53 protein-coding genes and 5 tRNA genes (2 of these 58 only partly in view) are annotated in these 55,368 nt (G+C 62.1%); 38 read left to right on the top strand and 20 right to left on the bottom strand.

Translation table 11 applies throughout. From position 1 onward, the window contains the following. Window positions 1–343, top strand: the 3' portion of a protein-coding gene (gene addA / locus LUA85_RS08265) for a double-strand break repair helicase AddA (protein WP_231468666.1). Its footprint begins 3,134 nt before the window's first position; the window shows 343 of its 3,477 coding nt (coding positions 3,135–3,477); the start codon falls outside the window, past its left edge; the stop codon is at window positions 341–343. 60 nt (window positions 344–403) lie between these two features. Then, window positions 404–724, top strand: coding sequence for a thioredoxin (trxA, locus tag LUA85_RS08270; RefSeq protein WP_231468668.1), 321 nt, complete (start codon window positions 404–406; stop codon window positions 722–724). A 100-nt stretch (window positions 725–824) separates the two neighbouring features. Here trxA and LUA85_RS08275 read toward each other — a convergent pair whose 3' ends face one another. The 3 genes from LUA85_RS08275 to argJ are packed head-to-tail and all read right to left on the bottom strand — an operon-like array spanning window position 825 to window position 3,498. Beyond that, window positions 825–1,646, bottom strand: coding sequence for an inositol monophosphatase family protein (locus LUA85_RS08275; protein ID WP_231468670.1), 822 nt, complete (start codon window positions 1,644–1,646; stop codon window positions 825–827). Window positions 1,647–1,654: 8 nt separating this feature from the next. Next, on the bottom strand, window positions 1,655–2,260 hold the full coding sequence (locus LUA85_RS08280) for a glutathione S-transferase family protein (protein WP_231468672.1): 606 nt from the start codon (window positions 2,258–2,260) through the stop codon (window positions 1,655–1,657). A gap of 11 nt (window positions 2,261–2,271) precedes the next feature. Beyond that, a complete protein-coding gene (gene argJ, locus LUA85_RS08285) occupies window positions 2,272–3,498 on the bottom strand; it encodes a bifunctional glutamate N-acetyltransferase/amino-acid acetyltransferase ArgJ (protein WP_231468674.1) in 1,227 nt (408 codons plus the stop codon). A gap of 109 nt (window positions 3,499–3,607) precedes the next feature. Here argJ and LUA85_RS08290 point away from each other — a divergent pair, with 109 nt between their 5' ends. From LUA85_RS08290 to LUA85_RS08300, 3 genes are all read left to right on the top strand, one after another. Then, window positions 3,608–3,874 (top strand): hypothetical protein, encoded by a 267-nt coding sequence (locus LUA85_RS08290; protein ID WP_231468676.1) that lies wholly within the window; start codon window positions 3,608–3,610, stop codon window positions 3,872–3,874. A 103-nt stretch (window positions 3,875–3,977) separates the two neighbouring features. Beyond that, window positions 3,978–6,713, top strand: coding sequence for a preprotein translocase subunit SecA (gene secA, locus LUA85_RS08295; RefSeq protein WP_231468678.1), 2,736 nt, complete (start codon window positions 3,978–3,980; stop codon window positions 6,711–6,713). A 176-nt stretch (window positions 6,714–6,889) separates the two neighbouring features. Then, window positions 6,890–7,213 carry a hypothetical protein gene (locus LUA85_RS08300; RefSeq protein ID WP_231468680.1) on the top strand — a complete coding sequence of 108 codons (324 nt, stop codon included), beginning with the start codon at window positions 6,890–6,892 and terminating at the stop codon, window positions 7,211–7,213. Between the two features lie 63 nt (window positions 7,214–7,276). On the opposite strand, the gene LUA85_RS08305 is transcribed toward LUA85_RS08300, so the two are convergent. Then, window positions 7,277–7,351, bottom strand: a tRNA-Asn gene (locus tag LUA85_RS08305). A gap of 79 nt (window positions 7,352–7,430) precedes the next feature. Continuing rightward, window positions 7,431–8,210, bottom strand: a complete 780-nt coding sequence (locus LUA85_RS08310) for an NAD kinase (RefSeq protein WP_231468682.1) — start codon at window positions 8,208–8,210, stop codon at window positions 7,431–7,433. Between the two features lie 96 nt (window positions 8,211–8,306). Here LUA85_RS08310 and LUA85_RS08315 point away from each other — a divergent pair, with 96 nt between their 5' ends. Further along, complete coding sequence (locus LUA85_RS08315; protein ID WP_231468684.1) at window positions 8,307–9,644, top strand: bifunctional diguanylate cyclase/phosphodiesterase; 1,338 nt, start codon at window positions 8,307–8,309, stop codon at window positions 9,642–9,644. Here the strand turns inward: LUA85_RS08315 and mfd are convergent. From mfd to LUA85_RS08330, 3 genes are all read right to left on the bottom strand, one after another. Then, window positions 9,641–13,135 carry a transcription-repair coupling factor gene (gene mfd, locus LUA85_RS08320; RefSeq protein ID WP_231468686.1) on the bottom strand — a complete coding sequence of 1,165 codons (3,495 nt, stop codon included), beginning with the start codon at window positions 13,133–13,135 and terminating at the stop codon, window positions 9,641–9,643. The genes LUA85_RS08315 and mfd overlap by 4 nt on opposite strands. Window positions 13,136–13,165: 30 nt before the next feature. After that, window positions 13,166–13,447, bottom strand: a complete 282-nt coding sequence (locus LUA85_RS08325) for a succinate dehydrogenase assembly factor 2 (RefSeq protein WP_231468688.1) — start codon at window positions 13,445–13,447, stop codon at window positions 13,166–13,168. A 105-nt stretch (window positions 13,448–13,552) separates the two neighbouring features. Next, window positions 13,553–13,957 (bottom strand): host attachment protein, encoded by a 405-nt coding sequence (locus LUA85_RS08330; RefSeq protein ID WP_231468690.1) that lies wholly within the window; start codon window positions 13,955–13,957, stop codon window positions 13,553–13,555. A 142-nt stretch (window positions 13,958–14,099) separates the two neighbouring features. Between LUA85_RS08330 and recG the strand changes: the two genes are divergently transcribed. Continuing rightward, a complete protein-coding gene (recG, locus tag LUA85_RS08335; RefSeq protein ID WP_231471803.1) occupies window positions 14,100–16,157 on the top strand; it encodes an ATP-dependent DNA helicase RecG in 2,058 nt (685 codons plus the stop codon). 49 nt (window positions 16,158–16,206) lie between these two features. Here the strand turns inward: recG and LUA85_RS08340 are convergent, their stop codons facing one another. The 3 genes from LUA85_RS08340 to LUA85_RS08350 all read right to left on the bottom strand — a co-directional run bounded on the left by LUA85_RS08340 (window position 16,207) and on the right by LUA85_RS08350 (window position 17,614). Next, window positions 16,207–16,779 (bottom strand): hypothetical protein, encoded by a 573-nt coding sequence (locus tag LUA85_RS08340; protein ID WP_231468692.1) that lies wholly within the window; start codon window positions 16,777–16,779, stop codon window positions 16,207–16,209. 157 nt (window positions 16,780–16,936) lie between these two features. Further along, a complete protein-coding gene (locus LUA85_RS08345) occupies window positions 16,937–17,446 on the bottom strand; it encodes a hemerythrin domain-containing protein (RefSeq protein ID WP_231468694.1) in 510 nt (169 codons plus the stop codon). A gap of 91 nt (window positions 17,447–17,537) precedes the next feature. Further along, window positions 17,538–17,614: transfer RNA gene (locus tag LUA85_RS08350), tRNA-Pro, on the bottom strand. 138 nt (window positions 17,615–17,752) lie between these two features. Between LUA85_RS08350 and thyA the strand changes: the two genes are divergently transcribed. The 5 genes from thyA (at window position 17,753) to LUA85_RS08375 (ending at window position 23,145) form a co-directional block, all read left to right on the top strand. Then, entirely contained in the window at window positions 17,753–18,697 is a 945-nt protein-coding gene (thyA, locus tag LUA85_RS08355; RefSeq protein WP_231468696.1) for a thymidylate synthase, read from the top strand. Window positions 18,698–18,826: 129 nt separating this feature from the next. Further along, entirely contained in the window at window positions 18,827–20,125 is a 1,299-nt protein-coding gene (locus LUA85_RS08360) for a 3-methyl-2-oxobutanoate dehydrogenase (2-methylpropanoyl-transferring) subunit alpha (protein WP_231468698.1), read from the top strand. Further along, window positions 20,125–21,177, top strand: coding sequence for an alpha-ketoacid dehydrogenase subunit beta (locus LUA85_RS08365; protein ID WP_231471804.1), 1,053 nt, complete (start codon window positions 20,125–20,127; stop codon window positions 21,175–21,177). The genes LUA85_RS08360 and LUA85_RS08365 overlap by 1 nt, the downstream gene beginning before the upstream one ends. A gap of 4 nt (window positions 21,178–21,181) precedes the next feature. Next, a complete protein-coding gene (locus LUA85_RS08370) occupies window positions 21,182–22,537 on the top strand; it encodes a dihydrolipoamide acetyltransferase family protein (protein ID WP_231468701.1) in 1,356 nt (451 codons plus the stop codon). 53 nt (window positions 22,538–22,590) lie between these two features. Next, window positions 22,591–23,145: a YdeI/OmpD-associated family protein gene (locus LUA85_RS08375; protein WP_231468704.1), complete on the top strand. Its 555-nt coding sequence runs from the start codon at window positions 22,591–22,593 to the stop codon at window positions 23,143–23,145. A gap of 4 nt (window positions 23,146–23,149) precedes the next feature. Here LUA85_RS08375 and LUA85_RS08380 read toward each other — a convergent pair whose 3' ends face one another. Then, window positions 23,150–23,620: a hypothetical protein gene (locus LUA85_RS08380; RefSeq protein ID WP_231468706.1), complete on the bottom strand. Its 471-nt coding sequence runs from the start codon at window positions 23,618–23,620 to the stop codon at window positions 23,150–23,152. A 167-nt stretch (window positions 23,621–23,787) separates the two neighbouring features. Here LUA85_RS08380 and LUA85_RS08385 point away from each other — a divergent pair. From LUA85_RS08385 to LUA85_RS08395, 3 genes are all read left to right on the top strand, one after another. After that, a tRNA-Asp gene (locus tag LUA85_RS08385) sits at window positions 23,788–23,864 on the top strand. A 116-nt stretch (window positions 23,865–23,980) separates the two neighbouring features. Then, window positions 23,981–24,553, top strand: a complete 573-nt coding sequence (locus LUA85_RS08390; protein ID WP_231468708.1) for a DUF1993 family protein — start codon at window positions 23,981–23,983, stop codon at window positions 24,551–24,553. A gap of 126 nt (window positions 24,554–24,679) precedes the next feature. Further along, window positions 24,680–24,756 (top strand) — tRNA-Asp (locus LUA85_RS08395). 58 nt (window positions 24,757–24,814) lie between these two features. Here the strand turns inward: LUA85_RS08395 and LUA85_RS08400 are convergent. The 4 genes from LUA85_RS08400 to LUA85_RS08415 all read right to left on the bottom strand — a co-directional run bounded on the left by LUA85_RS08400 (window position 24,815) and on the right by LUA85_RS08415 (window position 26,364). Next, window positions 24,815–25,033: a DUF2842 domain-containing protein gene (locus LUA85_RS08400; RefSeq protein ID WP_231468710.1), complete on the bottom strand. Its 219-nt coding sequence runs from the start codon at window positions 25,031–25,033 to the stop codon at window positions 24,815–24,817. Beyond that, window positions 25,030–25,554 (bottom strand): 5-formyltetrahydrofolate cyclo-ligase, encoded by a 525-nt coding sequence (locus tag LUA85_RS08405; protein WP_371823714.1) that lies wholly within the window; start codon window positions 25,552–25,554, stop codon window positions 25,030–25,032. Before LUA85_RS08405 ends, LUA85_RS08400 begins: the two co-directional genes overlap by 4 nt. A 265-nt stretch (window positions 25,555–25,819) precedes the next feature. Next, the gene (locus LUA85_RS08410; protein WP_231468714.1) at window positions 25,820–26,161 is read right to left on the bottom strand and encodes a cell division protein ZapA; all 342 of its coding nucleotides are present in this window, start codon (window positions 26,159–26,161) and stop codon (window positions 25,820–25,822) included. Then, window positions 26,158–26,364 (bottom strand): hypothetical protein, encoded by a 207-nt coding sequence (locus LUA85_RS08415; RefSeq protein ID WP_231468716.1) that lies wholly within the window; start codon window positions 26,362–26,364, stop codon window positions 26,158–26,160. The genes LUA85_RS08410 and LUA85_RS08415 overlap by 4 nt, the downstream gene beginning before the upstream one ends. Before the next feature lie 225 nt (window positions 26,365–26,589). On the opposite strand from LUA85_RS08415, the gene tkt reads away from it, so the two are divergent. The 8 genes from tkt (at window position 26,590) to LUA85_RS08455 (ending at window position 36,262) form a co-directional block, all read left to right on the top strand. Beyond that, a complete protein-coding gene (gene tkt, locus LUA85_RS08420) occupies window positions 26,590–28,578 on the top strand; it encodes a transketolase (RefSeq protein WP_231468718.1) in 1,989 nt (662 codons plus the stop codon). Window positions 28,579–28,597: 19 nt separating this feature from the next. Continuing rightward, the gene (gene gap, locus LUA85_RS08425; RefSeq protein ID WP_231468720.1) at window positions 28,598–29,605 is read left to right on the top strand and encodes a type I glyceraldehyde-3-phosphate dehydrogenase; all 1,008 of its coding nucleotides are present in this window, start codon (window positions 28,598–28,600) and stop codon (window positions 29,603–29,605) included. 13 nt (window positions 29,606–29,618) lie between these two features. Continuing rightward, a complete protein-coding gene (locus LUA85_RS08430; RefSeq protein WP_231471805.1) occupies window positions 29,619–30,086 on the top strand; it encodes an MOSC domain-containing protein in 468 nt (155 codons plus the stop codon). Further along, window positions 30,083–31,270: a phosphoglycerate kinase gene (gene pgk / locus LUA85_RS08435; protein WP_231468722.1), complete on the top strand. Its 1,188-nt coding sequence runs from the start codon at window positions 30,083–30,085 to the stop codon at window positions 31,268–31,270. Before LUA85_RS08430 ends, pgk begins: the two co-directional genes overlap by 4 nt. A 154-nt stretch (window positions 31,271–31,424) precedes the next feature. Next, window positions 31,425–32,330, top strand: coding sequence for a fructose bisphosphate aldolase (locus tag LUA85_RS08440; protein ID WP_231468724.1), 906 nt, complete (start codon window positions 31,425–31,427; stop codon window positions 32,328–32,330). 104 nt (window positions 32,331–32,434) lie between these two features. Beyond that, window positions 32,435–33,079, top strand: coding sequence for a thiamine phosphate synthase (gene thiE / locus LUA85_RS08445; RefSeq protein WP_231468727.1), 645 nt, complete (start codon window positions 32,435–32,437; stop codon window positions 33,077–33,079). A 56-nt stretch (window positions 33,080–33,135) separates the two neighbouring features. Next, window positions 33,136–34,254 (top strand): L,D-transpeptidase, encoded by a 1,119-nt coding sequence (locus LUA85_RS08450; protein WP_231468729.1) that lies wholly within the window; start codon window positions 33,136–33,138, stop codon window positions 34,252–34,254. A gap of 64 nt (window positions 34,255–34,318) precedes the next feature. After that, window positions 34,319–36,262, top strand: a complete 1,944-nt coding sequence (locus LUA85_RS08455) for an OPT family oligopeptide transporter (protein WP_231468730.1) — start codon at window positions 34,319–34,321, stop codon at window positions 36,260–36,262. On the opposite strand, the gene LUA85_RS08460 is transcribed toward LUA85_RS08455, so the two are convergent. Further along, window positions 36,259–36,636, bottom strand: a complete 378-nt coding sequence (locus LUA85_RS08460; protein WP_231468731.1) for a hypothetical protein — start codon at window positions 36,634–36,636, stop codon at window positions 36,259–36,261. The two genes, LUA85_RS08455 and LUA85_RS08460, sit on opposite strands and share 4 nt — an antisense overlap. Before the next feature lie 93 nt (window positions 36,637–36,729). Between LUA85_RS08460 and efp the strand changes: the two genes are divergently transcribed. From efp to LUA85_RS08480, 4 genes are all read left to right on the top strand, one after another. Continuing rightward, window positions 36,730–37,293 carry an elongation factor P gene (gene efp, locus LUA85_RS08465; RefSeq protein WP_231468733.1) on the top strand — a complete coding sequence of 188 codons (564 nt, stop codon included), beginning with the start codon at window positions 36,730–36,732 and terminating at the stop codon, window positions 37,291–37,293. A 4-nt stretch (window positions 37,294–37,297) separates the two neighbouring features. After that, entirely contained in the window at window positions 37,298–38,122 is an 825-nt protein-coding gene (locus tag LUA85_RS08470) for an inositol monophosphatase family protein (protein ID WP_231468735.1), read from the top strand. Between the two features lie 46 nt (window positions 38,123–38,168). Beyond that, window positions 38,169–38,252: transfer RNA gene (locus tag LUA85_RS08475), tRNA-Leu, on the top strand. A 49-nt stretch (window positions 38,253–38,301) separates the two neighbouring features. Then, a complete protein-coding gene (locus tag LUA85_RS08480; RefSeq protein ID WP_231468737.1) occupies window positions 38,302–39,618 on the top strand; it encodes an amidohydrolase in 1,317 nt (438 codons plus the stop codon). On the opposite strand, the gene LUA85_RS08485 is transcribed toward LUA85_RS08480, so the two are convergent. After that, entirely contained in the window at window positions 39,615–40,139 is a 525-nt protein-coding gene (locus LUA85_RS08485; RefSeq protein ID WP_231468739.1) for a hypothetical protein, read from the bottom strand. The genes LUA85_RS08480 and LUA85_RS08485 overlap by 4 nt on opposite strands. 131 nt (window positions 40,140–40,270) lie before the next feature. Here LUA85_RS08485 and radA point away from each other — a divergent pair, with 131 nt between their 5' ends. From radA to LUA85_RS08530, 9 genes are all read left to right on the top strand, one after another. Further along, on the top strand, window positions 40,271–41,638 hold the full coding sequence (gene radA / locus LUA85_RS08490; RefSeq protein ID WP_231468741.1) for a DNA repair protein RadA: 1,368 nt from the start codon (window positions 40,271–40,273) through the stop codon (window positions 41,636–41,638). A gap of 11 nt (window positions 41,639–41,649) precedes the next feature. Further along, window positions 41,650–42,204 (top strand): CvpA family protein, encoded by a 555-nt coding sequence (locus tag LUA85_RS08495; protein ID WP_231468742.1) that lies wholly within the window; start codon window positions 41,650–41,652, stop codon window positions 42,202–42,204. 2 nt (window positions 42,205–42,206) lie between these two features. After that, a complete protein-coding gene (locus LUA85_RS08500; protein WP_231468744.1) occupies window positions 42,207–42,620 on the top strand; it encodes an iron-sulfur cluster assembly scaffold protein in 414 nt (137 codons plus the stop codon). A 135-nt stretch (window positions 42,621–42,755) separates the two neighbouring features. Beyond that, entirely contained in the window at window positions 42,756–44,384 is a 1,629-nt protein-coding gene (locus LUA85_RS08505; RefSeq protein WP_231468746.1) for an MFS transporter, read from the top strand. Further along, window positions 44,377–45,423: an alanine racemase gene (gene alr, locus LUA85_RS08510; protein ID WP_231468748.1), complete on the top strand. Its 1,047-nt coding sequence runs from the start codon at window positions 44,377–44,379 to the stop codon at window positions 45,421–45,423. Before LUA85_RS08505 ends, alr begins: the two co-directional genes overlap by 8 nt. Window positions 45,424–45,511: 88 nt before the next feature. After that, the gene (gene phaR / locus LUA85_RS08515; protein WP_231468750.1) at window positions 45,512–46,063 is read left to right on the top strand and encodes a polyhydroxyalkanoate synthesis repressor PhaR; all 552 of its coding nucleotides are present in this window, start codon (window positions 45,512–45,514) and stop codon (window positions 46,061–46,063) included. Between the two features lie 68 nt (window positions 46,064–46,131). Beyond that, window positions 46,132–47,694: a proline--tRNA ligase gene (gene proS / locus LUA85_RS08520; protein WP_231468752.1), complete on the top strand. Its 1,563-nt coding sequence runs from the start codon at window positions 46,132–46,134 to the stop codon at window positions 47,692–47,694. 85 nt (window positions 47,695–47,779) lie between these two features. Beyond that, a complete protein-coding gene (locus tag LUA85_RS08525; protein ID WP_231468754.1) occupies window positions 47,780–49,102 on the top strand; it encodes a M28 family peptidase in 1,323 nt (440 codons plus the stop codon). Window positions 49,103–49,144: 42 nt separating this feature from the next. Further along, window positions 49,145–51,478 carry a ribonuclease R family protein gene (locus tag LUA85_RS08530; protein ID WP_231468756.1) on the top strand — a complete coding sequence of 778 codons (2,334 nt, stop codon included), beginning with the start codon at window positions 49,145–49,147 and terminating at the stop codon, window positions 51,476–51,478. 8 nt (window positions 51,479–51,486) lie between these two features. Here LUA85_RS08530 and LUA85_RS08535 read toward each other — a convergent pair whose 3' ends face one another. Continuing rightward, complete coding sequence (locus LUA85_RS08535) at window positions 51,487–51,945, bottom strand: universal stress protein (protein WP_231468758.1); 459 nt, start codon at window positions 51,943–51,945, stop codon at window positions 51,487–51,489. A 170-nt stretch (window positions 51,946–52,115) separates the two neighbouring features. On the opposite strand from LUA85_RS08535, the gene LUA85_RS08540 reads away from it, so the two are divergent. Beyond that, window positions 52,116–53,399, top strand: coding sequence for a pyruvate dehydrogenase complex dihydrolipoamide acetyltransferase (locus tag LUA85_RS08540; RefSeq protein ID WP_231468760.1), 1,284 nt, complete (start codon window positions 52,116–52,118; stop codon window positions 53,397–53,399). 70 nt (window positions 53,400–53,469) lie between these two features. Next, window positions 53,470–54,882, top strand: coding sequence for a dihydrolipoyl dehydrogenase (gene lpdA, locus LUA85_RS08545; RefSeq protein ID WP_231468762.1), 1,413 nt, complete (start codon window positions 53,470–53,472; stop codon window positions 54,880–54,882). A gap of 220 nt (window positions 54,883–55,102) precedes the next feature. On the opposite strand, the gene LUA85_RS08550 is transcribed toward lpdA, so the two are convergent. Next, the gene (locus LUA85_RS08550; RefSeq protein ID WP_231466484.1) for an IS5 family transposase occupies window positions 55,103–55,368 on the bottom strand; it runs 501 nt beyond the window's last position. Within the gene, window positions 55,103–55,368 belong to an annotated coding region that runs on past the window's edge; the region does not span the whole gene.

Below are 55,368 nucleotides of genomic sequence, written 5' to 3' on the forward strand. Positions count from 1 at the left end.
CGTGTTCGGGCCGGATTCGCTGGCCGAGGTGCCACTGGCGGCGGTCGTTGGCGGGCGCGTGGTGAGCGGAACGGTGGACCGGCTGGTGATCGGGGGCGAGCGCATCCGCATCGTCGATTTCAAGACCGCGCGGCGTCCACCGCAGACATTTGCTGAAATTCCTGTGGCCTACGTGCGGCAGATGGCGGCTTATGTGGCGGCGCTGGAAGCAATTCATCCGGGGATGCCGGTGGAGGCTGCGCTGCTTTACACTCACAGGCCCGAATTGTTCGTGGTGCCGCGCGATGTGATTGAAGCGCAGAAGTTGCGCCTTGCCGGGCAGCAGGAATCCTTTTCCGCATGATCGGTTGTGCCGACGGCTGCGTTCCCTAGATTAGATGCAAATTGAGACAGGAGTCATTCGATGCCGACCAAAGCCGTAACCGACGCCAGCTTCGCCAGCGAAGTGCTGGGCAGCGACAAGCCCGTGCTGGTGGATTTCTGGGCCGACTGGTGCGGTCCGTGCAAGATGATCGCCCCGGCGCTTGAGGAAATTTCGGAAGAACTGGGTGATCGGGTCGGCATCGCCAAGGTCGATATCATGGAAAACCCTGGGGTTGCGACCCAGTTCGGTGTGCAGTCGATCCCGCTGATGATCCTGTTCAAGGATGGCAAGCCGGTTGCGCAGAAGCTGGGTGCCGCGCCCAAGAGCCAGCTCAAGGGCTGGCTGGAAAGCGTACTCTGACGCAATAACTTCATTGCGCCCCCGCGAAAGCGGGGGCCTGATGAGGACTGCGTGATCGCAGGTTGTGCAATGAGGTCCCCGCCTTCGCGGGGATGCGATGTCACGCTTGATCGGACGGTATCTGCGCCATTCGCCCGGCCAGTTCATCGAACAGGGCCGGACTGGCCGCGCCGATCAGGCCGGGTTCAAGATGCCGGTCCACGCGGAACGGCGTTCCATCCGGGCGTGCCGCTTTGCCGCCGGATTCATTGAGGAACAGCACGCCCGCCGCATGATCCCACGCATATGTCCGCTCGAATAGAGACACGTCGTTCACGCCAAGGCCGATGCGCGGATATTGTTCGGCGGCGCACCGTGGAATGTCGACCAGGGTATAGTGCGGGGCAATATGCTCCAGTAGGCTAACGCGCTTCGCTTGATCGACAAAAACCAGCGAAATGGCAGCAACAGGCTTGGCCTGCCCGCTGGTTCGCGCGGTGAAGCGATCGCCGTTCAGCCATGCGCCCTGGCCGCGATGCGCGGTACACAACCGGCCTGAGAGCGGATCGTAGATCCAGCCCGCCACCGTCTCGCCCTTTTCCGCCAGCGCCAGCAGGATGCCGAAGGGCGGTTTGCCCACGGCGTAGTTGTTGGTCCCGTCGAGCGGGTCGATGATCCAGCACAGCCGGTCCGACAGGCGTTCGAAGATAGCCGGATCGGCGTGGGCGGCTTCTTCGCCGACAATCGCCGCTTCGGGCAGGATTCTGGCCAGCCCTTCGGCCAGCATGATTTCACTTTCGGTATCGGCGATGGTCACCACATCGTCGGCAGCCTTGTCGGTGATGTCGACGGTATCGAGCCGTTGGTAATGCTTGAGCAGCGTCTTTTCCGCAGTGTCGCGCATCAGCGCGGCGACGGCAATGTCGAGGGCGGTTTCGGCCATGGTAATCCTCAGGTGAGCGGAATCATGACCTGGCTGCTATAGCCCGGCCGCGTCCGCAATTTGCCGTACCAGTTTTCGAGATGGGGTAGGAGCGGACGGTCGACAGGAATCGTGAAGTAGGTATGGGCATAGACACCCATCGGAATGTCCGCGATGCCAAATCGATCTCCTGACAACCACGGGCGGCGGGCCAGTTCAGCATCAAGAATGGCCATCATCGTGCTGGCTGCTTTGGCAGATTGTGCCACGCCTGGATTGCTGCCGTCCTTGCCTTTGCGCACACAGCCGAGAAACGCATCGCGCTGGGCATCGGCAAAGTGGAACTGCCAATCCATCCATTTATCGCCCGATGCGCGGATCGCGGGTTCATCGCTGCGGAATGCAGGGGCATAAGCGTCCGCAAGATAGCGCAAGATCGCGTTCGATTCCCACAACGAGAAAGCGCCATCCTCGATCATCGGAATCATGCGATTGGGATTCAGCGCAAGATATTCAGGAGTGTAGCCGAACTTGCCGCCGATATCCTTGCGTTCGAACGGCAGATCCATTTCGATCAGCGCCCATGCAACCTTTTTGACGTTGTGGGAGTTAAGGCGGCCCCAGAGCGTGATCATAGGAATAACCCCTAGCTGCGGTAATCCGCGTTGATCGAGATGTAGCCGTGCGTCAGATCGCAGGTCCACACCGTCGCGCTGCCATCGCCCAAGCCGAGATCGACTTCGATGGATATATCCCGGCCCTTGAGGTGCGCGGTAACGGGGGCTTCGTCATAATCTGCAAGCGGTTGTCCGTTGCGTGCGGCCCATGTCCCGCCAAAGCCGATGGACAGGCGATCGCGGTCTGCCGGTTCGCCCGCCTTGCCCACGGCCATGACCACGCGGCCCCAGTTGGCGTCCTCTCCGGCGATGGCGGTCTTTACCAGCGGCGAATTGGCGATGGCGAGACCGACCTTGCGCGCGCTTTCCTCCGAGACCGCACCTGAAACGCTGACGGCGATGAATTTCTGCGCGCCTTCGCCATCGCGCACGACAAGGTGGGCCAACTGGCGGCAGATATCGTGGAGCGCGGCGGCAAAGGCGTCGGCACCGGGACTGTCGAAGCCTGTTAGCGGCGCATTACCCGCCTTGCCGGTGGCGAAAGCCAGCACGGTGTCGCTGGTCGAGGTGTCGCTGTCGACCGTGATGCATGAGAAGGTGCGCTGATTGGTGGCCGACAGGCATTCCTGCAGGAACGCGGGGCTGACGGTGGCATCCGTGAACACATAGCCCAGCATCGTCGCCATATCGGGCGCGATCATGCCGCTGCCCTTGATGATTGCGCTGAAGCTGACGCGCGTGTCACCGATCATGGCCGAGGCGGTTGCCCCCTTGGCGAAAGTATCGGTCGTGCCGATGGTGCGCGCGGCGTCCTCCCACGAGCATGGCTCGGCTTGCAACGCCGCCTCGATGCCCGCGCGGGCCTTGTCCTTGGGCAGGGGAACCCCGATCACGCCGGTAGAGGAGACGAAGACCTGCTCCTTGGCGCAGCCGATGTGAGTGGAAACCTGCTCCATGATCTGCTCGACCGCCTCGCGTCCGCGATACCCGGTAAAAGCGTTGGAATTGCCGGCGTTGACCACGAGGGCGCGGGCCTTGCCTTGCACGATATTCTGGCGGCCCAGCTCGACTTCGGACGAGCAGCACACATTGCGCGTGAACACGCCCGCAACGGTCGTTCCCTCGACCAGTTCTACATAAGTCAGGTCGCAACGCCCCCAGTCCTTGTATCCCGCGCGCGCGATATGCGGCGTGACGCCCGCAATGGCGGGCATGGCGGGGAAGGGGGTGGCGAGCGGCGAGATGGCTTCGGACATGGGACAAGCGCCTAGCGCGGGTGAGAGCGGGGTTCAACTGCTCCGGGAGCGCGAGAGGATGTGTTTTCAAGATGGACGAAACGCGCTGGAGTGCCTATCTGTTGCGGTAATGCGCATTCTGCTCGCTCTCCTGGCCATGATCACAGGCCTTTCCCTGCCTCAGGCGGCGTTTGCCGTCTCGCGCACGGAAATTGCGGATTCGGGCGTGACGGTTGGCGCCACGGCCTCTGCCCAGAAGCGACAGCAGCGCTGCGCGGAACGGGGTGGCGCGGTTCCGCAAAAGCGCACCAGCACCCGCCGAAAGACGGTGTGGCTGCCCGCTCCGGCCATGGGTCGGCCCTGCGACATTGAATTGAGCGACCGCGCGCGCGAATAGCCGCACGTCCGTCTGCCATATCCCGGCAAGTTTCTTGCCACGCCCGGCGCGCTGATGGCGCGCCGTTTTGCACCACCATAGATTCGACAGGATTGTTCCGCTCATGTTCGGTTCCATCGCCAAGGCGCTTTTTGGTTCTTCCAACGACCGTTACGTTAAATCACTCGACAAGATCGTGCGCCAGATTGCCGCTTTCGAGCCGCATCTTCAGGGCCTTTCGGACGAGGAACTGGCGGCGCAGACGCCCAAGTTCCGGCAGATGCTGGCTGAGGGCAAGACGCTCGACGATATCCTGCCCGAAGCCTTTGCCACGGTGCGCGAGGCGTCAGTCCGTACCTTGGGCCTGCGCCACTTCGACGTGCAGATGATCGGCGGCATCGTGCTCCATCGCGGCGAAATCGCCGAAATGCGGACGGGTGAGGGCAAGACGCTGGTGGCGACGCTGGCGGTCTATCTCAACGCGCTGGAACGCAAGGGCGTTCACGTTGTGACGGTGAACGATTACCTCGCCCGCCGCGATGCCGAAACGATGGGTGTGCTTTACAAGTTTCTTGGGCTGACTGTGGGCGTGATCGTGCCCAACCTCAACGAGGAGCAGCGCCGCGCGGCTTACGAGAGCGACATCACTTACGCTACCAACAACGAATTGGGCTTCGATTACCTGCGCGACAACATGAAGCACTCGCGCGACCAGATGGTGCATGTGCCGTTCAATTTCGCGATCGTGGACGAAGTCGATTCGATCCTGATCGACGAAGCGCGCACCCCGCTGATCATTTCCGGGCCGACCGACGACAAGAGCGACCTTTATCTGTCGGTCGACGCGGTGGTGAAGACGATCAGCCCCGATCTTTATGAGGCTGACGAGAAGACCAAGAACATCACGCTGACCGAAGATGGCGTGGAATGGGTCGAGCGCGCGCTGGAGGACGCCGGGCTGCTGGTCGGTTCGAATCTCTATGATGTCGAGAACACGATGGTCGTCCATCACCTCGATCAGGCGCTGAAGGCGAATGTCATGTTCAAGCGGGACATCGACTACATCGTCAAGGACGACAAGATCATCATCATCGACGAGTTCACCGGGCGAATGATGGATGGCCGGCGCTGGTCGAACGGATTGCACCAGGCGGTCGAAGCCAAGGAAGGCATGCGGATCGAGCCTGAGAACCAGACGATGGCCTCGATCACGTTCCAGAACTACTTCCGCATGTATCCCAAGATTTCGGGCATGACCGGCACGGCTGCGACCGAGGCGCCCGAATTTTTCGACATCTACAAGATGAACGTCGTCTCGATCCCGACCAACGTGCCGGTGCTGCGCATCGATGACGAGGACGAGTTCTACAAGAACACGATGGACAAGTTCCAGGCCATCGCCAAGCTGATCCGCGAAAAGCACGAGATCGGCCAGCCGGTGCTGGTGGGTACGGTTTCCATCGAGAAATCCGAATTGCTGTCCGAATTCCTGACCAAGGAAGGCGTGACGCACAACGTGCTCAATGCGCGATTCCACGAGATGGAAGCCCATATCGTCGCACAGGCCGGCCGCCTTGGCGCGGTGACCATCGCCACCAACATGGCCGGGCGCGGCACAGACATCCAGCTTGGGGGCAACATCGATTTCCGCATCGACGATGAATTGCGCGATATGCCCGACGGGCCGGAGCGCGAAGCCGCGATTGCCAAGATCCGCGCCGAAGTGGCCGAAGACAAGCGCAAGGTGCTGGAAGCGGGCGGGCTGTGCGTGATCGGCACCGAACGGCATGAAAGCCGCCGTATCGACAACCAGTTGCGCGGGCGTTCGGGCCGTCAGGGCGATCCGGGCATGAGCAAGTTCTACCTCTGCCTTGAGGACGACCTGCTGCGCATTTTCGGACCGGACACGCTATTTGCCAAGATGATGAATTCAAACCTTGCCGATGGCGAGGCGATCGGGTCCAAGTGGCTGTCGAAGGCCATCGAAACCGCGCAGAAGAAGGTCGAGGCGCGCAATTACGACATCCGCAAGCAGGTTGTCGAATACGACGACGTGATGAACGACCAGCGCAAGGTCATCTACGAACAGCGCGCCGACATCATGGATGCCGATGCGGTGGCCGATGTGGTGGTGGATATGCGTCACGATACGGTCAACGCCATCGTCGGCGATGCCTGCCCGCCGGGATCGTACCCGGAACAGTGGGATGTGGAAGCGCTGAAGGCACGGGTGCGCGACGTTCTCGGCCTCGAAATCCCGTTGCAGGATTGGCTTGAAGAAGAAGCGATCGAGCCTGACATCATCGAAGAGCGCATCCAGACGCTGGCCGATGGTCACATGGACACGAAGATCACCGAGGTTGATGCCGCTGCATGGCGCGGCCTTGAAAAGTCGATTCTGCTCGAACGGCTCGACCATCACTGGAAGGAACATCTCGCCACGCTAGACGCGCTGCGTCAGGTGGTATTCCTGCGCGCCTATGCGCAGAAAACGCCGATCAATGAATACAAGCAGGAAGCATTCGGCCTGTTCGAGAAGATGCTCGACGCGATCCGCGAGGACGTGACGCGCATCTTGATGACCAGCGAGATTCGCATGCGCTCTGCCGATGAATTTCAGCTGCCCGAACTGCCGGACTTCCTGACCAGCCATATCGATCCATTTACCGGCGAGAACGACGCCCTGCCGCCGGCACCGGCCCCGGCGATGTTTGGCGCCCTGCCGCCCCAGGCTGGCGGTTCGCTGACCATGGAAGCTGCTGCTGCCGATCCTTTCGCCGGGCAGGGGATCAGCCGCAATGCGCCGTGCCCTTGCGGATCGGGACAGAAGTACAAGCACTGTCATGGTGTTGCTGCCTGATATTCCGGCGGTTGCGCGTTTGCATTCGATGGCGGCGCGGGGTGATCTCCGCGCCGCTTTTGCATCGGTGTTAGGTAGGAACACGCAGGCGGCCACTATCACGCCCTGCCGGGCTGAATTTGCTGGTTAACGCACCGTCCTTTTCTTCAGGACCAGTACGGTACCGGAGACGGACGATGTGGCTTGATCGCGACGCAAACAATGCCGTGCAGCAGTGGCAATCCGCCAACCCGATGGCGCCAATTCGCGCCGCATACCGTCGGGGCATCCTGCGCGCCAAGGTTAACGTACACGAGCTTTCCTGTTCCTTTGCCACGATCGATTGCATGGACAGCCCGCCCGTCGGCACAATGGTCTGGCTGACATTGCCCGGCCTTGAAGCACGCCGCGCCGTGATCGAGATTTGCGAAAGTTTCCGCGCGTTTGTGCGCTTTGCCGAACCGTTTCATCCGGCAGTGCTGGACGCGGTGATGAACGGCACGATCATCCGCTATCACTGACGGGAGCTGCAACGCAAAAAGGCCGCATTACGGCGACCTTTGCACTTTCCCGATGGAAAGAAATGGCTCCCTGAGTAGGATTCGAACCTACGACCAAGTGATTAACAGTCACCTACTCTACCGCTGAGCTATCAGGGAGCAGCCTCGGTTGCCCAAGGCAGGGCCGTGCTAATAACAGCCGTTTCCGGTTTGGCAAGCACCTGTTTCCAAAAAATCCTCAGACCATGAACTGTTCCGCGAAGATGCGGTCTTCAAGGCTTTGGCCGCGATCGAACATCAGGGTAAGGCGGTGTTCGGGCCAGGCCTTTACCCGCACCTCGCTGACATCGCGCACCTCCTTCTGGTCGGCAACGACGAGCACGGGGCGCTTGACCGATTCCAGCGCCTTGAACACGATCTCATAAGTATCCGGCAGGATCGCACCTCGCCAGCGCCGGGGACGAAACGGGCTGATCGGGGTCAAGGCCAGCATGTTTGAAGAAAGGGGAAGGATCGGGCCATTGGCCGAGAGGTTGTAGGCAGTGGAGCCAGCCGGTGTTGCTACCAGCACACCGTCACAGGCAAGTTCGGGCATGCGTACCTTGCCATTGACGCTGACTTCAAGCTTCGCCGTCTGGCGCGTCTCACGCAGCAGCGATACCTCGTTGATGGCGCAGACAGAGTGCACTTCACCCGCGTTGGTGGTGGCGGTCATCCTGAGCGGCGATATGGCGATCTGCGTGGCCTTTGACAGCCGTTCCTCGATCGATCGGCTGGAACGATATTTGTTCATCAGGAACCCGACCGAGCCGAGGTTGAGACCGAATGCAGGAATGATGTGATCGATATCGATCATGGCATGAAGCGTCTGCAACATGAAGCCGTCACCCCCGACGACGACCGCCACGTCGGCATCTTCGAGCGCGACCCATTCGCGGCTGTTGCGCAAGCCTTCACATGCTTCCTGCGCGCGATCGGTGGGCGAGGCGAGCAAGGCCATGCGGGAAAAATCAGGCATTGTCGGTCAGGCCCCCGGTAACTTGTGCGCATGAGATATGAGCCGCAGGGGGCGGGCGCAATGCGCAAAAGGAATGGACCGCAATCCGACTGTCCGGTGACAGACACGCTTTGGCAAGAGTTGCCACGCTATAGCGCGCCGATGGTGCACCCTGTTCCTTCATCCCGCAACACCGGCGGACCGCGCGACCGGTTGACCGGACTTCCCGGAGCGAGCGATGCCTTGGCCTGGCTCGACAACGCCGGGACGGGCGGGTTCGTCCATGCCATGCTGGTGGGATTGCATCGCTTTCAGTCGGTCAACCTTGCTTATGGGCAGACGGGGGGCGATCTGGCGCTGACCGAGATTGCCCGCCGCATAAGGGATTGCGTGGCCGATGAACTCGGTGGCGAGGCCCTGATCGCGCGGGTTGGCGGCGGCGAGTTCCTTGTCGCCAGCACAGGCGCCATGAGCCGCGAACGCTGGCAGTGGCTGGCCGAAGCGCTGGCGCGCACCGTTGCCAGGGCACTGCCCTTGCGTGGCGAGGTGCTGCACCTTTCGCCCCGCACAGCACTGCTCCGCGGGCAGCCGGGCGAGGGTGGCGCGGCGCTTCTGGACCGGCTTGATCAGGCGCTGTCATCGTTGCAGCAGCAGCGCGGGCGGCGGCTACTGTGGGCCGATGGTTCGCATCGGGCACGCGGGCGAAGCGCAGCGCGGCTTGAAGCGGACCTGATCGGCGCAATGGCGCGCGACGAGATCGGGCTGGTATTCCAGCCGCAATATGACGTGGCTTCGGGGGCACTGGCCGGTGCCGAAGCGCTGGCGCGATGGGATCATCCGCAACTCGGCCGGATTGGCGCGGAAACGCTGTTCGCGATTGCCGAACGCGGCGATCATGTTGCGCAACTTTCCCGCCATATTGCGCGGCGGGCATTGGCGATTGCATCGGGTTGGCAACTGCCGTTGGCGCTTTCTCTGAATGTGACGGCGGAGGATCTGGGGGATGAAAATTTTGCCAGCGACATTCAAGCGATCCTGACCGCAACCGCGTTTGCACCGGACTTGCTTACCTTGGAAGTTACCGAACATGCGCTGGTCGCAGACTTCACCCGGTCGGCGCAGGCATTGGGCGAACTGGCATCCATCGGAGTGCGAATTGCGCTGGATGATTTCGGCACCGGCTATGCCAACTTCCAGACGCTCAAAGCGCTGCCGATCGATACGCTCAAACTCGACGCATCACTGGCGCGGGACATCGATCATGACGCGCGCGATCGGGCGATCCTGCGCGCCATTGTCGCCATGGCACGTGCGCTTGGCCAGAAGGTCGTTGTCGAAGGTATTGAACGCGAAACCCAGCTTGCCGTTCTGGCCCAGGAGGGCTGCGATACGTTCCAGGGCTTCCTGCGCGCTGGACCTCTCCCTGCCGAAGCGATTGCAGCAATGCCGCGCTAGGCGGCCTTGCGCGCGCGCCGGGCGATGGCTGAGAGGCCCTTGGTCATCTGCACAAGACCATTGAGTCGGCCTTCCGGGGTGCCCCATGCGCGGGTAATGACCAGCTTGTTGTCAGGCCGCAGCTTGGCGATACCGTTCAACCGCTCGACATAGCCGATCAGGCCCATTGGATCGGGGAACGTGTCCTTGTGGAAGCTGACGAGCGCACCCTTGGCACCCACATCGATCTTGGCGATGTTGGCTTCTATCGCCTGACGCTTGATCTCGATCAGGCGGAGCAGGTTCTGCGTGGGTTGTGGCAACGGACCGAAGCGGTCGATCATCTCGGCGGCAAGCGCTTCGACCGCATCGGGGCCTTCGGCGTCGCTCATCCGGCGGTATAGCGCCATGCGGACGGCCAGATCCGGGACGTAGTTTTCAGGGATCATGATCGGTGCATCGACCGTGATTTGCGGGCTGAGCGCATCGCGTTCGCGCGCCAGGCTGATATCACCTGCCTTGGCCGCAAGGATCGCATCTTCCAGCATCGACTGGTAAAGTTCGAAGCCGACTTCCTTGATGTGGCCCGATTGTTCATCGCCCAGCAGGTTGCCCGCACCGCGCAGGTCGAGATCATGGCTGGCAAGCTGGAAGCCCGCGCCAAGGCTGTCGAGATCGCCCAGCACCTTCAGCCGCTTTTCGGCGACTTCGGACAGCGCCATGTTTTCAGAATGGGTAAGGTAGGCGTAGGCGCGAATCTTGCCGCGCCCCACGCGTCCGCGAAGCTGGTACAACTGGGCAAGGCCGAAGCGGTCTGCACGGTGGATGACGATGGTGTTGGCCGAAGGAATGTCGATGCCGCTTTCCACGATGGTGGTGGAGAGCAGGACTTCGTACTTCTTTTCATAGAACGCGCCCATCCGATCCTCGACCTCGGTCGGGCTCATCTGGCCGTGCGCGGTTACGAAGCGGACTTCGGGTACGTTCAGCCGCAACCATTCTTCCAGATCGGCCATGTCCGAAATGCGCGGCACGATGATGAAGCTCTGCCCGCCGCGTTGATGTTCGCGCAGCAAGGCCTCGCGCATGACCATGTCATCCCACGGCATGACATATGTGCGCGTGGCGAGGCGATCGACCGGCGGCGTCTGGATCGTGGACAATTCGCGCAGGCCCGACATGGCCATCTGCAACGTGCGCGGGATCGGCGTGGCGGTAAGCGTCAGGACGTGGACATCGGCCTTCAGTTCCTTGAGCTTTTCCTTGTGCGTGACGCCGAAGCGTTGTTCCTCGTCAACGATGACAAGGCCAAGGCGCTTGAACTCGATCGATTTCGACAGCAGCGCATGCGTGCCGATGACGATATCGACCGTGCCATTGGCAAGGCCCACTTTCGTCTCCGCCGCTTCCTTTGCGGGCACGAGGCGGGACAGGCGGCCGATTTCGAGCGGGAAGCCGTTGAAGCGTTCTACGAAGTTGGTGAAGTGCTGGCGCGCAAGCAGCGTGGTGGGGGCAACGACCGCGACCTGCATCCCGGCCATCGCTGCCACGAATGCGGCGCGCAGGGCCACTTCGGTCTTGCCGAATCCGACATCGCCGCAGACCAGGCGGTCCATCGGCTTGCCGCCCGCCATATCGTTCAACACATCGTCGATGGCGCGTTCCTGATCGTCGGTTTCGTCCCACGGGAAACGATCGACGAAGGGACCGTAGCTGGTGGGATCGGCGGCCAGCACTGCACCTTCGCGCAGTGCGCGGTGCGCGGCCGTGGCCATGAGCTGGCCCGCCATTTCAAGGATGCGTTCGCGCATCCGCGCCTTGCGGCGCTGCCAAGCTTCGCCGCCCAGCTTGTCCAGCCCGACGCCTTCGCTGTCCGAGCCGTAGCGTGACAGGACGTCGAGATTTTCGACCGGGATGTAAAGCTTGTCACCGCCTGAATATTCGAGCTGGACGCAATCGTGCGGGCTGTCGCCCACCGCGATGGCCTCAAGCCCGATATAGCGGCCGATGCCGTGGTCCATGTGGACGACGAGATCGCCGGGGGTGAGCGCCGAGAGTTCGGCAAGGAACGCGTCGGCGTCCTTGCGCTTTTTCTTGCGGCGAACGAGGCGGTCGCCAAGAATATCCTGCTCGGTCAGCAGTTCCAGTTCGGCGTTGGCAAAACCCTGTTCGAGCGGAAGCACGACGGCGACGGGCTTGCCACCGGCTGCAAGGCCAAGCGCTTCCTGCCATGTATCGGCCATGATCGGCGCGGATTTGCCGGCTTCTGCCAGCAGCGAGGCAAGGCGCGAGCGCGAGCCGGTGCTGTAGGCCGCGATGATCGGCTTGAGGCCGCGCGTACCGAGCGCCGCAATGTATTTTGCAGCGGCTTCGTAGATATTCGTGCCGCCGCTGGTGGCAGCGGCCCGTTCTGGCGTGAAATCGTGAGCCGAGGTGAAGGCGAAGTCGATGACTTGCGCGGATTCTGGTTCAGCGAACAGCGTGGTGCGGTGAACCGGCCAGCCCAGCAGCGCGCGGTCGATTTCGTCGCGCGTCAGATAAAGCGCGTTTTCGGCAAGCGGGCGGTAGCTTCCGGGGGCCTTGGAGGAACTGTCGAGCCGCGACTGGTGGTAATCGACGATATCGGCGATGCGCTGTTCGGTGGCTTTGGCTGCCGATGCGTCGATCACGACAAGGTCGTCTGCGGTCAGGTGATCGAACAGCGTAACGAGGCGGTCTTCGAACAGGGGAAGCCAGTGCTCCATCCCGGCCAGGCGGCGGCCTTCGCTGATCGCCTGATACAGAGGATCGCCGGTAGCGTTGGCGCCGAACTGTTCACGATAGCGGCTGCGGAAACGCTTGATGCTGTCTTCGTCGAGCAGGGCTTCGCTGGCGGGGAGCAGCAGATGTGTATCGACCGGCTGCACCGAACGCTGCGTGTTCGGATCGAACAGGCGCATGGTTTCGAGTTCGTCGCCGAAGAAATCGAGGCGAAGTCCGTGATCCAGCCCGGATGGGTAGATATCGAACACCGATCCGCGCACGGCATATTCGCCTGCGTCGACCACCGTATCGGTGCGCGAATAGCCCTGCCGCTGGAGCAGCGCGATCAGGCTCTCCCGGCCGATTTCCGCGCCCGGCGTCAACAGGCGCGTGGATTCGCGGATGCGGAACGGGGTGAGAACGCGCTGGAGCACCGCATTGATCGTGGTGACCAGCAGTTGCGGCCCGGCGCGCTTGTGCTGCAACTTTTGCAAGGCGGCAAGGCGGCGCGCGCTGACCGAAAGCGCCGGAGAAGCGCGGTCGAACGGCAGGCAATCCCACGCAGGAAAATCGATGACTTCGAGATCGGGCGCGAAAAACGCAGCGCTATCGGCAATCGCGCGCATCGCGGCGTCATCGGGCGCGATGAACACCGCGCGGCCCTTCGCAGTGCGGGCAAGGTCTGCCAGCACCAGTGGCTGTGCCCCGCGCGCGACCGAAGACAGGGTGAGCGGCGTCGTGGCCGAAAGAATGCGGTTCAGATCGGGCATGATGGCTGGTTCAACGCGCGAATTGGCAATTCAGCGCGGGATCACGACGTAATCGAGCTTGCGCATCTCGTCCATCATGGCCCCGGCGTATTTTTCGGGAACCGCCTGGGTTCCGAGCGCCCAGGCCATGATCTCGACATCGTCCTCGTCGATCAGTTCTTCGAACCATGCAACTTGCGCAGGCGTCCACTGCGCATGGAAACGGTCGAAGAAACAGCCGATCATGTAGTCCGCTTCGCGGGTGCCACGGTGCCAAGCGCGAAAGTGCAATCGGCGCAAGGCGGCGGGGTCAATCGGAGCAGCATCAGTCATGCTTGGCCGTTAGGCGTTTATCCTCTTTGAAACAAGCATGCGAAAAGGCATCCCGGTGCCCGTCCTTCCCCGCACCGGGATGCCCCTCACCAGCGTTGCGATCGACTATTTGGCGCGCAGCGCGGCGAGGATCTGGGCAGGCTGCCGGTCCATGAAGTCCTTCGCCAGTTCACCGATCACGGCTTGCTGCACGGCCTTGCTGTAATGGTGGCGCAATTCGCCCAATGTGCGTGGCGGAGCGATCACGACCAGCTTTTCGATCTTGTGCGCCTGCACTTGGCGATTCAACCAATCGCCGACCGCCGCCGCATGGGCATCTTCATCGCGCTGATGGCCCGAAGGGTTGGCCGAACTGACCTGATGGCGGCCGCCTGAGCTGTGATTGGTTTCTGCAAGTTGCGGCGTTGGCAGCACGGCAAGGTCAGGTTCCGCTTCGGTGCCGCCGTTGCGCAGAATCTGCCAGTCCTCACCGTCGACAAGGGCGATGACGGCGCCATGGGGGATCAACATCGTATCAGACTCCTGTTTGTGTTCTGGCCGAACGATTGAAGCGCCGACTTGGGACCATCTTCCATGCGCTGGGTCAAAATTGGCGTGAATTTCCCGATCCGTGCCATTGGCGAAGGCGGGTTGTTCCGCCTATGTCCGCGCGATGCGTCCCGATGTGCTCAATCCGCTGTTCGCCGAATCCGGCAGCCTCAAAGGCGTGGGGCCGGGCCTTGCGCGGCCACTGGAAAAGCTGGGGCTGACACGGGTCAAGGACCTTGCCTATCATCTGCCCGACCGCTTCGTGATCCGACGTTCCGTGGGCAATCTGGACGAAGCGGGCCTTGGCGAACAGATAGTGGTCGCGCTTACCCCGCGCGAATACAAGCAGGCGGCCGGACGCGGGCCGTTCCGGGTGATGGCCGAAGATGCGGTGGGCAATTACGTGGCGCTGACCTATTTCGGGCGGGCGGCCTATACCGGCAAGAAGCAGCTTCCGCTGGGTGAAAAGCGCTGGGTGACAGGCAGGCTCGACCAGTTCGGCCAGACCTGGCAGATGGTCCATCCCGATCATGTCAGCGATGATAGTGCAGGGCTGCTGGGGCAATTGAACGAGCCGGTCTATCCCTTGTCCGAAGGGCTGACGCAGGGGCGTTTGCAAGGGCTGGTGCAGCAGGCGCTGGGCAGCTTGCCGGAACTGCCCGAATGGATCGAGCCGGGTCTGCTGGCGAAAATGGATTGGCCGCGCTGGCATGAGGCGCTGCCGCTGGCGCACAAGGCCCAGCACGCTGCCGCGCGTGACCGATTGGCCTACGATGAATTGCTGGCAAACAGCCTTGCATTGATGCTGGTGCGCGAAAGCAACCGCAGCAGGCAGGGCACACCACTGCATGGGGACGGGCGGATACGGGCGAAGCTGAACCTCCCGTTCGCGCTGACCGGGGCGCAAGCCCGCTCGATTGCCGAAATCGAAGGCGATGTGGTGCAAGGCGCGCCGATGTTGCGCCTGCTTCAGGGCGATGTGGGATCAGGCAAGACCGCTGTGGCGCTTCACGCGATGTTGATCGCGGTGGAGGCAGGCGGGCAGGCGGCGTTGCTTGCGCCCACGGAAATCCTGGCCCGGCAGCATGCCGATACATTCGCGCGGATGGCAGCGGGAACGGGCGTGAATATCGCGCTGCTGACCGGACGCGACAAGGGCCGCGCGCGTGAATCGATTCTGATGGGACTGATCGACGGCAGCATCGACATCTGTGTTGGCACTCACGCCATTTTTCAGGACACGGTAGCCTATCGCAACCTGACACTGGTGGTGATTGATGAGCAGCACCGCTTCGGCGTGGGCCAGCGCCTGATGTTGAGCCAGAAGGCGCGGCGCACACCCCATTGCCTGGCGATGACCGCCACGCCGATCCCGCGCACCCTGACGCTGGCCCAATATGGCGAGATGGACGTGTCGCGGCTCGACGAGATGCCGCCGGGGCGCCAGGCCATCGACACGCGGGTTATCGCTCTCGAACGGATCGGCGATGTTGTGGAAGGGGTGGGGCGGCACATCGCCAGGGGCGCGCAGGCCTATTGGGTCTGCCCGATGGTGCGTGAGCTGGAAACCGAGGATATTGCCGCCGTCGAAGCCCGCCACGCCGCCCTGAAAGAGCGGTTCGGCGATACCGTGGTGATGGTCCACGGCCAGATGCGCCCGGAGGCCAAGGACGCGGCGATGGAGCAGTTCGCGCGGGGCGATGCGAAGCTGCTGGTGGCGACGACCGTGATCGAGGTCGGGGTCGATGTGCCCAATGCCACGCTGATGGTGATCGAGCAGGCGGAAAGGTTCGGCCTTGCCCAGTTGCACCAGCTGCGCGGCCGGGTGGGGCGAGGCAGCCAGCAATCGACATGCCTGCTACTGCGCGGTGAGGCGCTGTCCGAAACAGGGCGCGAGCGACTGGCGCTGATGCGCGAAACGCAGGACGGGTTTCGTTTGGCCGAGGAAGATTTGCGGTTGCGCGGTGGCGGCGAACTGCTCGGCACCCGGCAGTCCGGCGATACGCCGTTCAAGGTGGCCGATTTCGAACAGATCGCAAGGCTGCTGCCGCTGGCCCATGACGATGCGCGCTTGCTTATGGAGCGTGATGGCGGCCTGTCATCCCCGCGGGGCGAGGCCGCCCGGTTGTTGCTTTATCTTTTCGAACGCGATTGGGGCGTCCAGCTGTTGCGCGGAGGGTAAGGGGCGGCGCGAAAAGGGGGGCAAAACGCGCCACCCGCTCCCTGACAGATTACTTGCTGGACGATGGCGTGGATGCGCTCTTGGTCGCATCGGCGAACTGTTGCGCCGTCATGCCGATCATCAGGCCACTGTCGCCCTTCGCAACCGAGGTCTTCGGCAGCTTCACGCGGGTTTTACCGGTGTCGAGAATGAAGTCGGTTTCGCTGACTTCAGCGATCTTGCCCAGGACAGTGGTGCCGTCTGACGCGTGTACCGGCGCATCCACCACGATGGCAGCGGCCAGCGCGGCGGCACCGTCTGCCAAAGCCTTTTCAGCGGCGGCATCAAGTTCAACGCGGGTCAAGCCGAGAACTGGCCCCTTCGGACCCGTGCCGAGCGCGGTCAGCGCCAGAGTTGCGGTGTTCTTGCCGGTGTCGATCACGAAGTTGGGCGCAGCAACGCTCTTTACCCTGCCCACTTCGGCCCCGCTCGCGTCGTAGACGGTAGCTCCAACGGCCACTTCCGTTGTTGCAGCAGCAGTTGCCGGTGCGGCGGCGGTAGCAGCATCCTGCGCCGATGCGCTGACGCTCATCAGGGCGAGAGGTGCAGCGAAAGCCGCAAGGGTAGCGATTGTCTTTTTCATCGTGTCATTCCTCGTAATTGAACGGTGCATGACAGGACAATGGGGTGGCGCTTTGCGGGCGGCACCCCCTGTTGCGTTGAATCCATTGATTTTTAGGATCGTTTGAAGATGAAAAACGGTTTGTCAGCATGTCTTGCACGGTTCGTCGCACGGCTGTTCAAGTGCTTTGTGCGGCATCGACGAAGTTCATGTCCCAATCGGGAAGATCATCTTTCGCAAGCTGTGCCCGCAGCTCGTCTTCACGCTTCGTCATGGCGTCAAGCATGGCGACGAGATCGATATCGGCCCTGCGCGCCTGATCGAACACGCCCTTGCCGTCCTGTTCTTCTTCCTTGTGATGGTGTTCCATCTGTTCGCCAAGGACCTGCACCTTGGGACCGAACGAATCGTCGTCGGTATCGGCTGAAAGAATGTCGTTGATCAGGAACTTGCCGGCATCATGCTCGACAAGACCTTCGGTGATCTTGTCGTCGTCACCCTTGCCGCGCAGCGCCGGATAGAAGAACTCCTCCTCCAGCGTCATGTGAATCTTGACGAGGTTGGCGGCGTGAATGCCAAGACGGCGCTTGTCGGCACCGCTGGCCTTGTCCACCTTTTCGAACAGGCTTTCGATGCGGTCGTGATCGGCTTCAAGCTTGGCGACGGCGTCTTTGTAAGTATGGGCCATGGTGCGCTCCGGGAAAAGGGTTCCCGGCCAGAAACCGCGAAGGCCGCCGACGTTCCCGTCAGCGGCCTATAAGCCTTATCAAAGGCTGAATTGGTCGGGGAAAGAGGATTCGAACCTCCGGCCCCTGCCTCCCGAAGACAGTGCTCTACCAGGCTGAGCTATTCCCCGACCGATCAGCTGCCGGTCTCCCGGCTGCAAGGCAGGCGCGCCCTATACGGGGCGGTTCCGGGGCTGGCAAGCGGGTCAAAGCAAGTTTTTTCATGGCCCGCTTTGCGCCGCGGCGCGCGCGCAGATAGAAGCGCTGCGATGTCCAGTGCTACCGATTCCGCCCGCCATTACGAATGGCAATATCTCGACCTCATGCGCCGGATATGGGAACAGGGGGATGAACGGATCGACCGGACGGGCGTGGGCACACGATCGATTTTCGGTGCGCAATTGCGCTTCGATCTGTCCGGTGGGCGCATGCCGCTGCTGACGACGAAACGCGTGTTCTGGAAAACCGCGACGCGCGAATTCCTGTGGTTCCTGACCGGCGATACCAACATTCGCGATCTGTGCGCGCAAGGCGTACAGATCTGGACCGACTGGCCGCTGGACAAGTATCGCAAGGCGAGTGGCGACGCCATCACCCGTGAAGCGTTTTCCGCGCGGATCGTGGCGGACGATGCCTTTGCGCGCGAATGGGGCGATCTTGGCCCGGTCTATGGCAAGCAATGGACCGATTGGCCTGTCTATGAACCGGCGGGCGGCGGGCTTTTCAGGCAACGCCCGGCTGGCGTCAATCAGGTGGCCGAAGTCGTGGAATCGCTGCGCGTCAATCCGGGGAGCCGCCGACACATCGTCGAGGGGTGGAACGTGGCCGAGATCGGCCAGATGGCGCTGCCACCGTGTCACAAGACATACCAGTTTCACGTAAGCGGCAACCGGCTGAACGGATTGCTGTATCAACGCAGCTGCGACGTGGCGCTGGGCCTGCCGTTCAACTTGTGGGGTGGCGCGCTGTTCCTGCGGCTTCTGGCGCAGCAATGCGATCTTGAACCGGGGGAACTGGTGTGGATGGGTGGCGACACGCACCTTTATCTGAACCACGCGGAACTGGTCGAAGCGCAACTTGCGCGGGAACCCGAAGGCGATCCGCGGCTTGCCATCCTGCGCCGCCCCGATAGTATCTTTGGCTACCGGATCGAGGATTTCGAAGTGACTGGATATGCACCGCAAGGGCATTTGAGCGCCCCCGTGGCCGTCTGATCAATCTTGATTGACTCGTAAAGGCGCGTGAAATAAAATAACACACGTCTAAAATATTGCCTCGTTGCGGCATTGGCTTATGCTGGACCAATCGGCGCGGGAGAGTCAACGGATGCAGGCGTTCCAGTCATGACGAGTGACGCTTTCGCAGGCAGGGCGCGCGGCAATCTGCCGCCGCTGTCGCTGCACGTGCCTGAGCCGAAATTCCGGCCCGGCGACACAGTGGATTATTCGCATATTGCGATTCCGCCCGCCGGAGCACAGCCCCGGCCGGACGAGCAATGTGCGGCGGCCGAAACACATGCGCTCTGTCTCGACATGGTGCGGGTGCTGGATGAAGATAACCTTGCGGTAGGTCCCTGGGATCCAAGGCTTGATGCCGAAACGCTGCGCCGGATGCTGCGCACGATGGCGCTGACCCGCGCCTTCGATGACCGGATGTATCGCGGGCAACGTCAAGGCAAGACCAGCTTCTACATGAAATGCACCGGCGAGGAGGCGACCTCGGTCGCGCCTGCCATGGCACTGGCGCATGATGACATGGTGTTCCCAAGCTATCGCCAGCAAGGCATCCTCATTTCGCGCGGGTATCCCCTGGTCGAGATGATCAACCAGATATATTCGAACCGCGCCGACAAGTTGAAAGGCCGCCAGTTGCCGATCATGTATTCGGCACGCGAAGCCTCGTTCTTCACGATCAGCGGCAACCTTGCCACGCAATATCCGCAGGCCGTGGGCTGGGCGATGGCCAGCGCGATCAAGGGCGACACCCGGATTTCCGCTACGTGGATCGGCGAGGGATCGACCGCCGAGGGGGACTTTCATTCGGCAATGACCTTTGCCGCCGTCTACAACGCGCCGGTCATCTTCAACGTCGTCAACAACCAGTGGGCGATTTCCAGCTTTTCGGGCTTTGCCGGGGCTGAGCGCACGACCTTTGCCGCGCGCGCCATCGGTTATGGCATTGCCGGAATCCGGGTTGATGGCAACGATCCGCTGGCAGTCTACGCCGCGACCGAATGGGCCGCCAACCGCGCGCGCTCCAATGCCGGCCCCACGTTGATCGAACACTTCACCTACCGCGCCGAAGGGCATTCCACCTCGGACGATCCGGGCCAGTACCGTTCCGCCCATGAACGTGAGGAATGGCCGCTGGGCGATCCGATCAACCGCCTCAAGAAGCATCTGATCGCGCTGGGTGAATGGTCCGAAGAACGGCACGAAGCGATGGATCGAGAACTGGTGGACGAAGTGAAGGCCGCGACCAGGGAGGCCGAGAAGAACGGCATTCTTGGCCACGGTCTGCACCACCCGTTCCACACCATGTTCGAGGACGTGTTCGAGGAACTGCCGTGGCATCTCAAGGAGCAGAGCGAGCAGGCGATCCGCGAGCGCCGGATCAAGTGGCCCGAATGGAAAGAGTCATGATGGTGGAAGAAGCTCCGGTGAGCCTGGCCGATGCGCCGACCCGCCGCCTCAACATGATCGAGGCGATCAACGACGCGCTCGACATCATGATGGAGCGCGATCCCAATGTCGTCGTGATGGGCGAGGACGTCGGATATTTCGGGGGGGTGTTCCGCGCGACGGCCGGCTTGCAGAAGAAGCATGGCAAGACGCGTGTGTTCGACACGCCTATCAGCGAGTGCGGGATCATCGGGGTGGCTGTCGGCATGGGGGCGTACGGGCTGCGTCCCGTGCCCGAAATCCAGTTTGCCGACTATATCTATCCGGGGCTGGATCAGCTTGTTTCCGAGGCTGCGCGGCTGCGGTATCGCTCGGCGGGTGAATTCATTGCGCCGATGACGGTGCGCTCACCATTCGGCGGGGGCATTTTCGGAGGGCAGACGCACAGCCAAAGCCCGGAGGCGCTGTTCACACATGTTTCGGGGATCAAGACAGTGATCCCCTCGACGCCGCATGATGCCAAAGGCCTGCTGATCGCGGCGATCGAGGACAACGATCCCGTGATCTTTTTCGAGCCGAAGCGAATCTACAACGGGCCGTTCAACGGCTATTACGACAAGCCGGTCGAGCCATGGGCAAAGCATGCCGACAGCGTCGTGCCCGAAGGATATTACTCGATACCGCTGGGCAAGGCGCGTATCGTGCGGCCCGGACAGGCTTTCACCGTGCTGGCCTATGGCACCATGGTCCATGTCGCCGCGGCGGTCTGCGCTGAAAAGGGTGTGGATGCGGAAATCATCGATTTGCGCTCGCTGGTGCCACTGGACATCGAGACTGTGGAAAAGTCGGTGGAAAAAACCGGCAAATGCCTGATCGTCCACGAAGCCACACGGACATGCGGCTTCGGGGCAGAACTCTCCGCGCTGGTGCAGGAACGCTGCTTCTATCACCTCGAAGCCCCGATAGAACGGGTGACCGGTTTCGATACGCCTTATCCTCACAGCCTCGAATGGGCCTATTTCCCCGGCCCGGTCCGCATCGGCGAGGCCATCGACCGTCTGATGAAAGCCTGAAGCCATGGCAACTTACACATTCCGCCTGCCCGATATCGGTGAAGGCATTGCCGAGGCCGAGATCGTGGCCTGGCACGTCAATGTGGGCGACCGGATCGAGGAAGACGGCCGGGTGGCCGACATGATGACCGACAAGGCCACGGTCGAGATGGAAAGCCCTGTGACGGGCACGGTCGTCTCGGTCGCGGGCGAGGTGGGCGATGTTATCGCCATCGGTTCGGCGCTGGTGGTGATCGAGACCGCGGGGGAAGGGGAGGCTGAGGCGCCTGCGCCCAAGGCTGAAGTCATGGCTGAGCGCATCGAGGCTGAGAATCCTGACGCTGGCGATGTGGCAAAGATCGAGGCTGCGGCTCCCAGGCTCACGCCAGACCCGGTCGTGTCGCAGGAAGTCGAGACACCGCGCGCTCCGCCGACCCAAAGCGTGTCCGCCCATCCCAGCAAGAGTGTCTCGCCTTCGCTCGACACGAACGGGGGCGGTGCAAGGGGCGCGAAGGTTCTGGCGAGTCCCGCCGTTCGTCAGCGCGCGAAGGATCTGGGGATCGATCTGAGCGAGGTACGGCCATCAGACGAAGGTCGCATCCGCCACGCCGATCTGGACCAGTTCCTTTCTTACAATGCACAGGGCGGTTACCGCTCGGCAGGCGCAGAGCGCGGCGATGAGGTGATCAAGGTCATCGGGATGCGCCGCCGCATTGCGGAGAACATGGCGGCGTCCAAGCGCAACATCCCGCATTTCTCCTATGTCGAGGAGTGTGATGTAACCGCGCTGGAAGCCATGCGCGCGCAGCTGAACGCCAATCGCGGGGAGAAGCCGAAGCTGACCCTCTTGCCGCTGCTGATCACCGCGACCTGCCGGGCGCTGCCGCAATTTCCGATGATCAATGCCCGCTATGATGACGAGGCTGGTGTGGTCACGCGGTACGGCGCGGTGCATCTGGGAATGGCGGCGCAGACCCCTGCAGGACTGATGGTGCCGGTAATCCGCAATGCCCAGTCCCTGAACCTGTGGCAATTGGCGCGCGAGATAGCCCGACTGGCCGACGCTGCCCGTAACGGTAGCGCCAGGTCCGACGAATTGTCCGGTTCGACGTTGACGGTGACGTCGCTGGGACCGTTGGGGGGCGTCGCAACGACGCCGGTCATCAACCGCCCGGAAGTCGCGATCATCGGGCCGAACCGTATTGTGGAGCGTCCGATGTTCGTGCCCGACGGGATGGGCGGGGAGCGGATCGAGAAGCGCAAGCTGATGAATATCTCGATCAGTTGCGATCACCGCGTCGTTGACGGTCATGATGCGGCCAGCTTTGTTCAGGCGGTTAAGATGCTGATCGAAACGCCGGTACTGTTGCTGGCCGATTGATTCGTCAGGATCGGAGGCGGAGGTAGCCATGGCCAAGCTTGACCCGCGCATCGGTGACTATAGCCAAGGCAGGGGCATTCGCACAACCGATCCTTTCGCATTTCCGTGCGCTGGTGCATCGGACTGTCCCCGGCTGCGAAGAGGCGATCAAGTGGGGCATGCCGCATTTCACTCTGGGCGGGCGCAATCTGGCGGGAATGGCCGCGTTCAAAAAGCATGTTTCGATCTTTTTCCATCATGACGAGCAGCCCGGCGGGACCGGCAAGTTCCGCAAGATTGCATCGATCCAGGAACTTGCCGACGATTCGGTGATCGAGGAGCGCTTGCGCGCGGCGGTGGAGCGCTTGTCGTTGCCGCCTGCCGCAAGGACGACAAAGGCAGCAGCAGCGCCGAAGCCTGTGCCGGAAATTCCTGCGGCGTTCGCAGCGGCGTTGGGCGCAGCATCGTTGACCGAGCGTTTTGCCGCAATGCCACCCGGTTATCGGCGGGAATACATCGAATGGATCGTCGATGCGAAGACCGAGGTGACGCGCGACAAGCGCATCGTTCAAGCCGTCGCATGGATTGGCGAAGGCAAGCACCGCAACTGGAAGTACCGGAAGTGCTGATCGATCAGCGCACCACCCCGCGATAGGTCAACTGCCCACTGCCGCGCAGGGCAATTTCGCCCGGAACGCGCCAGCGCAGATGCGTGACGTCCTCAGGCGTTGCGGATCGGAGCGATCCGTCACGGTCACGCAGGCGCATCGTTTCGATGTTGCCCCACGTGCGCCCGCCATCGACAGATACCTCTTCGGTGCCATCCATGCTGCGCTGGAATGCCACTGCGCGCGGCATCGGGTTGGTCACGGTAAATTCCTGGCCACGCAGCGCCGTCCAGTTGACGACGAATATCACACGGTCACCAGGGTTGAGGCGGTCGGCGCGGGCAAGGATTCGGCTGGTGCCGCCGCCCGGTGCCGTCACGAACTTCTCGACGAAGACGTCGCTGGCAAAGCGCACCGGCGCGGCTGCATGCGCCGCCATCGGCGTACAGACAGCCGCCGCGCTGGTCGCACCCAATGCGATCGATCTGGCAATCATTGCGGCCCCCGTCGTGCGCAAACTGCGCGCATACAGGCTTTGTCACAGACAGGCTAAAACGTGGTTAACGGGCCGAAACCACGTTTTTCCGTATCGATGGGAATTGCTTCACGAACAGCGTTGACAGCCCGCCGAAGCTGCCATAGAGGCGGCGCTCCCAAGGGTGAGCGGGTGTAGCTCAGTTGGTTAGAGTATCGGCCTGTCACGCCGAGGGTCGCGGGTTCAAGTCCCGTCACTCGCGCCATTGGGAAGATAAAAAAGGCGCCTGCGGGCGCCTTTTTCTTTGGTGGTTTCATCGCGTTGTAAATGTATTCACGCATGGGCAGGATCTGCTCCCGTCCTTGCACAGCGAGGTCCGTCATGACGCCAGCGAAACTTCTTGTTCCGACATATGTGCAGTTGTTGAATGCCCTGTCGGGCTGGTTGGGCAAGGCTCAGGCGCAACTGTCTGCGGATGAGGCCGAAGCGCTTCTATCTGCGCGCCTTGCGCCGGACATGTTTCCGCTCTCCACCCAGATTCGGTTCGCTTGCGTTCAGGCGCAGGAGGGGATGGCCCGGCTGCAAGGCATGGGCTTTCCTGCTTCGATCGATGTCCTTCTGGATGAAGGGCGCAATGGGGGGACGCACCCCGGAACCATGGCTGACGCGCAGGACAGGATCAATCAGACTGTGGCGCTGGTGCAGGCTGCTGAATCAGACCAGTTTGATAATGATGGGGAAAGACCGATCGAGCATAGCCTGCCGAACGGGATGATTTTCGATCTCACGGCGGAAACTTACGCGCGGGACTGGACGCTCCCGCAATTCTATTTCCATGTGATGACCGCTTACGCCATTCTGCGCAGCGAAGGGATCAATCTGGGCAAGGCAGACTATGTCAGCCACATGTTCGCATATTTGCGCCCCGGCACCCTGCCTTCGCAACAGGACTGATGCCGAGCGATTTGCCTGCGCGGTTGTGCATGCTTCCGGTCGACGGTGGAATCGTGGATTTTCCTGCGCCGGGTATGTTGACAGCCCCGCGCGCCTGCCATAGATGCGCGGCTCCCCAAGGGGCGAGCGGGTGTAGCTCAGTTGGTTAGAGTATCGGCCTGTCACGCCGAGGGTCGCGGGTTCAAGTCCCGTCACTCGCGCCACCTTGGGGAATTTTCCCTTTCATCGCAATACCTGCCACCATTCCAATAGGCGGATGGATCATCCCCAGCGGCCGGTTTCCATCCAGATCAGGAAGCCCCGCAGCGGCAGCAGCCAGATGACGCCGAGCACGATATACGCGATGGTCTGCAACAGCACATGCCACTGGCCGATGATCGGCGATGCGGCGGCAATGGCAACCGCATAAAGCGTCAGCGCACACAACAACGCGATTATGCCCACGGGCTTGCGCCAGGTCGGCTTGTAGTCGTGCTTCATGCTGCGATCTCCCAAGGGCCATAGATTCGCGTTGGCGTTATCACGGCATGGAGCGGTCGATCGTGCGCCTCGCGCGGCAGATCGGCAATCATCTGGCAATCCCAGGCAAGACCGATGGGCAGGACGGAAGGATTTTCAGCCAGCCAGCGATCGTAGTGACCGCCGCCCTGGCCAAGTCGGTCACCGTTGGGCGTGAAGCCGACGAGCGGCACGAACAGCACATCGGGGACCAGTTCGGGCGCATCCGCTTCGGGTTGGGAAATGCGCTGCCACGGTCCGGGGGCCAGCATCTCCTCGACCCATGGCGACCCCCATTCCCGGAAGGTCATCGGAGAATCGCGGTCGGCGAACCACGGCAGCGCAATTCTGTGCCCCGCTTCGTGGAAATGGCGCGCATAGGCTGTGGCGGGCGCTTCACCCGGTCCGGCGAGATACACGCCGATGGTGGCTCCTTCAGGCACCAACGCCTTGACGGGGGAGGGGGGCTGTCTGAACATCAAAGCCCGAAAACGCGGGTCCATTGCGATAACGTGGGCATTGCGCTTCGCCCTGAGGTCTTTGCGCAGCGCTGATTTCGGGTCCACGCGATGCTCCGCAGCGGTTGTAAAGAGGGGGGTGACGGGCCCACCATGGGTCGTTAGCTCGGAAAATCCTCCGACGCCTCGACGTCAGGTGGGGACCGCTTGCCCAAGACCAGGATCAAGGACAGGGGCAGCCCCCTTGGATTGCTTATAGCCTCAGGGATATTCATGCGGCTCGTGCCGGGCAGATCCCGTCGTCCCTTATTTAGGCGTTCGCAGGCCCATGCTCAAGGGCGCCCCCAAGTTTTTCAAGCCGTTCGGCCAATTGATTGATGCGATCGATCGTTGCGGCGTCAATTGCGGGCGCTGGCGGAGCAACAGCGGGAGCATTCGCGGCCGGAGGCGGCGCCTGCCGGTGAGCTTCGTGCAATTCGTCGGCAAGCATCAGCGCAACAACCAGCAGCATCCGCGATTCGCTGGGCGCGCCGCCCATGCGTTGGGCGCGTTCGTCGATCATGCGGCCCAGCATCTCGACGTGGGCTTCCTCACCCTCGGCGCATGACACGGCAAAAGACCGCCCGCCGATAGGCAGGTTTACGTTGCTCATTTCGGCAGGCCTGCCAGCAGAAGGTCAAGCTGGTGCAATTCCTGCGCCACCGTGTCCTTCAGCTTGCGGTGACGGACTTTGAGAATCGCAAGTTCCTGCCCCGCCTCACCGTCATGATTGCCCTGTTGTGAAATCGCCCCCTCGACCTTCGCGAGCGCCTGCTCGAGCCGGTCCAGCGCGGCATCCAATGCTTCGGTCGCCATGGGCATGGACGCTACCACATTGTCCGTTTATCGCAACAGCGAAGCAGCCTGACGAATGGAGGAGCGTCGGACATTCACATTGCGGGACATTCCGAAACACTCTCACCATAGCCGCAGCCTTGACCGGGGGGGCTGCCGTGACCAAAGAGGCCGCGCTCCGAATCATCGGGAATCGTGCAATGGACTGTTGGATCCACCGCACGACATGGAAGGTCTTTTGCAAGCATGACACGCGAATCCGCCGGGCTGGCGCATAATCAGGAACAATTGGTCCCGATGGCCAATGCAATCCGCGCGCTGGCCATGGATGCCGTTCAGGCTGCCAATTCCGGTCACCCAGGCATGCCGATGGGCATGGCCGATGTGGCGACTGTGCTGTGGACCCAGTTCCTGAAGCACGATCCGTCTGCACCGCACTGGTCCGATCGCGATCGGTTCGTGCTTTCGGCCGGCCATGGATCGATGCTGATCTATGCGCTGCTGCACCTCACCGGCTATGCCAGCCCGACCATGGCCGACATCGCCAAGTTCCGCCAGCTGGACAGCGTTTGCGCCGGTCACCCGGAAAACTTCCTGATCGATGGCGTGGAATGCACCACCGGCCCGCTGGGGCAGGGGCTTGCCATGGCGGTTGGCATGGCGATGGCCGAGCGTCATCTCAACGCGCAGTTCGGCGATGATCTTGTCGATCACAAGACCTGGGTTGTTGCCGGTGACGGCTGCCTGATGGAAGGCATCAATCACGAAGCGATCGGACTTGCCGGTACGCTGAAGCTGGGTCGTCTCAACGTGCTGTGGGACGACAACAAGATCACCATCGATGGCGACACCTCGCTTTCGACCACCGAGGACATTCTGGGCCGCTACACCGCCAGTGGCTGGCACGTTGCATCGTGCGACGGCCATGACTTTGCCGATATCGCTCGCGCGCTCGCCGAAGCGTCCGCCGATCCGCGTCCGTCGCTGGTGGCCTGCCGCACCGTGATCGGCAAGGGCGCGCCCAACAAGCAGGGCGGGCACAACGTCCACGGCTCGCCCCTGGGCGCTGACGAGATCGCCGCCGCGCGCGATTATCTGGGCTGGACGGCAGCACCGTTCGAAGTGCCTGCCGATATTCTGGCCAACTGGCGCGCTGCCGGCATGGCAGGCCAGGCCGACCGTTCAGCATGGGAAGCCCGCGCTGCCGGCAATGCCAAGGCCGCCGAACTGGCGCGGCGCATGTCTGGTGAACTGCCTGCGGACACCGGTTATGACGCCTATGTCCAGTCGCTGATCGCCACCCCGCCCAAGGTCGCCACGCGCAAGTCGAGCGAAATGGCGCTGGAAGCCTTCACTGCAAACGTGCCGGAAATGGTCGGTGGATCGGCCGATCTTACAGGATCGAACAACACCAAGACCAAGTCGACGTTGCCGTTCACGCCCGAAAGCTATGACGGTCGCTATGTCTATTACGGCATCCGCGAATTCGGCATGGCCGCCGCGATGAACGGCATGGCGCTGCATGGCGGGGTGATCCCCTATGGCGGCACGTTCCTGATCTTCTCGGACTATTGCCGCAACGCCATCCGCATGTCAGCGTTGCAGCGCCAGCGTGTCGTCTATGTGTTGACGCATGATTCGATCGGTCTTGGCGAAGACGGTCCTACCCATCAGCCGGTCGAACATGTCATGTCCTTGCGCATGATCCCGAACCTGCTGGTGTTCCGCCCCGCCGATGCCATCGAAACGGCTGAAGCGTGGGCGCTGGCGCTGGCAAACAAGGATCGTCCTTCTGTTCTCGCGCTCACCCGCCAGAACCTTCCGCCGGTACGCTTCGATGCCGAGATGAAGAGCGCGAAGGGGGCCTATCGTCTGGTTGAAGCCAAGGGCGACCGCAAGGTCGTGCTGCTGGCAACGGGTTCGGAAGTGGCGCTGGCCATGGATGTGGCCGCCAGGCTGGAGGCACAGGGCATCGGCGTCGATGTCGTTTCGGCTCCCTGCTGGGAACTGTTCGACGAACAGGATGCCGCCTATCGCGCCGATGTGCTGCCTGCGGGCGTGCTCAAGGTTTCGATCGAGGCAGGTGTGACGCTTGGCTGGCAGAAGTATGTCGGCGATGGCCTGACCATCGGCATCGATTCGTTCGGCGCGTCGGCTCCGGCCGAAGTGCTGTTCGACCACTTCGGTCTTTCGGCTGAAAAGATTGTTCCGCAGATTCTTGCGCGGGTTTCGTAATCTAACAGGAGAACATCCCATGGCGACCAAGGTTGCAATCAACGGTTTCGGACGCATCGGGCGCAATGTTGCACGCGCCATTCTCGAACGGCCCGAATGCGGCCTTGAACTGGTCTCGATCAACGATCTGGCAGACGCCAAGGCGAACGCCCTGCTGTTCAAGCGCGACAGTGTGCATGGTGCCTTCTCTGGCGACGTTTCGGTTGATGGCAATGACCTGATCGTCAATGGCAAGCGCATTCAGGTGACCGCCGAACGCGATCCCGCCAACCTGCCGCATGCCGCCAACGGCATCGACATCGCCCTGGAATGCACGGGCTTCTTCACCACGCGCGAAGGCGGCCAGAAGCACCTTGATGCAGGCGCAAAGCGCGTGCTGATCTCGGCTCCGGGCAAGAAGGTCGACCTGACCGTCGTGTTCGGCGTGAATGACGACAAGCTGACCGGCGATCACAAGATCGTGTCGAACGCATCGTGCACCACCAACTGCCTCGCGCCGATGGCCAAGGTTCTGCATGAAGCGATCGGTATTGAACGTGGCCTGATGACCACGATCCATTCGTACACCAACGACCAGAAGATCCTCGACCAGATCCACAGCGATCCGCGCCGTGCCCGCGCTGCTGCGATGAACATGATCCCGACCAGCACCGGTGCTGCCGTGGCCGTGGGTGAAGTCCTGCCGGACCTCAAGGGCAAGCTCGACGGGTCTTCGATCCGCGTTCCCACCCCGAACGTATCGGTGGTCGACCTTACCTTCACGCCAAAGCGCGATACCACGCTTGAAGAAGTCAACGCCGTGCTCAAGGCAGCAGCCGAAGGCCCGCTCAAGGGTGTGCTGGGTTACACTGAAGAACCGCTCGTATCGATCGACTTCAACCACGATTCGCACTCGTCGACCATCGACAGCCTCGAAACCGCGGTGCTCGAAGGCAAGCTGGTGCGCGTGCTTTCGTGGTATGACAACGAATGGGGCTTCTCGAACCGCATGCTCGATACTGCGGGCGTGATGGCGAAGTTCCTCTGAGGATAGCGTGACCATGGGGCGTCTTGGCGGGATTGCACGGCACGGCCGTTCTCGCGGACCGATCGAGACGCTCCATCACGTTTCCGTGACGCAGGCCGAAGGCGTTCACGGCGATCTGCGCGGGGCGATTCGTCCCGGCAAATCGGGCCGTCGCCAGATTTCGCTCATCGAAGCCGAAAGCTGGGATGCCGCCATTGCCGAACTGGGCGACGGCGTTGACCGGGCGATGCCCTGGCATGTGCGCCGGGCAAACCTGCTGGTCGAGGGCCTGCGCCTGCCGCGTGAGGCCGGAAAAGTCATCGCCATCGGTGCCAGTCTGCGCATAGAAGTCACCTGCGAATGCGATCCGTGCAGCCGCATGGACGAAATCCTGCCCGGCCTGAAAACCGCGCTGCTGCCCGACTGGCGCGGCGGCGTGCTTGGTCGGGTGCTTACCGATGGCGAAATCGCCGTTGGCGACGAAGTGAGGATCGAGGAATGAGCTTCAAGACACTTGACGATATTGGCGATGTGACCGGCAAGGTCGTGCTGGTTCGCGAAGACCTCAATGTGCCGATGGCTGACGGCGTGGTGACGGACGATACCCGGCTGCGCGCCACGGTGGCGACACTGAACGAACTTTCGGACAAGGGTGCCAAGGTTCTGGTGCTGGCACACTTCGGTCGTCCGAAGGGGCAGCCTTCCGAAGAATTCTCGCTGAAAAAGCTGGCAACGCCGCTTTCGGGTGTGCTGGGCCGCCCGGTCAGCTACATCGACTGGGAAGGTGACAAGGCTGCCGTCGCCGCACTGGCTCCCGGCGCCATCGCCATCCTTGAAAACACGCGCTTCTTTGGTGGTGAGGAAAAGAACGATCCTGCCGTGATCGAACGCTTCGCCAGCCTTGGCGACATCTACGTCAACGACGCCTTCTCTGCTGCACATCGCGCCCACGCCTCGACCGAAGGCCTGGCTCATGCCCTCCCGGCCTATGCAGGTCGTGCGATGGAAGCCGAACTCACCGCGTTGGAAAAGGCGCTGGGCAAGCCAGAGCATCCGGTGGCAGCGGTTGTCGGCGGGGCCAAGGTTTCGACCAAGCTCGACGTGCTCAAGCACCTTGTCGGCAAGGTCGATCACCTGATCATCGGCGGCGGGATGGCCAACACCTTCCTTGCCGCGCGCGGCGTGGCGGTCGGCAAGTCGCTGTGCGAACACGATCTGACATCGACTGCCGACGAAATTCTCGCCAATGCCGAAAAGGCCGGATGCACCGTGCATCTGCCGTATGACGTTGTGGTGTCCAAGGAGTTCGCGGCCAACCCCGCCAGCTTGCGCACCTGCAACGTGCACGAAGTTGCGGCTGACGAAATGATCCTCGATGTCGGGCCGACCGCTGTCGAGGCGCTGGGCGACGTGCTGAAGACCTGCAAGACGCTGGTATGGAACGGGCCGATGGGCGCGTTCGAAACCGAGCCTTTCGATACGGCAACCGTTGCGCTGGCGCGGACCGCGGCAGCGCTCACCAAGGAAGGCTCACTGGTTTCGGTCGCGGGCGGCGGCGATACCGTGGCGGCCCTCAACCATGCGGGCGTGGGCGGCGATTTCTCGTATGTCTCGACTGCGGGCGGGGCCTTTCTCGAATGGATGGAAGGCAAGGAATTGCCCGGCGTCGCCGCATTGCAGCGATAATTTTTCAAGGCGCGTGTTGCACTGCGGCACGCGCCTTATTATGGCATGCAAAGGCATTGATATGCGTCGAGTTGCGGCGCATTATTTTTGGCGCGATTGCGCATAGGTATGCGAGGCCGGTTTTCCGCGCTTCCACGAGAAACAGGACGGGCTGATGAACACGACCGAAATGACCGCAAAGATGGCCTCCGGTAACGGCTTCATTGCCGCTCTCGACCAGTCGGGCGGCTCCACACCGAAGGCTCTGGCCGGATACGGCGTGACCGAAGATGCCTGGACCACCGAAGAGGAAATGTTCGGCCTGATCCATGACATGCGCGCGCGCATCATCCGTTCGGATGTGTTCACCGGCGAAAAGGTCATCGGCGCGATCCTGTTCGAACGCACCATGGACGGCACGGTTGACGGCAAGGGCGTTCCGGCCGCGCTGATCGAAAAGGGCGTCGTTCCCTTCATCAAGATCGACAAGGGTCTGGAAGATGAAGCCAACGGCGTCCAACTGATGAAGCCGATGCCAACGCTCGATGCGCTGCTTGAAAAGTCGAAGGCGCTTGGCGTTTATGGCACCAAGGAACGCTCGGTCATCAACTCGGCCAACCGCGAAGGCATTGCCGCCGTGGTCGCGCAGCAGTTCGAGATCGGCAAGCAGGTCCTCAGCCACGGCATGATGCCGATCATCGAACCCGAAGTGAACATCAAGAGCGAGACCCGCGCCGAATGTGACGCGATCCTGCTCGACGAGATCCTCAAGGCTCTGGATGCGCTGCCTGAAGGCACGCAGGTCATGCTCAAGCTGTCGCTGCCGATCGTGCCGTGCACTTTCGATCCGCTGGTCGCGCACCCCAAGGTGCTGCGCGTGGTTGCGCTTTCGGGCGGCTACAAGCGCCCTGAAGCCTGCGTTGAGCTGGCAAAGAACACCGGCATCATCGCCAGCTTCAGCCGCGCCCTTCTGGAAGACCTGCGCCACCAGATGACCGATGCGGAATTCGACGCCGCGCTGGGCGCTGCGATTGACGAAATCTACACCGGCTCGACGCAGAAGACGCTCGTCGCCGCATAAACCACCCGTTTGAGAGGACGGCAAAGGCGCGCCCCGTGCCCGGCAAAAGCCGGGGCGGGGCGTTTTTCTTGCGGTGCAGGCGGCGCAGCGATAAGGCGCGGGGCATGACCGACCTTGCCAGCGAACTGTATCTGATTTCCCCCCTCGCCGTTGACGGGATTTTTCCCGAACGGCTCGCCCGCGCGCTCGATGCAGGGCCGGTGGCAGCGTTCCAGTTTCGCGTAAAGGGTCTTGACGATCACGCAGCAGCACGGCTTGCCGAACCGCTCCAGCGCATCTGCGCAGACCGCGATGTTGCCTTCATCGTCAATGATTCCGTCAGCCTGGCAAAGCGTCTTGGTGCCGATGGCGTACATCTGGGCCAGAAAGACGGCGACGTGCGAGAGGCGCGCGAACGTCTTGGTCGCGATGCGCAGATCGGCGTGACCTGTCACGACAGCCGCCACCTTGCGATGGCTGCGGGCGAAGCGGGGGCAGATTACGTGGCTTTCGGCGCGTTCTTTCCGTCCGCCACCAAGGACACGGAATTTGTGGCGGCGCTGGACTTGCTGGAATGGTGGCAAGGGATCTTCGAACTGCCATGCGTGGCGATCGGCGGGATCACGCCAGCCAATTGCGGGCCGCTGGTGCAGGCCGGGGCAGATTTCATCGCTGCAAGCAATGCAGTTTGGGGTGGGGATGAAGCCGCAGCAATCGTTGCGTTCCACGAAGCCATCCGCGCCAATCCGCGTACAAGCGACGACGGCTGAAGGGAACTGTCGGAGCAGGCGGAGCGTTCAGGCCGCACAGCTTTCCGGGAGTCCAGATGTTTCGCCATGCCACAGTAGCCGCTCTCGCCCTCGTTTCCCTTGCCGCCTGCCAGTCCGAACAGCCCCAACCCGCTGCATCCGAAAAGGCGTCTTCAGCGGTTATCGACCCCATGGCGTCACGCGATCCAGCCCCTGGCGAACCCGGCGAAAAGGAGGATGTCGCGCGCCCGGTGATGCAGGCACAAGTCGTGCTGGAACGGCTCGGCTTTGCCCCCGGCGTGATCGACGGCAAGGAAGGACTCTCGACGCGTAACGCGCTGGAGGGATATCAGCAGGCGAATGGTCTGCCGGTAACGGGCAAGTTCGACCCTGCCACGATGACGTCGCTTGGCCGATGGTCGAACATTCCGGCGACCCGCGTGGTCACGATCCCGGAAGACTTTGCGCGCGGACCATTCGCGCCACTGCCGAAGGACCCTGCGGCGCAGGCGAAGCTGCCAACGCTTGGCTATGCGTCGTTTGAGGAAAAGCTGGCGGAGCGCTTCCACACCACGCCTGAGGTGCTGCGGGCGCTCAACGCCGCCGCCGCACCCCAGCCCACAGGCGCTTCGCAGGCCGCAGAACCTTCGCCAGCAATCTATGCTGCGGGCCAGAAGTTGCGTGTGCCCAATGTGGGCGCGGATTCATTCGATGCCGCGACCGTCGAGAACAAGGAATGGGCGGCCACATTGGTAAGCCTTGGCGTCGGCACGTCACAGCCCAAGGCGACGCGCATCGTCGTAAGCAAGCGCGCCGGGACATTAAAGGTCTTTGACGAGGCCGATAAACTGGTCGCTCTGTTTACGGTCACGACCGGGTCGGCCAAGGACCCGCTGCCGCTGGGCGACTGGAAGATCAACGGCAAGTCCTACAATCCGCAGTTCAGCTATGACGCCAGCCTGTTTTGGGATGTGCCCGACAGCAAGGGCGAGCACCTGTTGCCGCCGGGGCCGAACGGGCCGGTGGGTGTCGTGTGGATCGACTTGTCCAAGGAGCATTACGGCATTCATGGCACGCCCGAACCCCAGACCATCGGTCGTGCCGAAAGCCACGGGTGTGTTCGCCTGACCAACTGGGATGCGGCGCGCCTTGCGCAAATGGTCAGCGGTTCCACCAAGGTTTCGTTTGTAAGCTGATCGCGCTTCCCTCCATCGCCGTGCCGTGCAAGACAAGGCGCCTGTTGCATCGGATGGAGCGCGCATGACGGGACTGGCCGCGAGAGAATTGACCCTTCGCGGCATCGTGCTGGGGGCGGTCCTCACCGTCGTATTCACCGCCGCGAATGTTTATCTGGGGCTTCGCATCGGTCTGACTTTTGCAACGTCCATTCCGGCGGCGGTCATATCGATGGCAGTGCTGCGGGGATTTTCCGGGACAACGATCCAGGAAAACAACATCGTCCAGACCATTGCCAGCTCGGCGGGGACGCTTTCGGCCATCGTCTTCGTGCTGCCAGGTCTGGTCATGGTCGGGTGGTGGGCCGATTTTCCATACTGGGAATCGGTCGCCGTCATCGCGGTCGGCGGCGTTCTGGGCGTGATGTATTCCGTGCCGTTGCGGCGCGCGCTGGTGACAGGCTCGGATTTGCCATATCCTGAAGGTGTCGCCGCTGCCGAAGTGCTGAAGGTTGGCGCGGGCGTTGGCGGTGCTGAAGAAAACCGCAAGGGTCTTGCCGCTGTCACCGCTGGGGGCCTGCTGGCTGCTCTCTATCCCCTGCTCGCCAAGATGAAGCTGGCGGTCGAGGAAGTGGGCGGCGTGTTCAAGGTGGGCACCGGCGGATCGATGCTGTTCGGCGGCCTTTCGCTGGCGCTGGTCGGGGTCGGGCACCTTGTCGGCATCGCCGTGGGCATCGCCATGCTGACCGGTATTGCGATCAGTTTCGGGCTGTTGTTGCCGCAATTCACGGCGGGGGGTCCTCCTGCGGGCACTGAACTCGCCGATTTCGTGGGCACCGTTTTCCGCCAGAAGATCCGCTTTGTCGGCGCCGGCACCATCGGTGTTGCCGCGATCTGGACGCTGCTGCGCGTGATCGGTCCGATTGTGCGCGGCATTGCGGGGGCGCTTGCCGCAAACACGGCGCGCAAGGGCGCCGGACTGGATAGCCTCGCCCTTACCGAACGCGACATTCCGATCGGCATTGTGGGCGCTACAATTCTCCTGTCGATGATCCCGATTGCCTTGCTGCTGGCCGATTTTGCCGTCGGTGGGCCGGTGGCGGGCGCACTGGGCCTGACACTTGTTGCTTCGGTCATTTACGTGCTGGTGGCCGGGGTGATCATTGCATCGGTCTGCGGTTACATGGCAGGCCTGATCGGCGCGTCGAACAGCCCGATTTCAGGCGTCGGCATTCTGGCAGCGCTCGGCATTTCGCTTTTGCTGCTTGGCCTGTTCGGACAGGGTGGCAGTGAGGCGGACACCAAAGCGCTGGTCGCTTTCGCCCTGTTCGTCACCGCCATCGTGTTCGGCGTGGCGACGATTTCGAACGACAATCTGCAGGATCTGAAGACCGGCCAGCTTGTCGGCGCCACGCCATGGCGTCAGCAAGTGGCGCTGGTGCTGGGCGTACTGTTCGGGGCGCTGGTGATTCCGCCGATCCTCGATCTGCTCAATTCCACATTCGGCTTTCAGGGCGCGCCAGGCGCGGGTGAGAATGCCTTGTCGGCACCACAGGCAGCGCTGATCTCGGCCATTGCGCAAGGCGTTCTGGGGGGCAGCCTTGACTGGAATCTGGTCGGGCTTGGTGCAGCCATCGGCGTGGGCGTCATCAGTGTCGATGAACTGCTCAAGCGTTCCGGGCGCAGCCTTCCGCCGCTCGCCGTCGGCATGGGCATGTACCTGCCAACGCAAGTGACCATGCTGGTGATCGTGGGCGCCGTGCTCGGCCATATCTACAATCGCTGGGCGGCACGTCAGTCCGCACCGGATTTTGCCGAACGCATGGGGGTACTAACCGCAACTGGACTTATCGTTGGGGACAGCCTGTTCAATATCGCCTACGCCGCCATCGTGGCAGCAACGGACAATCCCGATGCGCTGGCTGTGGTCGAGGATTTCCCCTTCAGCCTGCCGCTGGGTGTCGCGATTTTTGCAGCGATCCTGATTTACGCCTATTGGCGGATGCGGCGTGATGCCAGGTCGGCTTAACCCGGCGTTGCGATATTGATGGGGCTGGCGTGAACGCAGCGAATGGCTGGTGCCTCGTCATCGCGGCCCTGCTCGCGCATGATTTCCTCACCATCCATGACAAAGCGCCGCCCCGAAAACGAACCGCTGGTCAACATGAGTTCGCCAGCAAGGCGAAGATACGAACCACGTGTGCCATCGGGCGCGATATAGCTTGAATCGGGCACTGTGCGGAAGCTGAGTTCAGGCTTTGCTATGGGCATGACCGTGGCGTCGCCTGGAACTTCGCAAGTCCAGTTTCCCAGTTGAAGCGTTGTCAGCTTGCCGCCGGGAACGGCGCTTGCAGACGTCGCCACGGTCAGCAGCGCAAGCGCGGGGAGGGTCATCCGTTTCATGGAAAATGCGCTAGCATGCGACGCCCGCTTGAAGCAACGGCCACGAGCGGCTAAGGGCCGCGCTTCCCTTACTTAGGCAAGGCTCTTTCCATCATGAAGATCAGCGGCGTGGACATCCGTCCGGGCAATATCCTGGAATACGAAAAGGGCATCTGGAAAGTTGCCAAGACGCAGCACACCCAGCCCGGCAAGGGCGGTGCGTTCATGCAGGTCGAGATGAAGAACCTCATCGACGGCCGCAAGACGAACGTCCGCTTTCGTAGCCAGGACACGGTCGAGCGCGTCCGTCTCGACACCAAGGACTTCCAGTTCCTTTATGCCGAGGGCGACGACCTGGTGTTCATGGACGTGGAAAACTACGACCAGATCACGCTGCCTTCCGATCTTCTCGGCGATGCCGCAGCATTCCTGCAGGACGGCATGACCGTACTGCTCGAAATGTATGACGAGCGCCCGATTTCGGTACAGTTGCCCGATCAGGTCGAAGCCACCATCGTCGAAGCCGATGCCGTGGTGAAGGGCCAGACCGCTTCTTCGTCGTACAAGCCCGCGATCCTCGACAATGGCGTGCGTGTGATGGTTCCGCCGCATATCGGCAGTGGCACCCGCATCATCGTCGACGTTTACGAACGCTCCTACGTCGGCAAGGTGGGCTGATTAGATGGCTGCTATTACTGGCCTCATCCGGGTGATGGAGCGCGCCGCGCGGAAGGCTGGCCAACGCCTGCGCCGCGATTTTGGCGAAGTCGAACACCTTCAGGTCAGCAAGAAAGGCCCCGCTGACTTCGTGTCGAAGGCCGATCAGATGGCCGAGCGCATCTTGTGGGACGAACTGCGCGAGGCACGTCCGGGCTGGGGCTTCCTGATGGAAGAAGGCGGCGAGATTCCGGGTGACGACGGCAAGCCGCGCTTCATCATCGATCCGCTCGACGGCACCAGCAACTTCCTTCACGGCATCCCCCACTTTGCGATTTCCATCGCGGTGCAGGAACCGACTCTGGACGGCAGGGGCTGGGGCGAAGTCACCGCCGGCATCGTCTACCAGCCGGTCACCGATGAAAGCTTCTGGGCGGAGAAAAGCCGGGGCGCGTGGTTGCAGGACCGCCGCCTGCGGGTTTCGGCGCGCCGCTATCTCGATGAAGCGCTGATCGCCACCGGCATCCCGTTTGCCGGGCGCGGTGATATCAACGAATGGGTGCGGATCTACGCCGAACTCGGTCCCCGGATCGCGGGCATCCGCCGCAACGGTGCGGCGTCGCTCGATCTCGCGTGGGTGGCAGCGGGCCGTTATGATGGCTATTGGGAAAGCAGCCTGCAGCCGTGGGACAGCGCCGCCGGATGCCTGCTCGTGCGCGAAGCCGGCGGTTTCGTGTCCGATTACAAGGGCCGGTCGCTGCCCATCTGCGACGAAACGATCCTTGCCGGCAATGACGCGCTCCATTCAAAGCTGCACAAGCTTTTGGCAGGATCGCTTCGCAACACTTGACGTGTCGTCAGGGGGCTGGCTAAGGCCCGTCCCCTGACGATCCCGTGCCCCTGTGGCGGAATGGTAGACGCGAACGACTCAAAATCGTTTGTAGAAATACGTGCCCGTTCGAGTCGGGCCAGGGGCACCATCCGCATAAAGCAGTTGTCTGTTCCGCCGCCGCCGGTAGCGTGCGCGCCATGAAGACCTTGCTTGCTGCCGCATCGGCCATCGCGCTTTCCGCAACACCCGCCAGCGCAGATCCATTGCGCGAGGCGATTGTGCGCGATTTGCCGGGCCTGATGGAAATTTACCGCGAATTCCACGCAAACCCGGAACTGAGCTTTCAGGAAATGCGCTCGGCCGGAAAGCTGGCGGATGAGGCGCGCAAGGCTGGATTCGAAGTGACCGAAAAGGTGGGGCAGACTGGCGTTGTGGCCATACTGCGCAACGGTTCAGGGCCTGTTGTCCTGATTCGCGCCGATATGGATGGCTTGCCGGTCATCGAGCAGACTGGCCTTGCCTTTGCTTCGAAGGTGCGCGGCACCTCCACCGCCGGGGTTGAAAGCGGCGTCATGCACGCCTGCGGCCATGATACCCACATGACGGCGTGGATCGAAGTGGCCCGGTTGATGGCCGCCAATCGCAAGGCATGGTCCGGCACCCTGGTAATGATCGGCCAGCCCGCAGAAGAAGTGGGGCTGGGCGCAAGGGCGATGCTTGCCGATGGTCTCTACACGCGTTTCCCCAAGCCGAAATACACTCTTGCCTTTCACGATACCGGCGATCTGGCATCGGGTGTGATCGGCACTGTGCCGGGTTTTGCGCTGGCAAATGTCGATAGCGTGGACCTGACCGTGCCGGGCTTGGGCGGGCATGGCGCCTATCCGCACACCACGAAAGACCCGATCGTTCTGGCAAGCGCCATCGTCACCCGGTTGCAGACGCTGGTGAGCCGTGAGACCAGCCCGTTCGAACCTTCGGTGGTAACTGTGGGCAGCTTTCATGCCGGAGCCAAGCACAACATCATCCCCGATGAAGCACACTTGCAGCTGACCGTGCGCAGCTATGGCGACGCGCAGCGGCAGCGTCTGCTCGATGGCATTGCGCGGATCGCCAAGGGCGAGGCGATGGCCGCAGGAATGCCCGACGACCGCATGCCCGGCGTGGTCGTGCGCGAACCACATACCCGCGCGACATGGAATACACCGGACTTCACCCGGAAGATTCATGCGATCCTGTCCGCAAGGCTGGGGCAGGACCGCGTCGTCGAAACAACGCCTACGATGGCCGGGGAAGACTTCGGGGAATTTGGCCGGGCGGACAGCGACAATATCGAAACGACGATCCTGTGGGTGGGCGGACGACGCGCCGACGATCTGGAAAGGGCGCGCAGGGACGGCCGCCCGCTACCGTCGCTTCACAGTCCGTTCTTCGCGCCTGAGGCCGACAAGGTCATTGCGGCAGGTGCCGAAGCGCTGGTTGTTTCTGCGATGGCGCTCATGCCGAAAGGCTAGTCGATTTCCTCTGACCCTGAACGCGCCGCCGACGATGCTGCGAGCGCTGAAACTTGCGCGGGGCTGGGCACTGTTGGCCCTTCGTTCATCCGGCGCTGCCGCTCTTCCTCAAGCCGCTTGAGATAGGCAGCGCGCTGTTCGGGTGTCATCCGGGCAAGCGCGTTCTGGTTGACCTCCACGATGATCGGCGGTGGTGCCAGCACAAGGCCTGCGGGTATCACACCGCTGTTCCCGCCTGCCGCCGACGATCCGTCCATCGGCGCGCCGAACTGGCCATGGAAGCCGCTGCCGCCCGATTTGCGTTTGCCGCCATCTTCGCGGTTATCCGCAAGGGTCGCTTTGCCGAACTTGGGCTTTTCGGCCTGCTTGATCTCGGCGGGCTTCCGGTTGTGCGCCATCGCCTGTTGCGATTCACCATCTGCAAACACCGCAACGATCGTTGAAATCGCGACGGTTGCCATCGCGAAATGACGATACATCTTCGGATCGATGCCGAGAAAGTGGGAGGATGCTACAGCCATGGTGAAGGGCCATAGCACCGCCGCGTTAACGATGATCGCAAGTCGTGTGGTTAGCGAAATCTTGCGGTTTTGGCGGCGTTTTCCGCTTGGGCGCACTTGTGTTCCAGATATGTTCCGAATAAGCAGGTGCCATGGCCAAACCGAAACGCCGCTATGTCTGCCAGGCCTGTGGTAGCGTTACGCACCGCTGGCAGGGCCAGTGTGCCGATTGCAGCGAATGGAACACGCTGGTTGAAGAAGCGCCGGAAACGGTCTTTTCGGCCAAGCATGATTTGTCCAGCGGCGGTCGGCGGGTTGCGTTCGTCTCCCTCGATGCACCGATAGCGCTGCCGCAACGGCGCAAGACGGGCATCGCAGAGTTCGACCGCGCATTGGGCGGCGGCCTTGTGCCCGGAAGTGCGATCCTGATGGGCGGCGATCCGGGGATCGGAAAATCCACGCTGCTGCTCCAGGCGTCGGCCAAGGTTGCCATGGAAGGCGGTACGGCGGTTTATATCAGCGGCGAGGAAGCTTCCGATCAAGTGCGCCTGCGCGCAGATCGCCTTGGCCTTGGCAAGGCACCGATCCGTCTTGCGGCCGCCACTTCAGTCCGGGATATTCTGACCACGCTGGGCACGATGGAGCCGCCTGCGCTGCTGGTAATCGATTCGATCCAGACGATGCATTCCGACCAGATCGAGGGTGCGCCCGGAACCGTCAGCCAGGTGCGCGGCTGCGCGTTTGAATTGATCCGTTATGCCAAGGAAACCGGTACAGCACTGGTTCTTGTCGGCCATGTGACCAAGGACGGTTCGATTGCCGGGCCGCGTGTGCTGGAACACATGGTCGATGTGGTGATGAGCTTCGAGGGAGAGCGGAGCCACCAGTACCGCATCCTGCGCGCGATCAAGAATCGCTTCGGGGCTATTGACGAAATCGGCGTGTTCGCGATGGCCGGGGCAGGGCTTGAGGAAGTGGGTAATCCTTCGCTGCTGTTCCTTTCAGGACGTGAACAGGAAGTGCCGGGCAGCGCCGTGTTTCCCGCGCTTGAAGGGACGCGCCCGGTGCTGGTGGAAATTCAGGCGCTGACCGTTCGCCTGGCCAGCGGGGCCACACCCCGTCGTGCGGTGGTGGGTTGGGACAGCGGGCGCCTTGCGATGTTGCTCGCCGTGCTTGAGGCGCGGTGCGGGTTGAATTTCTCTACGGCCGAAGTTTATCTCAATGTTGCAGGTGGTTACAGGCTGACCGATCCCGCTGCCGATCTTGCCGTTGCTGCGGCGCTGATTTCTGCGCTGTCGGACAGGCCGCTGCCCGCGGATTCGATCTGGTTTGGCGAGATTTCACTGTCTGGCGAAGTACGGCCCGTAGCGCATACCCCGGTGCGGATGCGCGAGGCGGCAAAGCTGGGATTCACCCGCGGTTGCGGCCCTGAAGCCGGCGCAGAAAAAGTCGATGGCCTTCGTTACGCCCCGCTCAGGCTGCTGCCAAATCTGGTTGACCGGGTCATGGGCGGATCATAGGCTCGGCTGCGATGACCGGGTTCGATTATGCAGTTCTGTTACTTGTAGGCATCGGCGCGGTCGGCGGATTTTTCCGCGGTTTCGTCGAAGAGGTGCTGTCGCTGGCAGCATGGTGCCTGTCGCTGTTGGCAGTCCATTATTTCCATGAACGCGCGACGTATCAGGTCACCGATTTCATCTCGAACGAGACGGGCGCCGGTGTGCTCGCATTTTTCCTGTTGCTCCTGCTGCCTTACATCGTCGTGCGCTTCGTTGCGAGACGGATGGGGACGGCGAGCAGGGATTCCGTGATCGGGCCGATAGACCGGCTGCTGGGTTTCGGGTTCGGCGCAGTCAAAGGGTTTATCATCGTCGTCCTGGGCTATTCGGTCGTGGTGTTTGCCTATGACCTTGTCTGGGGCAAGGACGGGAGACCGGACTGGATTACGGAGTCGCGCAATTATCCGTTCCTCAATGCCGCGAGCGAGGAGTTGCTGACCATGATCGGGGATCGCCGCGAAGAGGCCGCCGATCAGGCGCGCGAAGTCGCCAGGCGCAAGGCCCGTGCTGCTGCCTTGGGCGAATAGCAATGGCATCCGCGGGGCTTTATACGCCCGAAATTCTCGCTGCGGCGATGACCTTGACACAATTTCCGTGGAACGATGGTTTGGAGCGAAAAGGCTCTGCCCGCTCGCGCAGTTGTGGCAGCACGATTGAAATGGGGCTGGCATTGGACGTGCAGGGCCGGATCAGCACGATCGGGATCAGGCCGCATGCCTGCGCGGTCGGACAGGCGGCCGCATCGCTTTTCGCAAGGAACGCGATCGGGCGCGATCAGGCACAGATCGCAGCGTCGAGACAGGACCTGGCGGCGTGGCTGGCCAAAGCCGGTACGGCGCCCGATTGGCCCGGAATCGACCTGCTGGAACCTGCGCGAAACTATCCCGCGCGCCACGGGGCGATGATGCTGGCGTGGGATGCCGCGCTTGATGCGCTTTCCTGAAAGGGGCTTCCTGAAAGATCTGGCCTGAAAGGGCTGGTCCGCAAGACACCGGGCGAATGCCGGGGCGGGGCTTTCGTCAGTCAGGGGTCTTCGCTAAGGCAGCAATCACAAGAGGACAATCCGGGGGATTCTGGTGTGAGCGTTGTTGAAGGAAAGGCCGGCGCGGTTGAGCCGAGCGCTTCGGACATTCGACTGGTCATTGCCGCCAGTTCAGCCGGTACGGTGTTCGAATGGTACGATTTCTTCATTTACGGGACGCTCGCCTCGATCATCGGCAAGACCTTTTTCCCGTCAGACAATGCGACCTTGCAGGTGCTGCTGGTGTGGGCGGGTTTCGCTGTAGGGTTCGGCTTCAGGCCACTGGGCGCGATCCTGTTCGGCTATCTGGGCGACAAGCTGGGCCGGAAATACACGTTCCTTGTAACCGTCACGCTGATGGGCGTTGCCACCGCTGGCGTGGGGTTGATTCCGTCTGCGGAAACAATCGGTCTGGTTGCCCCTGCCATCGTCATCCTGCTGCGGGTGCTGCAAGGGCTGGCGCTGGGCGGGGAATACGGGGGTGCGGCGATCTACGTGGCCGAGCATGCGCCGGGTGGCAGGCGCGGGTATTACACCAGCTACATTCAGGCCAGCGTCGTGGGCGGCTTCGTGCTCAGCCTGATCGTGGTGCTGTCCAGCAAGGCATTGATGACCGAGGCTGTGTGGCTTTCATGGGGCTGGCGCGTACCGTTCCTGGTCAGCATCGCTTTGCTGGCGGTGTCATTGTGGATGCGGCTGAAGCTTTCGGAAAGCCCCGTTTTCCAGGCGATGAAGGAGCAGGGCGAACTCGCCGGCAATCCGTTTGTTGAAAGTTTCACTTATCCCGGCAACAAGCGGCGCATCTTTATTGCCCTGTTCGGAATTGCCGCGGGCCTGACCGTGATCTGGTACACGGCGATGTTTACCGGCCTCAGCTTCCTCAAGTCTGCCATGCGGGTGGAAGACACGCTGGCCGAAATCATCGTCGGCATCGGTGCGGCGGTGGGGATGGTATTTTTCATCGTATTCGGCGCACTGTCGGACCGGATCGGGCGGAAGAAGCCTATCGTGTTCGGGTATGCCGCCACGCTGCTGCTGCTCTTTCCCACTTTCTGGTTGATGGGTTCGGCGGCCAACCCCGAACTGGCCGCCGCCGCTGCGCGCAATCCGGTGGTCGTCAGCGGCCCTGACTGCAATTACAGCCCTTTTGCCTCGGAACAGGACAGCAATTGCGGAAAACTGCTGGCAGACCTCGCGGCGTCGGGCGTTACCTACAAACTTGAACCAACATCGACCTTTACGGTCACGATCGGCGCTGAGCCTTCCGATCTTTCGGGTTACCCATGGACGGAGAAGGCTGCCGTACGCGCCGATGCGCTTCAGGCCGAGTTGGGCGCCAGGGGGTATGATTTTGCGAAGGTCACGCCATCGCTGGGGCGGATCGCTGTCGTTGTCGGGGCGCTGCTGGCGCTTATGGCTTTGTCGGGCGCCACTTACGGTCCGGTTGCGGCCCTGCTTTCGGAAATGTTTCCCCCTCGTATCCGCTATAGCTCGATGTCGATCCCCTATCATCTCGGCACCGGATATTTCGGCGGCTTCCTTCCGCTCATCTCAAGCTACATCGTTGCGCGGACGGGCGACCCTTATTCCGGCCTGTGGTACACCTGGATCATCGTGCTGGTCGCACTCATCGTGTCCGTCTGGGGGCTGAAATCGGGCCTTCCCACAGATTTTACGGATGACTGACATTCCGCTGCCGCCTGCTGCACTGCGCTTGCGCATGGATGCTGGCGCCCTTGCTTCGAATTGGCGAACGCTCGATGTGATGTCCGGCACGGCTCGTGCAGGTGCAGCCGTCAAGGCCAATGCCTATGGGATCGGCGCCGCGCGCGCTTCGCGTGTGCTGGCAGATGCGGGATGCCGCGACTTTTTCGTGGCGCACTGGGGCGAAGCGCCTGATCTGCTGGCCCATGTCCCCGCGGAACACATTGCTGTTCTGCACGGCCCGACTACGATGCAGGACGCCGATTTTGCCCGCGCGACGAGGGTGCGACCGGTTTTGAACACGCTGCGACAAGTCCATTTGTGGCATGAATCCGGCGGCGGCCCGTGCCATCTCATGGTCGATACGGGCATAAATCGCCTTGGGATCAGCCGGGACGAACTGGGCGATGCGGCTATCGCTGCGCTCGACCTGGATATCTGCCTCAGCCATCTCGCCAGCGCGGATGAAGACGTTTCGCAAAATGCTGCGCAACGGCTTGCGTTCGAATCGGTCCGCCAGTCAGTCAGTGCAAGACGCTACAGCCTGGCGAACAGCGCAGGAATTGCGCTTGGGCGCACATATCACGCCGATCTCACCCGGCCTGGGCTTGCGCTTTACGGAGGTGTTGCGCGTCCCGAACTTGCAGGCAGAATCGCGCAGGTCGCGTTCCCTGAAGCAGCGGTGATCCAGGTACGTTCGCTCAAACCCGGCGATCGTGTTGGCTATAATGCTACGTTTATTGCGCAACGGCCCATGCGAGCCGGTGTTCTCGCCCTCGGCTATGCCGACGGATACCTGCGCTGCTGGTCAGGGGCGGGGAGATTTTCGTGGCAGGGTCGCGATGTGCCGGTGCTGGGCCGGATATCGATGGATCTGACGATCGTGGACCTGACCGATCTTGCGGAATGCCGCGAAGGTGATTGGCTGGAAGCGGTTTACGATCTGCCACTGGCTGCGAAAGCCAGCGGGCTATCCCAGTACGAATTACTGACGCTGATGGGCCAGCGATTTGCACGTTAAAAGGCGATTAACGATTTCTGTTAAGTTTTGTTGCGCTGCACATGCTGCACATGCTAAAAGACGAAATGTCGCAGTGGGGGCGTAAGCCATGTCCAGTGAATCAAAGTCCGGCGAAGCGGTTATAATCAAAAAATACGCTAACCGTCGCCTCTATAATACAAGTACGTCGAGCTACATAACGCTCGATCATCTCGCGCAGATGGTGAAGGAGAACGTCGATTTCAAAGTGATCGACGCGAAGACCGGCACCGATCTGACACATGCTATCCTGACGCAGATCATCATGGATGAAGAAGCGGCGGGCGAGCAGATCCTGCCAACCAACTTTCTTCGCCAGCTGATTTCGATGTATGGCAATTCCATGCAGGCGTTCCTGCCCGGATACCTTGAAGCATCGATGGATCATTTCCGCGAGAACCAGGCCAAGATGCGCAAGGCGATCGAGGAGAGCATCGGCTCGAATCCGCTGGCGCAAATTGCCCAGCGCAACATGGAAATGTTCAAGGCTGCGGCAGCGGCCTTCGTTCCGGGCGGTGTCGTCAAGGATGAGGAAAAGCCTGCTTCCGAAGGTGGCGAGCTTGACGCCCTGCGCTCGCAGATGGCGGAAATGCAGAAGAAGCTCGACCAGCTTTCCAAGTAACGCATCGTTTCCCGCAATACCCAATCTGGGCATTGCGGGAAACGCGTTTGCGCCTTAACGCGCGAGCCATGAACCAGCACTCCAAGAATTCTTCAGGCATCAAGCACGCGCTGAATGTAAAGCGCGCCGATGACTTCGCCCAATGGTATCAGGCGGTGATCGCAGAGGCTGAACTCGCCGAGGAATCCGGCGTGCGCGGCTGCATGGTCATAAAGCCGTGGGGCTATGGCATCTGGGAACGCATCCAGAAGCTGATGGATGCGCAGATCAAGGAAGCGGGCGTAGAGAACTGCTACTTCCCGCTGTTCATTCCGCTGTCCTATTTCGCCAAGGAAGCGGAACACGTTGACGGCTTTGCCAAGGAAATGGCGGTTGTCACGCACCATCGGCTGATCGCCGATGGCAATGGCGGGCTGATTCCCGATCCTGAAGCGAAGCTGGAAGAGCCGCTGGTCGTGCGCCCCACATCGGAAACGGTGATCGGGGCGGCCATGGCGCGCTGGGTGCAATCGTGGCGCGATCTTCCGCTGATGGTCAACCAGTGGGCCAACGTCGTGCGCTGGGAGATGCGTACCCGCATGTTCCTGCGCACCAGTGAATTCCTGTGGCAGGAAGGCCATACGGCTCACGCCGATGAAGCCGATGCCATGGCCGAAACCTTGCGCGCGCTGGAAATGTATCGCGCTTTTGCCGAAGGTCCGCTGGCCATGCCGGTCGTTGCCGGACCCAAGCCTGAAAACGAGCGTTTTCCCGGCGCGGTCGAGACGTTCTCGATCGAAGCGATGATGCAGGATGGCAAGGCGCTTCAGGCAGGTACGTCGCATTATCTGGGGACGACTTTCGCACAGTCGGCCGGGATCCGTTATCAGGACAAAGAAGGCCAGCAGGCGCTTGCGCACACCACCAGCTGGGGCGTGTCGACGCGGCTGATCGGCGGCGTGATCATGACGCATGGCGATGACGATGGTTTGCGGGTGCCCCCACAGGTGGCACCGCAGCAGATCGTGATCCTGCCGATGTTGCGCGATAACGATGGCGATGAAGCTTTGCTCGCCTATTGCGAAGAAATTCGCACCGCGCTGGCCAGGCAGTCGGTGTTCGATGAGCGCGTCCGCGTTCTGCTCGACAAGCGTCCCGGCAAGGCGACGCAAAAGCGCTGGGCGTGGGTGAAGAAGGGTGTGCCATTGATCCTTGAGATCGGTGGCCGCGATGCTGAGGGCGGGCAGGTTTCGGTATTGCGCCGCGATCAGTTGTGGCGCGAAGATGCCAAGCCGAACTTCGTGGGGCAGGCCAGGGAAGACTTCATTGCCGGGGCTGCCGCGCAACTGGAAGCGATCCAGTCTGGACTGTTCGAAGAAGCGCGCGCGCGCCGCGATGCCCAGATCGTGCGAGACGTGACCGATCTTGCCGGGCTTGCCGCATACTTTGCCGAAAGCGCGAAGTTTCCAGGCTGGGTTCAGGTAGGCTGGTCCAAGCCGACTGGCGCCGCGCTCGACAAGGTGGTTGAACAGCTCAAGGCGCTGAAGCTGACCATCCGCAATACGCCGCTCGGTTCCGAAATGCCGACCGGCACTTGCCTGTTCACGGGCGAACCGGCGGTGGAGACGATCCTGATCGCGCGGTCATACTGACAAGGTTTGACGGGTGGTGGCGCGTGTCGCCACCCTTGTTGCGGCGCAGGCTTGGCTGGGCTGCGCGATGACGTAAGCTGGGACCATGCGCTCCCTGATCCTTCTCGTCTCGCTGGCCATATCGCCATCGGCCTTTGCCGCCCCGCCCGAACAGGCAATCTCGGAAAGCAGGATGCGGGCCGACGTTGAACGCCTGATCGGTTTCGGCACCCGTCACACGCTGTCGAGCCAGACCGATCCTGCGCGCGGCATCGGCGCAGCGCGGGCGTGGGCGGAGGCGGAATTCCGCAAGACATCGGCAGCTTGCGGCGGCTGCCTTGAAATCGCGCTCCCCGAACGAATGGTGACGGGCGACCGTGTGCCGGTGCCGACCCGGCTCGTCAATGTGGTGGCGATCCAGCGCGGGGTCGAGCGGCCGGGCGAAGTCGTGATCGTGCAGGCGCATATCGACAGCCGGGTCAGCGCCATTCTTGATGCAACCAGCGATGCGCCGGGCGCGAATGATGACGGCTCAGGCACTGCGCTGGTGCTGGAAGCCGCACGGATTTTGTCAAAACAGAAATTTGCAGGCACCATCGTCTATGCCGCGCTTTCCGGCGAGGAGCAGGGTCTGCTTGGCGGGAAATTGCTGGCCGATTACGCGGCGCAGCAAGGCTGGACGATCAAGGCCGTGCTCAACAACGATATCGTCGGCGGGTCGCGCGGGTCGGACGGTTACCGCGATGATGCCCACGTCCGCGTCCTGTCCGAAGGGCCACGCGCCGATGCAACAGACGCCTTGCGGGCGCAGATGCGGCGCTATGGTGGCGAGAATGACAGCCCTTCACGCAATATCGCGCGCTGGATCGGTGGCCTTGCCACGCAAGATGCAAACGGTCTGGCAGTGCGGCAGATCTGGCGGGCGGACCGGATGGGGCGCGGCGGAGATCAATTGCCGTTTTCCGACAAGGGCTACCCCGCGATTCGTCTGACCGTGGCGGTGGAGGACTACGAACATCAGCATCAGGACGTGCGGGTGGAGAAGGGCATAAAGTTCGGCGACACCATCGATGAGATGGATTTTGCATACCTCGCCAAGGTCACGCAGCTGAATGTCCGCGCGCTGGCAGCGCTGGCCGCTGCGCCGATGCCGCCCGGACCGACAATGAAAGGTGCAGTCCAGACCTCGACAGAGCTTGAATGGAAGGCAGTTCCCGGAGCGGTTCGCTATAGAGTATGGCAACGCCGCACCGATGCGGCAGCGTGGGAAGCAGTGGTTGCGGAGACTGCCATGCTTTCTGTCACCCTGCCTGGCGTACGGGCCGACGACTGGTTGTTCGGGGTGAGCGCGATCAGTGCCAGCGGCGCCGAAAGTCCGGTTGCTTCTGCGGTGCCAGGCGGACAATTCGCGCCGCTACCCAAGCCCTGATCACCGCTTGCCATAGCCGATGTGAGGGACCACATGCCGGAAATGGTAAATAGCAAATATCCGCCCAGGTCCGCAGCCAAGCCTGCGGTGAAGTTCGCGCAAGGTCTGCCATCGCGTGAACAGATCCTCGATTTCATTGCACAGTCGGATGAACCCGCAGGCAAGCGCGAGATATCCAAGGCATTCGGCCTTCGCGGGACGGAGAAGATTGCGCTCAAGGCCTTGCTCAAGGACATGGCCGAAGAGGGTCTGATCGACGGGAACCGCAGCGCGTTCCACGCCATGGGCGGTGTTCCGCGGGTGACGGTGCTCCGCGTACTCGAAATCGAGGATGGCGAGGCTTATGCCATTCCTGAAACCTGGCAGCCCGATGACGCCAGCCCGCCGCCACGCCTGCGCATTGTGGAACCGCGCGGCAAAGTGCGTGACCGTCAGGCCGCGCTGAAGGTTGGCGACCGTGTGCTGGCGCGCACTGAGGAAGCAGGCAGGGGCTGGATTGCCCATCCGATGAAAAAGCTTGCTGTCGCCGATGAGCAGGTGCTGGGCGTGGTGGAGCTTGACGGTACGGGCAAGGGCTGGCTCGCTCCGGTAGACAAGCGTGTGCGCAATGCCGTGCAGATTTCCGATCTGGCCGGAGCGGAAGCCGGGCAACTGGTCCTTGCCGAACCTGCCGGTCGCTCACCGCGATCGGGCGTCCGGGTTACGGCTATTCTGGGCGATCCGCTGGCGCCGCGCGCGTTCAGCCTCATCGCCATCCACAAGCACGGCATCCCGTTCGTCTTTCCACAGGCGACGCTGGACGAGGGCAATATTGCCGCCAAGCTGCCACTCAGCGAAGAGCATCGGGAGGACTTGCGGCACCTGCCGATCGTCGCGATTGACCCCAGCGATGCCCGCGACCACGATGATGCCATCTGGGCAGAACCCGATGGCGAGGGTGGCTTCCGTGCGCTCGTCGCCATTGCCGATGTCAGCTTTTATGTGCGCCCCGGCGGGCAGATCGACCGGGAAGCCCGCAAGCGCGGCAACTCGGTCTATTTCCCGGACCGAGTCGTTCCCATGCTGCCCGAAGTATTGAGCGCGGACGTCTGCTCGCTGAAAGCAGGCGCCGATCGTGCGGCCATGGCCTGCCATTTGTCCATCGATGCCCAAGGCCGGATCAAGGAATGGCGCTTCACGCGCGCGCTGGTGCGGATCGCTGAAGTCATCGCCTATGAAGAAGCACAGCGGCGAATCGATTCTGGCGAAGCTGCACCGCATCTGACGAATTTGTGGGACGCATGGCGTTTGCTGGAACAGGCGCGCAAGGATCGTGACCCGCTCGACCTTGACCTTCCTGAGCGCCGGGTCGTGCTCGATGCCAATGGCAAGATCGCCGAAATCGCGCTGCGCGAACGGCTCGACGCCCATCGCGTGGTCGAGGACTTTATGATCGCGGCGAACGTGGCGGCGGCCAAGGCGCTGGAGGCCAAGGTCGCGCCGGTGGTTTACCGCATCCACGAACCGCCGAGCCGCGAAAAGCTGATCGCGCTCAAGGAGTATCTCGCCACATTCGACCGCAAGCTGGCGCTGGGGCAGGTGATTACGCCGACCCTGTTCAACCGCATGCTGAAGGACGTTTCGGACGAAACCGAGAAGGCGCTGGTGATGGAGGCGGTCCTGCGCAGCCAGACCCAGGCCTATTACGGACCGCGCAACGCCGGGCACTTCGGGCTGGCGCTGGGCAGCTACGCGCATTTCACGTCACCCATTCGCCGCTATTCGGACCTGCTCGTCCATCGTGCGCTGGTGGACGCCTACAAATTGGAGCAACCCCGTCCTCAGGCCGATGTGCCTGCGACATCGGGACTTTCCGATCGGGACAGGTCTGATCTCGGACGGGTTTCGGATGCGCTCAGCGTGGCGGAACGTCGCGCGATGGAGGCAGAGCGCGATACGATCGACCGCTATGTGGCAGCATGGCTATCGGGCAAGGTCGGCGAGGTTTTCGACACCCGCATTACCGGCGTACAGAAGTTCGGTCTGTTCGCCACGATCATCGGCCTTGGCGGGGACGGGCTGGTGCCGGTTTCAACACTGGGTGCCGAACGGTTCGGTTATGACGAAAAGGCGCAGCGCCTGATCGGCGAATCGACCGGCGTACAGTTCAGCATGGGAATGATTCTCAAGCTGCGGCTTGCCGAAGCCAATCCATTGACAGGTGCGTTGAAGTTCGAGCCGGTCGACGCTGGCGAAGGCAGTCATCGGATCGAACGCCGCGGGACCCGCACCGAACACAAACCGCGCGACAAGAGCGGCAAGTTCAAGGGTCCTCATGTCGCTGGAAAGCGCGGGCGGCCATCGAACATCCGGCATCAGGGAAAAGGCAAGCGCTAACCCGTGCGTCAGCTCACGCGGTCGATTGTCTCGTCATCTAGGCCGCCGGGCACGATCATCAGCGGGCAGGGGAGCTGCCCGGCGATTCCGGCAAAGTGCGTGACCAGTGGACCCGGCCCACTATCGGTAGCCGCGCCAAGCACCAGTGCAGAAACTTCAGGATGTTCAGCCAGATAGGCGCGGACGACTTGCGGGCCATCGCCCTGCATGACCGAGATCACCGGGGTCAGACCCGATTCCGAGGCAAGGCTGCCTGCCGCGGTCATCGCCAGAACTTCGGCCCGATCGCGCGCCTCTTCCTCGATTGTCGCCTGCACACCGCCAAAAGCGACGAATTCCTGACGTGGAACAAGCGCGAGGATGTGCACCGTGCCTGCGGTCCGCACGGCGCGGCGTGCGGCAAAACGCAATGCGGCGCGCGCTTCCTCGGTATCGTCCATGATCACGAGGTAGATGCGTTGTGGCATGATCCTGATCCTTCCAGCGCACAGATATCGGCAAATTCGTATGCGGCGCAAGCTGCAAGCCACTTGACCCGACGCGCCATGCTGGTGAAATGGGGGCGACAAAAGATGCAAGGGAGGTTTTCGTTCCGGCGGCCTTTCCCCTGCGCCATCAGGACACGGAAAAACAACCCATGCCCATCGCAATCAAGATGCCCGCCCTTTCCCCCACGATGGAGGAAGGCACACTTGCAAAGTGGCTGGTGAAGGTGGGTGACAAGGTTGCCTCTGGCGACATCATGGCCGAGATCGAGACGGACAAGGTGACGATGGAATTCGAGGCGGTCGACGAAGGCACGATCGTTTCGATAGACGTCGCCGAAGGCAGCGAAGGCGTCAAGGTCGGCACGGTGATCGCGATGATCGCTGGCGAGGACGAGGACGCCAGCGCGCCCGCCCCGGCAGCAAAGGCCGCTCCTGCCCCCACGCCCAAAGCAGAAGCCGCTCCCGCACCAGCCCCGGCACCCCCTGCGGCTCCCACAACGGCTGCTGCACCGAAGGGTGAACGCCTGATTGCCAGCCCGCTCGCCAAACGCATCGCGGCGGAAAAGGGCATCGATCTTTCGGGCGTGACCGGCTCCGGTCCCAACGGTCGGATTATCCGTGCCGATGTGGAAGGCGCCAAGGCTGCGCCCGCACCAGCATCTGCACCTGCCGCTCCTGCCGTTGCACCGGCAGCGACACCTGCTCCTGCTCCTGCGGCTCCGGCAGCGGTTCCCGACTTCGGTATTCCCTACGAAGCGTCGAAGCTCAACAACGTGCGCAAGACCATCGCACGTCGCCTGACCGAGGCCAAGCAGACGATCCCGCACATCTATCTTACCGTCGACATCCGGCTTGATGCCCTGCTCAAGCTGCGCGGACAGCTCAACACGGCGCTGGAAGCGCAGGGTGTGAAGCTTTCGGTCAACGACCTTCTCGTCAAGGCATTGGCCAAGGCGCTGATGCAGGTGCCCAAGTGCAACGTCAGCTTTGCGGGCGATGAACTGCGCAGCTTTACCCGCGCCGATATCTCGGTTGCCGTGGCTGCGCCTTCGGGCCTGATTACGCCGATCATCGTGGATGCCGGGGCCAAGTCGGTCTCGGCCATCGCCACCGAGATGAAGACGCTTGCGGGCAAGGCGCGCGAAGGCAAGCTGCAACCGCACGAATACCAGGGTGGCACCGCGTCGCTTTCCAACCTCGGCATGTTCGGCATCAAGAACTTCGATGCCGTCATCAACCCGCCGCAGGGCATGATCATGGCGGTCGGTGCGGGCGAACAGCGCCCCTATGTGATCGATGGCGCGCTTGGCATCGCCACGGTCATGTCGGCCACCGGCAGTTTCGATCACCGCGCCATCGACGGGGCAGACGGGGCCGAACTGATGCAGGCGTTCAAGGCGCTGATCGAGAACCCGCTTGGGCTGGTCGCCTGACATAACTGCGAGCGGCCTCGCGCCGCCCGCTTCGCTGGATCATGGGCCACTGGCCTGAAGGAGCATTTGCGTGGCTGACCAATACGACGTCATCGTTCTCGGTTCTGGACCTGGCGGCTATGTGGCCGCGATCCGGTGCGCGCAACTGGGCCTCAAGACGGCGATCGTGGAGCGCGAGAACCTTGGCGGCATCTGCCTCAACTGGGGTTGCATTCCCACCAAGGCGCTGCTGCGCTCGGCCGAAGTGCTCAACCACATGAAGCACGCTGCTGCCTATGGCCTTGCCGCCGACAATATCCGCGCGGATCTCGATGCCGTGGTCAAGCGTTCACGCGGGGTGGCAAAGCAGCTCAATCAGGGCGTTACGCACCTGATGAAGAAGAACAAGATCGCCGTGCACATGGGCAGCGGCGTACTCAAAAGCGCGACGTCGGTCGAAGTTACCGGCGACAAGGGCGCCGAAACGATTTCTGCAAAGCATGTGATCGTCGCAACCGGCGCGCGCGCGCGCGACCTGCCGTTCGCCAAGGCCGATGGCGAGAGGGTTTGGACGTATCGCCACGCTATGACGCCCAAGGTCATGCCGACCAGACTGCTGGTCATCGGATCGGGTGCCATCGGCATAGAGTTCGCCAGCTTCTATAACGACATGGGGGCTGACGTGACAGTCGTGGAGATGATGGACCGCGTGGTCCCTGTCGAGGACGCCGATGTCTCGGCCTTCCTTGAAAAGGCGCTGGTAAAGCAGGGCATGACAATCATGACGGGCGCGGGCGTCGAAAGTCTTGCCGTCTCCGCTTCAGGGGTGAAGGCGAAGATAAAGGGCAAGGATGGCAAGGTTGCCGAAGGCGATTACAGCCACGTCATCGTCGCCGTGGGCATTGCGCCCAACACCGAGAACATCGGCCTCGAAGCGCTGGGCGTAAAGGCTGAGCGCGGGATCATCGCCATTGATGGCTATGGCCGGACGAACGTCAAAAATCTGTGGGCCATTGGCGACGTGACGCCCGGCCCATGGCTGGCGCACAAGGCAAGCCATGAAGGCGTGATCGCGGCTGAAGCCATCGCGGCGGAACTGGGCAACAAGGATGTGCATCCGCATCCGATGGATCGCGGCAACATCCCCGGCTGCACCTATTGCCACCCGCAGATTGCCAGCGTGGGCCTTACCGAAGCAAAAGCCAGGGAAGCGGGCTACACGCTCAAGGTCGGCACATTCCCGTTCATCGGCAACGGCAAGGCAATTGCGCTGGGCGAACCCGAAGGCTTCGTGAAGACCGTGTTCGACGCGAAAACCGGCGAACTGCTGGGCGCGCACATGATCGGTGCGGAAGTGACCGAGATGATCCAGGGCTACGTGATCGGCAAGACGCTGGAGACGACGGAAGCCGAACTGATGCACACGGTGTTTCCGCACCCCACAATCAGCGAATCCATGCACGAAAGCGTGCTGGCCGCTTACGGACGGGCGATCCATATCTGAGGTTTGGCGAATAAAGCCCGCAAAACAACTGGAGGACTGCGGAATTCTTTGTCCGCACTCCTCCAGGGAAAACCTCCAGCAAACTGTCAGATTGCGAACCGGACACCGACCAGCATCCCGTATTTCTGTCCGGTGCCACTGAGGGTGATAGCATTACATGGAAGCATGGTGCGCGTTCACTGGAAGCGAGGATCGCCAGTGTTTCGCTGGACGGGCTTCTCTAGGCCGTAGACTCATAAACGCGCAGCCACAGGCGCATTGAGGCGAGTTGGACCATGGCCAGAAAGTTTTCGGCCAACTTGTCGTAGCGGGTAGCTACTCTGCGGAAGTGCTTCAATTTGGAGAAATAGCGTTCGATCAGGTTCCGCTCGCGGTACAGCCATGTGCTGAAGTACGGTTTCGACTTCCGGTTTGCCTTGGGCGGAATGTTGGCAAACGATCCCTTTTCGCGGAGAGACGCTCGGATACGATCGGCGTCATACGCCT

This window comes from Novosphingobium sp. CECT 9465, from assembly GCF_920987055.1.
Taxonomy (GTDB): domain Bacteria; phylum Pseudomonadota; class Alphaproteobacteria; order Sphingomonadales; family Sphingomonadaceae; genus Novosphingobium.

Coding starts and splice junctions, on each gene's coding strand:
- recG (WP_231471803.1), top strand. CDS start 14,100: ATGCGTCCCGATGTGCTCAATCCGCTGTTCGCCGAATCCGGCAGCCTC.
- LUA85_RS08455 (WP_231468730.1), top strand. CDS start 34,319: ATGACGGGACTGGCCGCGAGAGAATTGACCCTTCGCGGCATCGTGCTG.
- LUA85_RS08440 (WP_231468724.1), top strand. CDS start 31,425: ATGAACACGACCGAAATGACCGCAAAGATGGCCTCCGGTAACGGCTTC.
- thiE (WP_231468727.1), top strand. CDS start 32,435: ATGACCGACCTTGCCAGCGAACTGTATCTGATTTCCCCCCTCGCCGTT.
- LUA85_RS08500 (WP_231468744.1), top strand. CDS start 42,207: ATGGCATCCGCGGGGCTTTATACGCCCGAAATTCTCGCTGCGGCGATG.
- LUA85_RS08485 (WP_231468739.1), bottom strand. CDS start 40,139: ATGGCTGTAGCATCCTCCCACTTTCTCGGCATCGATCCGAAGATGTAT.
- LUA85_RS08540 (WP_231468760.1), top strand. CDS start 52,116: ATGCCCATCGCAATCAAGATGCCCGCCCTTTCCCCCACGATGGAGGAA.
- LUA85_RS08290 (WP_231468676.1), top strand. CDS start 3,608: ATGCGCATTCTGCTCGCTCTCCTGGCCATGATCACAGGCCTTTCCCTG.
- efp (WP_231468733.1), top strand. CDS start 36,730: ATGAAGATCAGCGGCGTGGACATCCGTCCGGGCAATATCCTGGAATAC.
- LUA85_RS08340 (WP_231468692.1), bottom strand. CDS start 16,779: ATGAAAAAGACAATCGCTACCCTTGCGGCTTTCGCTGCACCTCTCGCC.
- LUA85_RS08460 (WP_231468731.1), bottom strand. CDS start 36,636: ATGAAACGGATGACCCTCCCCGCGCTTGCGCTGCTGACCGTGGCGACG.
- LUA85_RS08405 (WP_371823714.1), bottom strand. CDS start 25,554: ATGGACCCGCGTTTTCGGGCTTTGATGTTCAGACAGCCCCCCTCCCCC.
- radA (WP_231468741.1), top strand. CDS start 40,271: ATGGCCAAACCGAAACGCCGCTATGTCTGCCAGGCCTGTGGTAGCGTT.
- LUA85_RS08365 (WP_231471804.1), top strand. CDS start 20,125: ATGGTGGAAGAAGCTCCGGTGAGCCTGGCCGATGCGCCGACCCGCCGC.
- LUA85_RS08535 (WP_231468758.1), bottom strand. CDS start 51,945: ATGCCACAACGCATCTACCTCGTGATCATGGACGATACCGAGGAAGCG.
- LUA85_RS08480 (WP_231468737.1), top strand. CDS start 38,302: ATGAAGACCTTGCTTGCTGCCGCATCGGCCATCGCGCTTTCCGCAACA.
- LUA85_RS08530 (WP_231468756.1), top strand. CDS start 49,145: ATGGTAAATAGCAAATATCCGCCCAGGTCCGCAGCCAAGCCTGCGGTG.
- LUA85_RS08400 (WP_231468710.1), bottom strand. CDS start 25,033: ATGAAGCACGACTACAAGCCGACCTGGCGCAAGCCCGTGGGCATAATC.
- LUA85_RS08495 (WP_231468742.1), top strand. CDS start 41,650: ATGACCGGGTTCGATTATGCAGTTCTGTTACTTGTAGGCATCGGCGCG.
- LUA85_RS08450 (WP_231468729.1), top strand. CDS start 33,136: ATGTTTCGCCATGCCACAGTAGCCGCTCTCGCCCTCGTTTCCCTTGCC.
- phaR (WP_231468750.1), top strand. CDS start 45,512: ATGTCCAGTGAATCAAAGTCCGGCGAAGCGGTTATAATCAAAAAATAC.
- LUA85_RS08390 (WP_231468708.1), top strand. CDS start 23,981: ATGACGCCAGCGAAACTTCTTGTTCCGACATATGTGCAGTTGTTGAAT.
- LUA85_RS08380 (WP_231468706.1), bottom strand. CDS start 23,620: ATGATTGCCAGATCGATCGCATTGGGTGCGACCAGCGCGGCGGCTGTC.
- secA (WP_231468678.1), top strand. CDS start 3,978: ATGTTCGGTTCCATCGCCAAGGCGCTTTTTGGTTCTTCCAACGACCGT.
- pgk (WP_231468722.1), top strand. CDS start 30,083: ATGAGCTTCAAGACACTTGACGATATTGGCGATGTGACCGGCAAGGTC.
- LUA85_RS08325 (WP_231468688.1), bottom strand. CDS start 13,447: ATGACTGATGCTGCTCCGATTGACCCCGCCGCCTTGCGCCGATTGCAC.
- LUA85_RS08415 (WP_231468716.1), bottom strand. CDS start 26,364: ATGGCGACCGAAGCATTGGATGCCGCGCTGGACCGGCTCGAGCAGGCG.
- proS (WP_231468752.1), top strand. CDS start 46,132: ATGAACCAGCACTCCAAGAATTCTTCAGGCATCAAGCACGCGCTGAAT.
- LUA85_RS08470 (WP_231468735.1), top strand. CDS start 37,298: ATGGCTGCTATTACTGGCCTCATCCGGGTGATGGAGCGCGCCGCGCGG.
- LUA85_RS08370 (WP_231468701.1), top strand. CDS start 21,182: ATGGCAACTTACACATTCCGCCTGCCCGATATCGGTGAAGGCATTGCC.
- LUA85_RS08300 (WP_231468680.1), top strand. CDS start 6,890: ATGTGGCTTGATCGCGACGCAAACAATGCCGTGCAGCAGTGGCAATCC.
- alr (WP_231468748.1), top strand. CDS start 44,377: ATGACTGACATTCCGCTGCCGCCTGCTGCACTGCGCTTGCGCATGGAT.
- trxA (WP_231468668.1), top strand. CDS start 404: ATGCCGACCAAAGCCGTAACCGACGCCAGCTTCGCCAGCGAAGTGCTG.
- LUA85_RS08275 (WP_231468670.1), bottom strand. CDS start 1,646: ATGGCCGAAACCGCCCTCGACATTGCCGTCGCCGCGCTGATGCGCGAC.
- gap (WP_231468720.1), top strand. CDS start 28,598: ATGGCGACCAAGGTTGCAATCAACGGTTTCGGACGCATCGGGCGCAAT.
- LUA85_RS08345 (WP_231468694.1), bottom strand. CDS start 17,446: ATGGCCCATACTTACAAAGACGCCGTCGCCAAGCTTGAAGCCGATCAC.
- LUA85_RS08310 (WP_231468682.1), bottom strand. CDS start 8,210: ATGCCTGATTTTTCCCGCATGGCCTTGCTCGCCTCGCCCACCGATCGC.
- LUA85_RS08330 (WP_231468690.1), bottom strand. CDS start 13,957: ATGTTGATCCCCCATGGCGCCGTCATCGCCCTTGTCGACGGTGAGGAC.
- argJ (WP_231468674.1), bottom strand. CDS start 3,498: ATGTCCGAAGCCATCTCGCCGCTCGCCACCCCCTTCCCCGCCATGCCC.
- tkt (WP_231468718.1), top strand. CDS start 26,590: ATGACACGCGAATCCGCCGGGCTGGCGCATAATCAGGAACAATTGGTC.
- mfd (WP_231468686.1), bottom strand. CDS start 13,135: ATGCCCGATCTGAACCGCATTCTTTCGGCCACGACGCCGCTCACCCTG.
- thyA (WP_231468696.1), top strand. CDS start 17,753: ATGTCCAGTGCTACCGATTCCGCCCGCCATTACGAATGGCAATATCTC.
- LUA85_RS08360 (WP_231468698.1), top strand. CDS start 18,827: ATGACGAGTGACGCTTTCGCAGGCAGGGCGCGCGGCAATCTGCCGCCG.
- LUA85_RS08280 (WP_231468672.1), bottom strand. CDS start 2,260: ATGATCACGCTCTGGGGCCGCCTTAACTCCCACAACGTCAAAAAGGTT.
- LUA85_RS08525 (WP_231468754.1), top strand. CDS start 47,780: ATGCGCTCCCTGATCCTTCTCGTCTCGCTGGCCATATCGCCATCGGCC.
- LUA85_RS08430 (WP_231471805.1), top strand. CDS start 29,619: ATGGGGCGTCTTGGCGGGATTGCACGGCACGGCCGTTCTCGCGGACCG.
- LUA85_RS08410 (WP_231468714.1), bottom strand. CDS start 26,161: ATGAGCAACGTAAACCTGCCTATCGGCGGGCGGTCTTTTGCCGTGTCA.